Raw genomic sequence first — 57204 nt, forward strand, 5'->3', positions numbered from 1 at the left:
GGTTGTTTTGGGATTTCCACATCCTTTCCCACTTAGCCACGAATTAGGGGCCTTAGCTGTAGGTCCGGGTTGTTTCCCTCTCCACAACGGACGTTAGCACCCGCTGTGTGACTCCCGGATAGTACTCTCAGGTATTCGGAGTTTGGTTGGGTTTGGTAAGACGGTAAGTCCCCCTAGCCCATCCAGTGCTCTACCCCCTGAGGTATTCATCCGAGGCGATACCTAAATATCTTTCGCGGAGAACCAGCTATTTCCCAGTTTGATTGGCCTTTCACCCCTAACCACAAGTCATCGGAGTCTTTTTCAACAGACACCCGTTCGGTCCTCCAGTGAGTGTTACCTCACCTTCAACCTGCTCATGGCTAGATCACTAGGTTTCGGGTCTAATACAACGAACTTGGCGCCCTATTCAGACTCGCTTTCGCTACGCCTTCGCCTATCGGCTTAAGCTTGCTCGTTAAATTAAGTCGCTGGCCCATAATACAAAAGGTACGATGTCACCCAGAACGTATCTTGGGCTCCATCTGTTTGTAGGTGTCCGGTTTCAGGTCTATTTCACTCCCCTCGTCGGGGTGCTTTTCACCTTTCCCTCACGGTACTGGTTCACTATCGGTCGCTGAGGAGTACTTAGGCTTGGAGGGTGGTCCCCCCGCGTTCAGACAGGATTTCACGTGTCCCGCCTTACTCGTGGATACATCATCGCATTACTCGTACGGGGCTATCACCCTCTAAGGCCCAGCTTTCCTGACTGGTTCCGATTGTCTTTGATGTATCACTGGCCTGGTCCGCGTTCGCTCGCCACTACTAACGGAGTCTCTGTTGATGTCCTTTCCTCCAGGTACTTAGATGTTTCAGTTCCCTGGGTTTGCTTGAAACCTCCTATGTATTCAGAAGTCTCATACCTTCTCTTGATAACCGGAAATCCAAAACCTCTTCGATCGAAATCTAAAGGCTTAGGCATCTCACATTTCTGTTCGAACCCCACACCACAGTCTTTCGACTGAGGTCTTGGAGTTCCGGCTATCGAAGGTGGGTTTCCCCATTCGGAAATCCGCGGATCAAAGCTTCTTCGCAGCTCCCCACGGCTTATCGCAGCGTAGCACGTCCTTCATCGCCTCTCAGCGCCAAGGCATCCACCGAACACCCTTAAGGCACTTGATTGCTCTCATTATCAATGTCCACACACTCGGCAGAATGTTGTCTGTACGATTGCCTCGCGGCGCGCGCCCTCGATGAACGCTACGTACAGCCGGACAATGATTAGAAAGACCAGCTTGCTTCGTAAGATCGTTCCGATAGCGAGGCGGTCAAGCTTCGCTAAAAGGATCATTTACAACTCGCTAGTCTCTCAAACGCAGCCTTGTGAGCTGCCCTGAAAGACGCACGAGCGCCGAAATGACCCGGAGATAATGAAGTATCGCATAGCAATTGCTTGCTGCACGATCCAACTCGGATCGATCTCCTCTTTACGATGTCAGAAATCACGCACGTCACTGTCCATCCGGACTAGTGGGTGCGAAGTGATGTTTCGCGGACGACGGTACAAGATCTCGGTGAGCAAACCATCTGGTGGAGCCAGACGGGATCGAACCGACGACCTCATGCTTGCAAAGCACGCGCTCTCCCAGCTGAGCTATGGCCCCGTAACCAGAAGACGAATGCTCACTCGATGAGTGTGGTGGGCCTGGGAAGACTTGAACTTCCGACCTCACGCTTATCAAGCGCGCGCTCTAACCAACTGAGCTACAAGCCCCTAACGCATATCCAGTCAAGGACCAGGGATCTGCAAGCCTGCAGCCCCAGCGCGTGTTCGTCCGCGAAGAAAGAGAAACGTAGACGGCGAAATCCCGCCAATGCAGCTCAACGATCCTGACGACCGTTGGCCACTGATGTTTCTAAAACGGTTCGATAGAAGCAAGCTTCTGAAGAACCATCCTTAGAAAGGAGGTGATCCAGCCGCAGGTTCCCCTACGGCTACCTTGTTACGACTTCACCCCAGTCGCTGACCCTACCGTGGCCGGCTGCCTCCCTTGCGGGTTAGCGCACCGTCTTCAGGTAAAACCAACTCCCATGGTGTGACGGGCGGTGTGTACAAGGCCCGGGAACGTATTCACCGTGGCGTGCTGATCCACGATTACTAGCGATTCCAACTTCATGGGCTCGAGTTGCAGAGCCCAATCCGAACTGAGACGGCTTTTTGAGATTTGCGAAGGGTCGCCCCTTAGCATCCCATTGTCACCGCCATTGTAGCACGTGTGTAGCCCAGCCCGTAAGGGCCATGAGGACTTGACGTCATCCCCACCTTCCTCGCGGCTTATCACCGGCAGTCTCCTTAGAGTGCTCAACTAAATGGTAGCAACTAAGGACGGGGGTTGCGCTCGTTGCGGGACTTAACCCAACATCTCACGACACGAGCTGACGACAGCCATGCAGCACCTGTGCTCCAGGCTCCGAAGAGAAGGTCACATCTCTGCGACCGGTCCTGGACATGTCAAGGGCTGGTAAGGTTCTGCGCGTTGCGTCGAATTAAACCACATGCTCCACCGCTTGTGCGGGCCCCCGTCAATTCCTTTGAGTTTTAATCTTGCGACCGTACTCCCCAGGCGGAATGCTTAAAGCGTTAGCTGCGCCACTAGTGAGTAAACCCACTAACGGCTGGCATTCATCGTTTACGGCGTGGACTACCAGGGTATCTAATCCTGTTTGCTCCCCACGCTTTCGTGCCTCAGCGTCAGTATCGGGCCAGTGAGCCGCCTTCGCCACTGGTGTTCTTGCGAATATCTACGAATTTCACCTCTACACTCGCAGTTCCACTCACCTCTCCCGAACTCAAGATCTTCAGTATCAAAGGCAGTTCTGGAGTTGAGCTCCAGGATTTCACCCCTGACTTAAAGACCCGCCTACGCACCCTTTACGCCCAGTGATTCCGAGCAACGCTAGCCCCCTTCGTATTACCGCGGCTGCTGGCACGAAGTTAGCCGGGGCTTATTCTTGCGGTACCGTCATTATCTTCCCGCACAAAAGAGCTTTACAACCCTAGGGCCTTCATCACTCACGCGGCATGGCTGGATCAGGCTTGCGCCCATTGTCCAATATTCCCCACTGCTGCCTCCCGTAGGAGTTTGGGCCGTGTCTCAGTCCCAATGTGGCTGATCATCCTCTCAGACCAGCTACTGATCGTCGCCTTGGTGAGCCATTACCTCACCAACTAGCTAATCAGACGCGGGCCGATCTTTCGGCGATAAATCTTTCCCCGTAAGGGCTTATCCGGTATTAGCACAAGTTTCCCTGTGTTGTTCCGAACCAAAAGGTACGTTCCCACGCGTTACTCACCCGTCTGCCGCTGACGTATTGCTACGCCCGCTCGACTTGCATGTGTTAAGCCTGCCGCCAGCGTTCGCTCTGAGCCAGGATCAAACTCTCAAGTTGGACTTGAACTTTGAACCGGCTGATCACAACGTTTGACGAGGTCCCACCATTTTTCATCGACCGAAATCGACGAGCTGCCCGCGATTCACATCGCTGGCAACGATGGTGTAACCTATGAAACGTGTACCGCCGAAGTCTTTCGTCCGGTCTCGATCAGAAAAGCCGAAGCTTTTCAGAAGCGAGACCCGCAAGGACTCCGCCGTCCACGTTTCTCTTTCTTCATCTTCACTTGTCAAACAGCCCGGGACCAGAAGGCCCCAACCTTCCCTAGGAGGAAGGGTTCCGACACCCTTACCGACGATGAATGAACTCCAATCGACTTACGTCGACTGTTGTGTCACTCAACAAGGTGAGGAGCATCAGTGGCGCGTTCGCTCGCCTTGGTCAGTGACCCGGCGGCGCCGCGCTCAGTGGTCGGGTTATAGGCCCCACCCATCGGCGTTGTCAACGGCCATCGTCAACAAATCGTCGCACAGTGGATCGTCGGAAAAAATCCAGCGTTTCCAACTGATTAGGAGGCCATGGACGAGGCCGGCGGAGCCCGCGCCGGAAAAAATCTCAAAAAAAGTTCGCGCTCCTGGGGGGCTCCGGGGGCGGTTCCCGGCGCCCCTCCCGGACGGGCCCTGCCGCCCGCCCCTTGAGGAAACTTTTTCCATAAGAGGCGCCGTACTAGAGCCACAATCCCGCGGCGTTCTGATAAGAGACAAGCTTGAATCGCGGGGATGCCAGTGGGGGCTGCCTGCGGTTTTCATGGGGTCAGAGGAAGGCGACTTGCAGATGACGCGGCCTTCCTTCGACATTCGAGAGACATCGAGAGACCTTTTTTCCGCTTAGCTGTTCGTAATTTCGGCCGGCCCGTCATCAGGGCCTTCTGACCGCGGACGCCTATGCGGCTTGCCCTTTTCCTGCGATGCGCCTCGAAGAGGGCGACGAGGGAGAGGTTCGAGACCGGGCTTTTGGGTCGTTGATTGGGGGACTTGGCTTGAACCACAGGACGTCACGCGGCGCTTACGGGCGTGAGACCGGGATCATCGATCTCGGCCACGAGCCGCCGCTGTCCGTCGACGGTTCTGAAGCCGCCGTCATCGATCGCCGTCGCGTCTCGGTGCAATGGTTCAGCGGCACGATTCTGACCGGACTCTGCGGCGCGGCCCTGATCGGCGGCGCCGTTTTCGCATCTCTCGACGGCGAGATGACCTTCGCCAAGGTGCCGGAGCGGGTCGAAGGCGCGCTGCGAGGCGCGTTCGGCGCCGGCGATCGCGCCGCCACGTTGCACAAGAGCGACCGGCTGCCGCCGCCGAACGAATCCACCGCATCGCGCAACATCGTGCGCGTCTCCACGGTCGCCCGCGTCGGCAACCGCGACGTGATGCGGGTGCGCCCGTTCGTCCGGATTGCCGGCAATCTGTCGATGACGACGAGCGATCTGTCGGCGAAGATCCCGCCGTTCAACGCCCAGCGCATGCTGACCGACGTCGGCTCCGATCCGAAGACCGCGTCCGAAGATCCCAATAATCCCGAAGCCGTCGAGCCCGACGCGGAGGTCTCCTTCGTCACCAAGGACCTGTCGCAGGTGCTGCCGAAGGCCAAGATTTCCGCGGTGGTGGCGCTCGACGACATCCTGATGCGGGTGCGTGATGCCGCCAATTGGCGCGGCAATGGCGGGGTCCGCTACGCCTCGCTCGCCAACGCCGCCGCCGACGTTTCCGGCGCGACCGGCCCGTCCGACCTCAGAAGCGCCTATGCTGCCGAAGCTTCACCATCCGATCCCTATGCCGGGTTCGAGACGCGCGTGGTGCCGGAAAATGTCACGCTGCTGCCGAAGACCAAGGAGCAGATCACCGGCGGCAATCCGAACAGCGAACGCATCCATCTGGTCAAGAAGGGCGACAGCGTCGCCGCCGTGCTGCGCGATCTCGGCGCGACGGCCGACGAGATCAAGGCGATCACCGCGACGCTCGGCCCGCGCGGCCGCGACGGCGGCCTGAAGGAAGGCGAGAAGCTTCGCATCCTGATGGCGCCCGCAAGCCCCGGGGCAAGGCTCCAGCCCTACCGCGTCGTCGTCGCCAACGAGACCATGGTCGAGGCGATCGCGGCGCTGTCCGATCTCGGCAAATACGTCGCGGTCGACGTCTCCAGCATGAACACCGTCGCTGATGCGGCGGCGAGCGCCAACAGCGACGACGACGATGACGATGACGGCACCGGCGTGCGGCTCTACCAGAGCATCTACGAGACCGCGATGCGCAACAAGGTGCCGATGCCCGTCATCGACGACATGATCAAGATCTACTCCTACGACGTCGATTTCCAGCGCAAGGTGCAGCCCGGCGATTCCTTCGACGTGTTCTACGCCGGCGAGGACGAGGGCGTGACGTCGAGCGAAAAGAACGACGTGCTGTTCGCCTCGCTCACGGTCGGCGGCGAGACCAAGAAATACTACCGCTACCAGAGCCCCGACGACGGCGTCGTCGACTACTACGACGAGACCGGCAAGAGCGCGAAGAAATTCCTGGTCAGGAAACCCGTCAACAACGCGATCATGCGCTCCGGCTTCGGCGGCCGCCGCCACCCGATCCTCGGCTTCGTGAAGATGCACACCGGCGTCGACTGGGCCACCGCCTACGGCACGCCGATCTTCGCCTCCGGCAACGGCTTGATCGAGAAGGCCGGCCCGGAAGGCGGCTACGGCAAGTACATCCGCATCAAGCACAACAACGGCTACGAGACCGCCTACGGCCACATGTCGGCTTTCGCCAAGGGCATGGAGCCGGGCAAGAAGGTGCGACAGGGCCAGGTGATCGGTTTTGTCGGCTCCAGCGGCATGTCGACCGGCCCCCACGTTCACTACGAAATCCTGGTCAACGGCCGCTTCGTCGACCCGATGCGCGTGAAGCTGCCGCGCGGCCGTTCGCTGGAAGGCCCGATGCTGGCCGGCTTCGAGAAGGAGCGCGACCGGCTCGATGGCATGATGAGCGGCCGCAATGGCGCCATCGCCCGCATGTCGGACGCAACCGGCGGGCCGCTCCAGGTCACGAACCGATAACGTCACCAACCGATAGTCGGCTGCCCCGATCTTGCGGCGTGCCGCAGCCCCTGCTGCTTCATTCAACTTCGCCGGAACAGCATGGAACCCGCCGGGCTGCGGCCCATGGGAACCGTTCGGCCGCCAAGCGGATTAGTTGGTCCGGCGCAGATTTTGTGCCCGCTGCAACAGGAGGACGATCATGCGACGTCTTTCACGCGACGACGTCACCAAGGCCGTCAGCGGGGCCGATGACGTTACCATCGCCCAGATCATCGGAACCGGCGCGACTGTCGAGCAGCTCGCCGAAGCCCAGGCCTGGCTCGCCAATGACGAGCCGATGATCAATGATCTGCGCCCGCTGGCGCAGGGACGGGTGCGCGAGCTCGTGGACATCCTGTCGGAGCTCGAAGAGGACAGCGAGGAGGAAGATCCGGCCGATCCCGGCTCGGCATCTGCAATCAGCTAGCAAGCCAGCCGATCTCGCCAAAGCAATTCGCCCCGGAGAAGTAAGCCTCTCCGGGGCGATTTATCGTTTCAGCCGGTCGTGACGCTCAGTTCAGCTTGCGCTTCGACAGCGGCGCCTCGAACTGGGCGATCTCCGCGGTCTGCGGCGCCTTGCCGTTGAACGTCAGCACGTTGCCTTCGGACGAGATCGCAACGTTGTCCCCGTCCCTGACATCGCCGGCCAGGATCATCTCGGCGAGCGGATCCTGGAGGTAGCGCTGGATCACGCGCTTCAGCGGCCTTGCGCCATAGGCAGGATCCCAGCCCTTGGCGGCGAGCCAGTCGCGGGCAGCAGTGTCGAGCGTCAGCACGATCTTGCGATCGGTCAGAAGCTTCTGGAGCCGGGTGAACTGGATCTCGACGATCCGGCCCATCTCGCTCCGCTGCAGGCGGTGGAACAGGATGATCTCGTCGACGCGGTTCAGGAATTCGGGGCGGAAATGCCCCCGCACCATTCCCATCACCTGCTCACGCACGGCCGAGGTGTCTTCGCCCTCCGGTTGATTCACCAGGAATTCCGAACCGAGGTTCGAGGTCATGATGATCAGCGTGTTGCGGAAATCGACGGTACGACCCTGACCATCGGTCAGGCGGCCGTCGTCGAGCACCTGCAACAGGACGTTGAACACGTCCGGATGCGCTTTCTCGATCTCGTCGAACAGCACGACCTGGTAGGGCCGGCGCCGCACCGCCTCGGTGAGTGCGCCGCCCTCGTCATAACCGACATAGCCCGGCGGCGCGCCGATCAGCCGCGAGACCGAGTGCTTCTCCATGTACTCGGACATGTCGAGGCGGACCATCGCGGTCTCGTCGTTGAAGAGGTACTCGGCGAGCGCCTTGGTCAGCTCGGTCTTGCCGACGCCGGTGGGTCCCAAGAACATGAACGAGCCGGTCGGCCGGTTCGGGTCCTGCAGGCCCGCACGCGAACGGCGCACGGCGGTTGCGACGGCACGCACGGCCTCGGCCTGGCCGACGACGCGCTTGCCGAGCTGCTCCTCCATCTTCAGGAGCTTCTCCTTCTCGCCTTCCAGCATCTTGTCGACCGGCACGCCGGTCCAGCGCGACACCACCTGCGCGATGTGGTTGGCGGTGACCGCCTCCTCCATCATCTCGCCGGAGCCGTCGCGCGCCTCGATATCGGCGAGCTGCTTCTCGAGCTGCGGGATCCGGCCATAGGCCAGCTCGCCCGCCTTCTGGAATTCGCCGCGCCGCTGCGCGTCGGCCAAATCGACGCGCAGCGCATCGAGCTCGGACTTGAGCTTCTGGGCATCCGAGAGCTTGTTCTTCTCCGCACTCCAGCGCGCGGTCAGCGCCGCGGATTTCTCTTCGAGCTCGGCCAGCTCCTTCTGAAGCGTTTCGAGACGGGACTTGGAGCCGAGATCGCTCTCCTTCTTGAGAGCTTCCTGCTCGATCTTGAGCCGGATGATCTCACGGTCGAGCGAATCCAGCTCTTCCGGCTTGGAATCGACCTGCATCTTCAGCCGCGCAGCCGCCTCGTCCATGAGGTCGATCGCCTTGTCGGGCAGGAAGCGGTCGGTGATGTAGCGGTTGGACAGCGTCGTGGCCGCCACCAGCGCGGAATCGGTGATCCGCACGCCATGGTGCTGCTCGTACTTGTCCTTCAGCCCGCGCAGGATCGAGATGGTGTCCTCGACCGAAGGCTCGCTGACGAAGATCGGCTGGAAGCGCCGCGCCAGCGCGGCGTCCTTCTCGACGTGCTTCTGGTACTCGTCGAGCGTGGTCGCGCCGATGCAGTGCAGCTCGCCGCGGGCGAGCGCCGGCTTGAGCAGGTTGGAAGCGTCCATCGCGCCGTCGCCCTTGCCGGCGCCGATCAGCGTGTGCATCTCGTCGATGAACAGGACGAAGGTGCCATCGCTGCCCGTCACTTCCTGGAGCACGGCCTTGAGCCGCTCCTCGAACTCGCCGCGGTATTTTGCACCCGCAATCAACGCGCCGAGGTCGAGCGACAGCAGCTTCTTGTCCTTCAGGCTCTCCGGCACGTCGCCGTTGACGATGCGCAGCGCCAACCCTTCCGCGATGGCGGTCTTGCCGACGCCGGGCTCGCCGATCAGGACGGGATTGTTCTTGGTCCGGCGCGACAGCACCTGGATGGTGCGACGAATCTCCTCGTCGCGGCCGATGACCGGGTCGAGCTTGCCGTCGCGCGCGGCCTGGGTTAGGTCGCGGGCATATTTCTTCAGCGCGTCATAGGCGTTCTCGGCGGTCGCGCTATCGGCCGTGCGACCCTTGCGCAGCGCCTCGATGGCGGCATTGAGGTTTTGCGGGGTGACGCCGCCCTTGGCGAGGAGGCTGCCTGCCTCGCTGGTCTTCTCCAGCGCGAGGCCGAGCAGCAGCCGCTCGACGGTGACAAAGCTGTCGCCGGCCTTCTCGCCGGCCTTCTCAGCCGCATCGAAGGTCCGGGCGAGCTCGGGCGCGAGGTAAATCTGGCCGGCACCGCCGCCAGAGACCTTCGGCACCTTGCCCAAGGCGTCCTCGGTCGCCTTCAGAATTGCGCGGGAATTGCCGCCGGCGCGGTCGATCAGACCGGTAGCCAGCCCCTCATTATCGTCCAGCAGGACTTTCAGCACGTGCAGGGTGGAAAACTGCTGGTGCCCCTCGCGCATCGCAAGCGACTGCGCGGACTGGATGAAGCCCCTGGAGCGTTCAGTGTATTTGTCGATATTCATGGTCTTTTCTGTCCCTCGGCCTGCCCCTGGAGCCCTCTAAGGCACTCCAGACAGCATCTTCATTGGGTTTCCGCCGGTCGCGTTGATAATTCTCAACCCGCAAGCGGTCGTTATCAGCCGACGCTGGCGCCGGCCTGACCCCGATGTGGGAAGCGTGCCCTTCGATCGGAAGAGGCGCGTTCACAATTTCGTGCGCTGATCCGCCTGCTTGGCGGGCCTCCATCGAATCCCCTAAGTAGCGGCATGACACTCAGCGCAATGACAGCCAGCCAAACCGCCGAAATCATCGGCCTCTATCGCTACCCGATTAAGGGCCTGACGCCGGAGGCCCTGACGCGGGTCCCCTTAAGGACCGGCCAGACCCTGCCCGCCGATCGCCGCTACGCCATCGAGAACGGCCCCAGCGGGTTCGATCCCGAAGCGCCGGCCTGGAAGCCGAAAATCCAGTTCCTGATGCTGGCTCGCAATGAGCGGCTGGCTTCCCTCGACAGCCGGTTCGAGGACGCGACCAATCGCCTGACCATTCGCAAGGACGGCCAGGTCGTCGCCAGCGGCGATCTCGAGACTGCCGCCGGGCGCGCCGCCATCGAGGCCTACTTCAGCGCGAACTTCCAGCCGGAGCTGAAGGGCCCGCCAAAAGTTCTGTCCGGCCGCGACCACAGCTTTTCGGACGTCGCCCGCAAGGTCGTGTCCATCATCAATCTCGGCAGCGTCCATGCCATCGAGGCCATGCTCGGCGGCGCCGCCGTGCATCCCCTCCGCTTCCGCGCCAACCTCTACGTGAAGGGCTGGCCGGCCTGGTCCGAGCTCGACCTCGTCGGCCAGACGCTCGCGATCGGTCAGGCCCGGTTGAAAGTCGTCAAGCGCATCGTCCGATGCCCGGCGACCAACGTCGACCCCCAGACCGGCGCACGCGATCTGGAGATACCGCCGACGCTCTCGCGCCATCTCGGCCACATGGACTGCGGCATCTATGCCGAGGTCATCGCGGATGGCGAGATCGGCGTCGGTGACGCGATCGCGGTGGAAGAGCCGAGATTGGTGTGAACGAGCGCCGCTGCCGTAGGGTGAGCAAAGCGAAAGCGTGCCCACCATTCCGGTTTTCGAACGTCGACATACCGCTGGCGGGCACGGCGCTTGCGCGCCTTTACCCACCCTACGGCACGGTCAATTCGGCATCACATACGCATAGATCCGGCCGCGCGAGACCGGCGCCTCGCGGACGCGGTTGCCGTTGTTGCCGGAGATCATGATCGGATTGCCCTGCGCGTCGATGCCGGTGATGATGCCGACATGGCCGCCCCGGCCGCCGCGCGACATCACTGCGATGGCGCCGACCTGAGGACCGGAGACACGCGTGCCGTAATGCGCGAACGAGTTCGCCATGTCCGAGCCGGTGCCGCGGTGGCCGGTTTTCTCTAGCACCATGTTCATGAAACGCGCACACCAGAGGCTGCCGCGCCCGGTCGGATTGCCACCGACATAGCGGCGCGCCTCAGAGACGAGGCCGGAGCCGCCGCCGAAGCCGCTCGCACCCATGTTGCCGGCGTTGCCGATGTCACCAGCGTTACTCTTGTTGACAGCATAGCTCATCTTGCCGGCACGGCTCATCTTGCCAACGCGGCTCATGTTTCCGCCGAAGCCTACGTCACTGCCGCCCGCGTAACGCATGTCACCCATGCTGCCGGCATTGGCGTTCGGATCGTAGCTGGCCTGCGTGTTCATGAATCCGCTCGCCTGCAACTGCGCCGCGCCGCGCTCGAAGCGCGAGCTGCGTGCATGATGCCGGTAATGATGATGTCTGGCGTGGTGCACATAGGCGTGCCGCTCTGCGCTATGACGATGATGCGGCCGCGCTGAGGCCGGAGAGGAAACCACGGCGATCGCCGCGAAGAAAAGCGCCAGTGCGACAACACAACGCGACAGGCGAGACGCAAACAACTCGAACATTCTTCATCCTTCGTTGACACCCCCACTTCCAATCGGCCCGTGCGGTGGCCGACATCCGTCTGGCCGTTAAGCCGCCCGATGTGGCGAGAAAAAGACGCCGCGCCGGCGAATGGCTGCGATGATTTTGCGCCGGGCTCGCCCGATGCCGCCGCATTGCGGACAACACCATTAACTGCGATCCTGCAATTGCGGCATGAAGAGAGGGAAACAGTTAATGCCCCACGCCACGACCAAGGACGACGTCCGCATCTATTTCGAAGAAGCGGGTCAGGGAACGCCAATCATTTTTCTGCACGAGTTCGCGGCCGACTACACCAATTGGGAGCCGCAGATGCGCTACTTCTCGCGCGGCCATCGTTGCATCACGTATTCCGCGCGTGGTTACACGCCGTCTGATGTGCCTGCCGGCGAGGTCTACACCTACAAGCACTTCTACACCGACGCACTCGCAGTGCTCGACCATCTCGGGATCGAGCGCGCGCATCTGGTCGGTCTCTCGATGGGCGCCTATTCGTCGCTCCAGATCGGATTGAACGCGCCCAACCGCGCGCTGTCGATGACGCTGGCCGGCGTCGGCTCGGGCTCGGAGATCGAAAATCTCGACAATTGGCGCAAGCAGTGCCGCGCCAACGCCGAGCAGTTCGAGACGCTCGGCTCCGCCGAAGTCGCAAAGGTCACGCGCGAGGCGCCGAGCCGCATTCCCTTCCTGGTGAAGGACCCGCGCGGCCACGCCGATTTCTACGCCGCGCTGGCCCGGCACGATGCCAGGGGTTCGGCCAACACCATGCGCGGCTTCCAGGGTGGCAGGCCTTCGATCTACACGATGACAGATACAATCAAGAACGTGGCCACGCCCGCACTGATCATCTGCGGCGACGAGGACGATCCGTGCGTGGGAGCCAGCCTGTTTCTGAAGCAGCATCTGCCCGCGGCGGGCCTCGCGATGTTCCCGAAGTCGGGCCACGTGCTCAACCTCGAAGAGCCCGCGCTGTTCAACGAGACCGTGGAGCGATTCGTCACGCTGGTGGATGCGGGGCGATGGCCGGTGCGCGATTCGCGGTCGCTGGCGCCGCATTAGCCGATGTCATTCCGGGATGGTCCGAAGGACCAGAGCTGGAATCTCGAGATTCCGGGCTCGATGCTCCGCATCGCCCGGAATGGCGCCTTCGGCGTCACTTCCTGCCGCCTCGCGTGAGAAGAAACACGCCCTGCTCGCCGAACAGATTCCACACCCACCACGGCATCCGCAGCCGCAGCGGGCGGCCGTAGAGATCGAGCGCCTCGGCACGTTCCATCTTGACGCCGATCGCGTCGCAGAGCTCGACGAAGTCCTTGATGGTGCAGAAATGGATGTTGGCGGTGTCGTACCAGCTTGCCGGCAAATTCTCCGTGCGCGGCATGTGGCCGCCGACCAGGAGCTGGAGCCGCATCTTCCAGAAGCCGAAGTTCGGGAACGACACGATGGCACGGCGGCCGATGCGCAGGAGATTCTCCAGTACCACCTTCGGCTGTCGCGTCGCCTGCAGCGTCTGCGACAGGATCACGTAATCGAAGGCGTCGTCCGGATAGTTGACGAGGTCGGTGTCGGCGTCACCCTGCACGACCGCAAGGCCCTTGGCGACGCAGCGGTTGACGCCCTCGCGCGACAATTCGATGCCGCGCCCGTCGATACCGCGGGTCTCGAGCAGCTGGAGCAGATCGCCCTCGCCGCAGCCGACGTCGAGCACTTTCGAGCCGGGCTTGACCATCCCGGCGACCAGCAGATGATCGGCGCGAAACTGGCCGGACTGCTCCGCAGTGAGGCCGCCCAGCGGCAGCACTTCCTGTACAGACATCGCTAGGCGTCCTTGTCAGTCGTTCTCGTCAGTCGTTCTTGCCGGTCAGCCCGCGGGCCTTGCCCGCCGATTGCAGGAAGGCGCGGGAGATGTCGAAGAATTCGGGCACGTCGAGCAGGAAGGCGTCATGGCCGCGATCGGTCTCGATCTCGGCGAACGACACCCGCGCGCTCGACGCGTTCAGCGCGTGCACCAGCGCGCGCGATTCCGAGGTCGGGAACAGCCAGTCGCTGGTGAAGGAGACCACGCAGAAGCGGGTTTGGATGCCCGCGAACGCCTTCGCCAGCACGCCGCCATGGTCGCCGGCGATGTCGAAATAGTCCATCGCGCGCGTCAGGTAGAGATAGGAGTTGGCATCGAAGCGCTCGACGAAGGACGAGCCCTGGTAGCGCAGATAGCTCTCGACCTGGAAGTCGGCGTCGAACGAGAAGGTCGGCAGCTCGCGGTCCTGCATGCGGCGGCCAAACTTGCGATGCAGCGCCGCGTCCGACAGATAAGTGATGTGCGCGGCCATGCGCGCGACCGCGAGGCCGCGATGCGGATGGATGCCGTGATCGGCATAGCCGCCATTGTGCCAGTCGGGATCGGCCATCACGGCCTGCCGGCCGAGTTCGTGAAAGGCGATGTTCTGCGCCGAATGCCGCGTCGAACAGGCGATCGCCAGCGCGGAGTAGACGCGCTTGGGATAGGCGGCGGTCCATTGCAGCACCTGCATTCCGCCCATCGAGCCGCCGACCACGGCGAACAGCGTGTCGATGCCGAGCCGGTCGATCAGCATCGCCTGCGCGCGCACCATGTCCGGAATCGTGATGACGGGAAAATCGAGGCCCCAGACCTTGCCGGTCGCGGGGTTGATAGAGGCCGGGCCGGTCGAGCCCATGCAGCCGCCGATCACGTTGGAGCAAATGATGAAGTAATGCTGGGGATCAAGGGGCCGGCCGGGCCCGACCAAGGTCTCCCACCAGCCGGGTTTGCCGGTGACGGGATGCACATTGGCGACGTGCTGGTCGCCGGTCAGCGCATGGCAGATCAGAACGGCGTTGGAGCGATCGGCGTTGAGTTCGCCATAGGTCTGGTAGGCGATCTGGAACGGGGAGAGATCGACGCCGCAATCGAGCCGCAGCGGCTGCTCGGCGCCGAAACGCGCGACCTGCGAGCTCGGATGATCGACCTCATGCGACCGCTCGTCGGCACTGATCGCAGGACTCGGTACAGACTTGACGCCACCCATCTCTGACATCGACCTCGTTTGCGATCAGACTTGGGACCGCAGTGACATCAGGCCATGAAAAACCCGGCCTGAACGATAGGTTCGGCCGGGATCAGAAGCGTCCCCGGCCTGTTTAGCGAGTTTTTTAACGTGGCTGCAAGCCGGCCGGCTCAAATGACCACGGAACGGGCAAAAGCTACCGTCTTGGGCGGTTTTCGTCAAGTCGCGGCCTGGATCGACCAAATTCGCCTGCCCGACCGGCGTTGGAAAGGGCCCAATTTCGCTCTGCATTTCTCTTTGCTTTCGCCGCCCTGACTGCCTAATCAGGACATCGATCGCAGCGGCCTCGCCTTTTGGCCGGTCCGCCCTGGAACGCCTCTCAACAGCACCTCGCAGATATGTCCCAACGTCCGCCCGCGCCACCATCGCTCCAGGAATTGCGCAAGGAGATCGACGCGATCGACGAGGGCATGCATCGCCTCCTCATGCAGCGCGGCGACATCATCGACCGCCTGATCCAAGTGAAGCAGACCCAGGAGGTCGGCTCGGCATTCCGCCCGGCGCGCGAGGCCGCCATGATGCGTGATCTCGTGCAGCGCCATCGCGGCATCCTGCCGCTCGACACGGTCGAGAGCATCTGGCGCGTGATCATCTCGACCTTCACCTATGTCCAGGCGCCGTTCTCCGTGCATGCCGACATCTCGGTGAGCGAGCCGGCGATGCGCGACTCTGCGCGCTTCCATTTCGGCTTCACTGTTCCTTACGTCGCCCATTTCAGCGCGCAGGCGGCGGTCGAGGCGGTGGCGAAGTCCAAGGGCGATCTGGCGCTGGTCTCGGCCACCTCCAGCCGCACGCCATGGTGGCTCTCGCTCGAGGAAGCCGGCGCGCCAAAAATCATCGCGCGGCTGCCCTTCGTCGAGCGTGCCGATCATCCGGCGGCGCTGCCCGTGTTCGCGGTCTCCCGTGTCGCCGACAGCGCCCTGGTGACGGAAGTCGAGACCTTCAGCGTGCGCGTGTCGGGATGGAACGCCGAGGTCGCGTGCGCCCTGTCGCCGCTTGCCGAGATCGTGGCGGTGCCCGATACCGCCTTCGACGGCGCCGCGCTGCTGGTCTCGGTCACCAGCGCGACCAGCATCGACAAGATCAAGGCTGCCCTGATCGAGACGGGGGCCTCGGTGCGCTCCACGGCCCTCGTCGGCAGCCACGCAACGCGCTATACGGTGCCCCCGACCGGGTCGAAACCGTAAGTCACGAGCCGCCTGCCATTTCCGGAGTTGAAGATGTCCCGCCCCGTGCCGAATCCCGGCATTCTCGATATTGCGCCCTACACGCCCGGCAAGACCCCGGTGGCTGAGCCGGGACGCAAGGTGTTCAAGCTCTCGGCCAACGAGACGCCGTTCGGGCCCTCGCCCAAGGCGATCGAGGCCTTCAAGCACGTGGCGACGCATCTCGAAGACTATCCCGAAGGGACCTCGCGCGTGCTGCGCGAGGCGATCGGGCGCTCTTTCGGGCTCGACCCCAATCGCATCATCTGCGGCGCCGGCTCGGACGAGATCCTCAATTTGCTCGCTCACACCTATCTCAGCCAGGGCGACGAGGCGATCTCGACCACGCACGGCTTCCTGGTCTACCCGATCGCGACGATGGCGGTCGGGGCCAAGAACGTGGTCGCGCAGGAGAAAAATCTCACCTGCGATGTCGAAGCGATTCTCGAGGCGGTGACGCCGCGCACAAAACTGGTCTGGCTCGCCAACCCCAACAATCCGACCGGCACCTATGTGCCGTTCGATGAGGTCAAGCGCCTGCGCGCCGGCCTGCCGTCGCACGTGCTGCTGGTGCTCGACGCCGCCTATTCCGATTACGTCTCGCGCAACGATTACGAGATGGGAATCGAGCTCGTCGCCACCACCGAGAACACGGTGGTGACGCACACCTTCTCCAAGATCCACGGCCTTGCCGCGCTGCGTGTGGGCTGGATGTTCGGGCCCGAGCACGTCATCGACGCGGTCAACCGCATCCGAGGTCCCTTCAACGTGTCGACACCGGCGATGTATGCCGCGATCGCCGCGATCGAGGACACCGCGCATCAGGCGATGTCGAAGCAGTTCACCGAGACCTGGCGCAACTGGCTCGCCGAGGAGATCGGCAAGCTCGGTCTGAAGGTGACGCCCGGCGTCGCCAATTTCGTGCTGATCCACTTCCCGGAAAAGGGCAAGACCTCGGACGAGGCCGACGCCTTCCTCACCAAGCGCGGCCTCGTGCTTCGCGGACTGAAGAACTACGGGCTGCCGCATTCGCTGCGCATGACCATCGGCACCGAGGAAGCCAACCGCCTCGTCGTCGAGGCCTTGCGCGAGTTCATGGCGGGCAAATGAGCGCTGATCCGCACTTCCAGCGCGTCGCGCTGATCGGCTTCGGCCTGATCGGCGGCTCGATCGCGCGCGCGGCGAAGCTCCAGGGCCTGGCGGCCGAGATCGTCACCACCGCACGCTCGGAGAAGACGCGCGCGCGGGTGATCGAACTCGGCATCGTCGACCAGGTCGTGGCGACCAATGCGGAAGCCGTGAAGGATGCCGATCTCGTCATCCTCTGCATTCCCGTCGGCGCCTGCGGGTCGGTGGCACAGGAGATCGCCGCGCACCTCAAGCCTGGTGCGATCGTCTCCGATGTCGGCTCGGTCAAGGGCGCGATCGTCCGGGACATGGCCCCGCATCTGCCGAAGACCATCCATTTCGTGCCAGCGCATCCCGTGGCAGGCACCGAGCATTCGGGACCTGACTCAGGCTTCGCCGAACTCTTCATCAATCGCTGGTGCATCCTCACCCCGCCGGAAGGCGTCGATGCGGCCGCGACCGATCGCCTGCGTGCGTTCTGGGCCGCGATGGGCGCCAAGGTCGAGGTCATGACGCCGGATCATCATGATCTCGTGCTCGCAATCACCAGCCATCTGCCGCATCTGATCGCCTACACCATCGTCGGCACCGCCGACGAATTGCAGCAGGTGACGGAATCCGAGGTCATCAAGTTCTCCGCCGGCGGATTTCGCGATTTCACCCGCATCGCGGCATCCGACCCGACGATGTGGCGCGACGTCTTTCTCGCCAACAAGGAAGCCGTGCTCGAGATGCTCGGCACCTTCACCGAGGACCTCGCCAAGCTCACCCGCGCGATCCGCCGCGGCGACGGCGAAGCGCTGTTCGACCATTTCACCCGCACCCGCGCGATCCGTCGCGGCATCGTCGAGATCGGCCAGGATTCGGCCGCGCCCGATTTCGGCCGGCCGCATGCGGCGTTGAAGAAGCCTTAGCTAGTACAGCGGCGGGATCTGGCCGACCTTGACCGGGCCGAGCAGCACGGCACCGTCGACGAACTTCAGCGGGAAGCTGCGGGCCTTCTTGCCTTCCAGCGTGCTCTCGGTGCCGATCGAATTGATGCCGGCGGCAACGCCGGCATTGGCGTTCTGCTTGATGACCTTGCCGAGGCCGGGGACGGCGCGGTCGAGCGCGCCGAACAGACTGTTGAGGTCCTGCGACTTGACGCCGGGCGCGACGCGGTCGAGCGTTGCCTGCGGCACGCCCTCTTCCAGCATCTTCTCGATGCCGAGCGCCGGGATCACGCGTTCGAGCCCCGTCACCGTCATCTGCAATTCGCCGTCGAGCCGGCCACTGGCCGAGAGGGCGAGCGTACCGGCTGCGACCGCAATCATCTCGCCCTGCTGGATGCGCGACTGCACGATCTCGATGTGCCCTCCGGCGGCCTGGATCTCGCGGAAGCGCTGCGGCCAGGGTTTTGGCGTGAGGTCCGTGAGCCCCGTAACCTTCGCGCGCGTGTCGGCTTCGAACGGCTCGGCAAGCAAGGGATGAACGCCCTGGATGCTGCCCTGCGCAACGTGCAGCACGGTCTCGATGACAGGGTGATCGGACGGCGATCCCTCGGCGAGACGGCCATGCAGCTCGATTTGCCTGGCGCGCGCGAGCGGCACCTGCACGTTGCCATCCAGCCGGTTGATGGTGGGATCGTCGAACACGATGGAGGCGCGGTCCGGCACGGCCGGCAGGCCGACCACGCTGCTGCGGCCCTTGCTCCAGTTCACCACGAAGGTGTTTTGCGTGACGCCATCGGTCAGCGTTGCTGGCGCCGAGAATTCGGCGATGACGCGCTTGGGGTCGTAGACCTGGGCGATGACCAGGATGTTGTCGAGCCTGGCCGTGAACGGAGTCTTGCTGGCGTTCTGCGACACCAGCGCGACGCTGGCGCCGGAGCACTGGACCTCGAAGCGGAACGGGAAGCCGGCGATCGAGCGCTTGGCGCAATCATAGATGCGGCCGGACTTGGCCTCCTGCGCGCGCCAGGCGTCGGCGGCGACTTCGGCCTGCGATGCCGCATAGAACCAGAAGCCGCTCCAGGCCACGGCGAGGATCAGGAGAAGAACGGGCGCGATGAAAAGGCCCCAACGGGGGCGGCGGCCTGCGGCTGCGGTCGTATCGGACATGCGGCGACCCTTTGACCCCAGATGATGGCAAATATAAGCGAGGCTGGCTTGCTCCGAAAGGCGGAGAATTCGCTTCGCTCGGGGGCGCGGTTCTGGTAGCCGTGCCCGAAATGTCGGAAATCACCCTCCCCTCCGTCACGACAGCCAAGGGCGACCTCTGGGTGTTCGGTTACGGCTCCCTGATGTGGCGGCCGGGCTTCGAATTCGAGGAGCGTGTTCCGGCGCGGCTGGTCGGTGAGCACCGCGCGCTCTGCGTCTATTCCTTCGTGCACCGCGGCACGCCGGAGAAGCCGGGCCTGGTGCTGGGGCTCGACCGCGGCGGCGCCTGCCGCGGCATTGCTTTCCGCGTCGCCGAGAAGGACCGCGCCGACGTGGTCGCCTATTTGCGGGCGCGCGAGCAGGTGACGTCAGTCTATCGCGAGGTGATGCGCTCGGTGTGGCTCGAGAACGACGCCCGGCAGCGCGTCTCCGCGCTCGCCTATGTCGTCGACCGCGGCCACGTGCAATACGCCGGGCGGCTGCCGCTCGCCGAGCAGCACCGCCACGTGCTCCAGGGTCACGGCCAGTCCGGCGCCAACCGCGACTACGTGACGGCGACGGTGAAAGCGATCGAGGCCGAAGGCTTTCGCGATGCGCAACTGCATCAGCTCGCGACGAGGCTGCACGCAGATGCGCATTCCCTGCCGGCTCCGCTCGAAGATCGAGAGAACCGCTAGCTCCCGGCGCCCCTGTAGCTCGGCGCGGAGCCGATGAGCTGCTCCTGCTCCTTCCGGCCGGCCTCGACGAGGCGGCCGGTCGCGCCTTCGATCGCCGCTTGCACCCGGGAGAGAAACTCGTCCTTCGGCAGGCCCGGCGGCAGCGGGTCGAGGAACTCCACCACCAGCGTGCCGGGATAGCGCATGAAGGTGCGGCGCGGCCAGAACAGGCCGGAATTGAGCGCGACCGGCAGGCACTGCACGCCGCAGGACGAGTAGATCTGCGCAAAGCCGGTCTTGTAGTCGGCCGGCGCGCCCGGCGCGCGGCGCGTGCCTTCCGGGAAGATCACCAGTTGGCGGCCGCCGCGCACCGCCTCGCGCGCCCGCCGTGTCATGTCCAGCAGCGCCTTGACGCCGGCCTTGCGGTCGATCGCGATCATTCCGATCTTGACCAGGAACTGGCCGAACACCGGAATCTGCATCAGCTGACGCTTGAGGATGAAGATCGGGTGGTCGAAGAACCCCGGCAGCACGAACGTCTCCCAGAACGACTGATGCTTGGCGACGACCACCAGCGGTCCTCGCGGGATCTTCTCGGTGCCGCGGAATTCCACCTTGATGTTGCAGACCACGCGCATCAGCAACAGCGTCGCCTTCGCCCACCATTCCGCGATCGTCAGCATGGCGCGCGGCGGCATCGCGAAGGTCGGCAGCGCCGCGATCGCGAGGCACACCAGCACGGCGTAGAACAGCACGTTGAAGACGAGCGAGCGCAGGAAAATCAGAAACATCGACGATCCGATCAATTGCCGATCAATTGGCCTGGGCGGTGGCGGGCCGCTTCGGCGCCACGCCCGGAGGCTGCTCCGACATCTCGGGCGAAAGGTCAATCCCGAAATCCTCGAGCCGCACCCTGAGCTCGGCCGCGATGTACTTGATGTATTCGGACAGGAGCAGCCGCAGCGTCGGGGCCGAGGTCCACCACGGCTCCTCGCGCCATCTGTCGCCGACCACCACGAACGGGATCAGATTCGTCTCCGGCATCGCATGCGAGAATTCCACCAGCGCGCGCGGCATGTGATAGTTCGAGGTGACCACGATCAGCGATCTGAAGCCGCGCCCCTCGGCCCAGCGCCGCGCCTCCGCCGCGTTGCCGCGGGTCGATACCGCGGTACGATCGAGATCGACGCAGCAATGCATGAAGGACTGGTTCTCCGGCAAGGTCCGCGATATGTCGCTCGCCGTCGAGGTCGGGTGCACGCCCGAGATCAGCAGCCGCTTGCCGTAACCGGCCGCCAGCAGCTCCATCGCGTCCGACACCCGGGAGGAGCCGCCGGTCAGGACCACGATGCCATCCGCCTTGCGGTTCGGCGCGATCTCCGCGCCGCGCAATTGCGACAGGAACGCGACGAAGCCCGCCGCCGCAGCGACGAAGGCCAACGCGATCGCCGACACCAACGCCGCGCGCAGCCAGCCGCGCGGCAGTTTCGGCGATCGATCGTCGGTCAGCGAGGTCATATGATATCGGTAATCCCTTCCCCGGATGATTTTAGGACGTTTTGAGGCGAAGTGGAGTCCGGTTTATCGGGCTCAATCGACATCATTCAGCGTCGCGAACAGCGTCTGACGAGAAGCAACCGCGGTGATGGCACCGATCAGCACCGCCTGCACCGCGAGCACGACGTACCCGGACGGCCGCAGCGAGAAGGTGCCCAGCAGCGCCGCAAACTGGTCACCGACCGGAGTGCCGGAGAACCAGCCGGCGATCGACTCGGAGAAGCCGAACACCAGCATGGCGGCCCCGCCGCCGATCACGCCGCCCTCCAGGCCCAACCGGAGGAAATGGCGCAGGAAACGGTTGGCGATGTAGCGGTCGCCGGCGCCGACGAAATGCAGCACCTCGACGATCGGACGGTTCGCCGCCATGGCGCCGCGGGTCGCGAACGACACCGAGATGATGGTCGCGACGATCACCAGCGCGAGGATGCCGATGCCGGCGAGCACGGTAGCATTGGTCATCGAGCGCATCCGCTCGATCCAGGCGCGGTGATCGTCGACGCTGGCACTCGGCGCGGCCTGCGTCACACGCGCGCGCAACGCGCCGAGGTCGAGCGGCGTGCCCGGCTGCACGCGCGCGATGATCATGCGCGGCACCGGCAAATCGTCCATCGACAATCCGGTGCCGAGCCAGGGCTCGAGCAGCTTGCCGCTTTCATCCCTGCTGAACGGCTTGACCTCGACGATGCCGGGCTGCGCGCGCATCGCCTCGGTTACCGCGGCGGTGTCGCGGTCGAGATCGCGGCTGGTCTGCGGGCGGACCTGGATGGTGATTTCGCTGGCGACATCCGACTGCCATTCGGCGGCGGATGCGCTGACCAGGAGCACCGTGCCCGTCGTCATCGACGCCAGGAAGGTCATGATGGCGACGACCGCGACCAGGGCGCGGCCGTGGATCGAGGCGCGCGGCACGATCGGCGACATGTTGCGCGCATTGGCCGGAAGCTGCGGGCGCTCCTGCCCGAGATCGACCAGCACGCCGCGCTCGTCGGTCCTATTCATAGACGTGCAGCCGTCCCTGATGCAGCACCAGCCGCCGCGCCTCGTACTGGTCCATCAGGCCGATGTCGTGGGTCGCGATGATGACGGCGGTGCCGGATTTGTTGAGCTCGATGAAGAGCCGCAGCAGGCGGCGCCCGAGCGTCGGATCGACGCTGCCGGTCGGCTCGTCCGCGAGCAGGAGCTGCGGCCGCGAGATCACCGCACGCGCGATCGCGGCGCGCTGCTTCTCGCCGCCGGACAGGATCGGCGGCAGCGCGTCCATGCGCTCGCCAAGCCCGACCCAGCGCAACAGGTCGATCACCTCCTTGCGATAGCTCGATTCGCTGCGGCCCATGACGCGGAACGGCAGCGCCACGTTCTCGTAGGTGGTCATGTGGTCGAGAAGGCGGAAATCCTGGAGCACGATGCCGATGCGCTTGCGCAGGTCGGCGATCTCGTCCTTGCCGAGCAGCGAGATGTCATGGCCGAACAGATTGACCAGGCCGCGTGTCGGCCGGTGCGACAGGAACAACAGGCGCAGCAGCGAGGTCTTGCCGGCGCCGGATGGGCCGGTGAGAAACTGGAACGAATGCGCCGGGATCTGGAAGCTGAGGTCGCGCAGGATCTCCGGCCCCAGACCGTAACGCAATCCGACATTTTCGAACCGAACCAAGCTCAGCTCCGTTCGAGAGGGGACGCGGCCCGCATTGCTGCGCTCCGCCATACGCAATCAACGGGTTTTGCGGCCGTTATGGTTTCCGGTTCGTTAACGGTCGCCCTGTAGCATCCAGGATGCCCCGCTCTCCTCGACCGGAGCATCGTCAAGACCAATCCAAGACCTCGTTGATGCATCAAGGCTCGTGTCCATGCATATCGTCTGCCCCCATTGTACGACATCCTACGCCATCAAGCTCGCGAGCCTGGGGACGAACGGCCGGACGGTCCGCTGCTCCCGCTGCAAGGAGACCTGGGTTGCCTATGCCGAGGATGCCATCGAGGAGGCGTCCGTCCCGGCCATGGCCACCGCCAGCCAGGCCGACGACCAGTCCGACCTCGCCGCGGAATGGAACTCCTACGCCAGGGACGACGGCGCCGCCGACACTCCGGTGGTCGACAGCCCCTCGATCGTTAGCGACTGGCCGGGCGAGGACGCCAAGGAGATCGAGGACGAATGGTCCGCGGCAGCCCGGGCTGCTGAAGAGGACGTCGCCGGCGCGCAGCACCAGTCCTGGTTCCGCGGCCTGTTCGGCCGCCGCGGTGCGCGGGTGAGCCGCCCGGTTGCCACCACGGCGCCGCGAAAATCCCATTTGGGCCTGCCGACCGCCTGCGCCGCCATGGGCGCGCTGGTGATCGCTCTGATGATCTGGCGCGGCGACATGGTCCGGCTGCTGCCGCAGACCGCGGCCTTCTACAGGATGGTCGGGTTCGACGTGAACCTGCGCGGGCTCGCCTTCAAGGACGTCAAGCTTTCCAGCGAGACCGTGGACGGTAAGCAGGTGCTGGTGATCGAGGGCGTGATCGTCGGCCAAAGCAAGAAGCCGCTCGATATCCCGCGGCTGCGATTTGCGGTGCGCGACGCGCAAGGCGCGGAAATCTACGCCTGGAATACCGTGCTGGAGCAGACCGTGCTGCAGCCGGGTGAGCGCGCCTTCTTCCGCTCCCGCTTGGCCTCGCCGCCGCCGGAGGGCCGCAATATCGACGTTCGCTTCTTCAACCGGCGCGACATCGCCGGCGGCAGCGTATAATCGATTTCGCAGGGCCCGCACGGCAGGTTGGTCCCAAGGTTGGTCTCGAGGTTGATCTCATGCCCAAAATCCTGATCGCCGACGACGAGGAGTCGATGCGCACGCTGGTGGCGCGCGCCATCGCCATGGACGGCCACGAGACCGTCACCGCGCAGGACGGCGCCGAGGCGCTGGAGATCCTGACCGGCGCAGACGGCGCGTTCGACCTCCTGCTCACCGACATCCAGATGCCCGTCATGGACGGCATCGCGCTGGCGCTCTCCGCCGCGCGCGATTTCCCCGACCTGACCATCCTGCTGATGACCGGCTTCGCCGATCAGCGCGAGCGCGCCTCGAACTTGAATGCGCTGGTTCATGACGTCGTGACCAAGCCGTTCTCGGTCGCCGACATCCGCACGGCGGTGGCCGACGCGCTGGCGGCGAAGAAGACGTAACGACTTCCGAATCGTAGCCCGCATGGAGCGAAGCGGAATGCGGGGAGTTCCGGGCGACAGCAGTCCCGGATTACGCTTGCGCTCCATCCGGGCTACCAGCGACCCTTAGAAATCCTTCAATAGCCGCTCGAGATAATCGAGCTCGAGCTGCGGGCGCGCGGGATCGCTCAGGCGGCGGCGGAGCTCTTCGAGGATGCGGCGCGCGCGCTGGGCGTCGATCTCACCGGGAATCTTGACCGTGTAGTCGTCGCTGTATTCCTTGCCGCGCAACGGCCGGCCCAGCGGATCGGTCCGTTCGCCTCCGCTCTGCTGGCGGCCCACAGCTTGACCGGGGCCGTCACCATCGCCCGGATCCTGGCCTTCGCCGTTCTGCTGCCCGCCAAGCGCGTCGGCGAGATCCTGCATGCCCTTGCGCAGGGCGTCGATGGCCTTGCCCTGCGACGTCGTCGCGCCGTCGGCATCGCCTTCGCCGATCTGATTGCCGGCGTCTCCCATGGCGTTCTCGGCAGCGTCGAAGCCGTCGTCGCCATCCTGATCACCGTCCTGACCCTGGCCTTGGCCCTGCTGACCTTGCTGGCCCTGCTGTCCCGGCTGCTTCTGCCCGCGCTGGCCCTTCTGACCATCCTGCTGGAGGCCCATCTCGGCGAGCTTCTTCTTGAGCGCTTCCAGCCGCTTCTTCAATTGCTCCTGCCGGCCCTGCGTGTCCTGCGACCCTTCGCGCGAGGCCGAGGGATCGTTCGGATCGGGATAGAGATATTTCTCCATGTCCCGGATGGCCTTGGACTGCTGGCCGACGCTCTCGTCCGAGTTCTTCTCCTTCAGGCTGTCGGCGGATTGCTTCATCGACCGCTCGGCGCTGTCGAGCAGCGCATCCAGACTTTTCTGGTCGGCGCGCGACGACTGGGCAAGGCCAATCGAAGTCGTGGAACAGGATAGTGCAAGGACGAGACAAGCCGTTGCGAGCTTTCCGCGCGCGGCCTTCCCGTTTTGCCGGATCGAGGTGTGTTTCATGAACTATCTCGCTCCCTGGGATTCACGCCAGGTCCTGAGCTCCTCGCGCAGGGATTCCTGCTGCCGTGCCAGGTCGTCCAGCTGATCGCTGGTCGCGCCGCGGGTCTTTTGCCGCAGCTCTCTCGATTTGCGCAGAATCTCGGCGACCTTGGGCGGCAAGGGCTTGGTGCGCGGACCGCGCTTGGAATCCTTGCTCTGCCGATCGGTCTCGTCCCGAAGCGTGTTCTGCTCGCGGAGCAGGTCGTTCAGCTCGCGCGCGATCTCGTCCATCTCTTTCTGCTCGGCGCTGAGCGGCCCCGGCGGATTCTCCAGGGCACGCGCCAGGCGATCCAGCTCGCGCGCGGCAGCTTCGCGGTTGCCGCGCTGGATCAGCCGCTCGATGCGTTTCATCTGGTCGTCGACGCCAATCGCCGGTCGCGCCAGCGGATTACTGCGCATCTGCTGGGCGTACTGGCGCATGTAATTGTCCAGCGCGGTCCGCAGATTGTCCATCAGCTTCTTGAGCTCTTCGTCGCTGGCGCCGCGCTGGAGCGCCTGCTTGAGCGCGTCCTGTGCCGCGCGCAACGCCTTGGCGACGTCGCTGGTATTGCCGTCCTCGATCGTCACCGCGAGCGCCCACAGGCTCGCCACGACCTCGCGCAAGGAATCGTCGGTGCGCGCCGCCTCGAGCTGGCGCGCGACGCTGTGGAGGCCGAGATACTGACCGGCTTCCGGCGTGAACATGTCGGGCGCGATCATCAGCGCGTCCAGCGCTGCATAGACGTCCGAATTCCTGTTGGCATCGAGCGCGAGGATGCGGCGCTGCTCGATCAGCGCACGGGCGAGCGGCTTGGTGAACAGCCGCCCCGGCAGGCGCATGTTGAAGGGCTCGCTTCTCGCCTCGTTGCCGGCCTCGTCCTTGGCGGTGAGCGTCAGCGTGACATCCGCGCCGGAATAGGGATCCTCGCTGAGATCTTTCACCGTCTGCCCGACGCCGTTGCGGGTCCGCGCATTGGGCAGGGTGAGCGCGAATTGCGGCGGCTGGAACAGGGGCCGCGCGGCCTTGCCGTCCACGTCTTTGGTTCCGTCCTTGTCGTCGGCTGCGCGCGGAATGAATTGCGCCGCAGCGCCAGTGACGCCGTAATCGTCCTCGATCTTGTAGGAGAGCTGCAACGCGCCGTAGGCCTGGCGCTCGGGATCCTTGGCGAGCGCGATCGTCGGCGCGCGATCCGGCGTCGCCGTGAAGGTCCATTGCGGCTGGCCCGAGGGCGCGCGGACATGCGCGCTGCCGTCGCCTGCGATGGTGAAATGCTTCTCGTTGGTGCCGTTCGGCGCGGCCTCCGTCGGCGCGACCTCCTTGAGGCCGCCGGACGTGGCGACATCCAGATTGCCGCCGGAGGAGCGCACAATCAGGGTCGAGCCGGCGGGAACCGCGAGCGGACCGCTGGCAGGCAGCGCCGCCGCCTCCTTGCTGGCGGCCGACAGGATGATCGGCGGCTTGCCGGTATAGAGCGGCGGGGTGACCCAGGCATCGACGCGAACGTTGGTCGGCGCCAGCACGCCCTTCCAGTCGAACGCGGCACCGAGCCGCATCGCGCGCTCGTCGCCGGCGGCGAAGAAGGTCGCAACCAGCATCACCATGACCAGCGCGCGCAACGCCCGGGGATCGTGCAGCGCGAGGCGTGGATGCGGCAGACCGGCACGGATGCGCTTGAGCGAAGCCAGCGTGCGCTCGCGCTGCGCCTGCCACAGCGCCAGCGCGACCGGATCCTTCGAGCTCAGCGTGTCCGTGAGCGTCGTGGCCGGGCGGTGACGGATGCCGGAGCCACGGTCGAGCCGACTCAGTGCCTCATCGCGGCCCGGCCAGCGGAAACGAATCAACGGAACCAGCGCGGCGATGGCGATGGCGGCAAAGGCGACGAGACCGATGGCACGAAGGATCGACGGCAGCACCAGCCAGAGACCGGCCCACGACACCACCAGGAACAGGCCGACAACAGTCAGCACCCGGGCCAGATGCGGCCAGGCACGTTCCCACGCGATGGCATAAATGGCCCGATCGAGGGCCTGCGCCAGCTTCAGCCGCGACAGAGCGTCGCCATCACGGATCGGGTCTGACGGGTCGGGGGTGACGCCGTTCAATCAACTCTCCAGGTTGCCCTGCAGCAAAGCCTACCACAACGGCAGCACTGAGGCATCCATTCCTGTGCGGGAGAACCCCCTTTTCCCGCATAACACGAGGACGTGACTGGCCTGCCGCAACCCCGTAATTTCCGCGCCGCCATCCCCGAAGAAGAGATGATGAAAACGCCATGGACCAGAAGATGCACGACAAGGGCCTGGAAGTCCGCAAAGCGGTGCTGGGCGAGGCCTATGTCAACAACACCCTGAAGACCATCGACGACTTCAACCGCCCGTTCCAGGAGATGCTCAACGAATATTGCTGGGGCACCGTATGGGGCCGCGAAGAGCTGCCGCGCAAGACCCGCAGCATGCTCAACATCGCGATGATCGCGATCCTCAACCGCCAGCACGAGTTTCGCGCGCATCTGAAGGGGGCGCTGACCAACGGCGTCAGCCGCGACGAGATCCGCGAGATCCTGATGCAGGTCGCGATCTATGGCGGCATGCCGGCCGCGGTCGACAGTTTTCGGATCGCGCGCGAGGTGTTCGCGGAGATCGACGGCAAGGCGTGAGGGGTACGCCAACCTCCGCTGTCGTCCCGGACAAGCGGAGCGACGGGCAGCGCGTAGCGCTGTCCCATGGCGGAGCGCAGATCCGGGACCCAGCCATAGGCAGGTATGGTTGCGGGGACTCGGATCTACCCTCGCGCGCCAGGACTTTTCCCTGGGGTTATGGGTCCCGGATCTGCGCGCGCTTGGGGCGCGCTTGTCCGGGACGACACTGAGGGTGGGGCGCACGTCCTCACCCGCGATGACAATGAAGCAACAAATACAAGGAAACACCATGGACATCGGATTCATCGGCCTCGGAAACATGGGTTTCCCAATGGCGCGGCGGCTGATCGAGGCCGGACACAAGCTCGTCGTGTTCGACACGCGCCAAGAGGTCGTCGACAAGCTCATGGCGCGCGGCGCCAGCGCTGCGACATCGCCAAAGGACGTCGCAGGCCGGGTCGAAACCGTCATGGCGAGCCTGCCGTCGCTGCAGGCTTCGCTTGAAGTTGCCACGGGAGCGAACGGCGTGATCGAGGGGAGCCGCGTAAAGCGCTTCATCGATCTCTCCACCGTCGGCTCGGCAATGGCCTCGAAGATTCATGGCCTATTGGCAAAACGCGGCATCGTGCAGATCGACTGCCCCGTCTCCGGTGGCGTCGGCGGCGCCGAGAAGGGCACGCTGGCGGTGATGGTGTCGGGGCCGAAGGCGGAGTTCGAGCTGCTCAAGCCGGCGCTCGATGTGATCGGAAAGGTTTTCTTCATCGGCGAGAAGCCCGGCGCGGCGCAGACCATGAAGCTCGCCAACAATTTCCTGTCGGCGACTGCGATCGTGGCGACGTCGGAAGCGGTGGTGATGGGCGTGAAGGCCGGGCTCGATCCCGCCGTGATGATCGACGTCATCAATGCCGGCTCGGGCATGAACACCGCGAGCCGGGACAAGTTTCCGCGCGCGGTGCTGCCGCGCACCTTCGACTTCGGCTTCGCCACGGGACTGATGGTGAAGGACGTACGGCTGGCGCTGGAGGAGATGAAACAGCTCGGCCTGTCCATGGAGGTTGCGGACGCAGTCGGGCGCCTGTGGGAGACCGTGATCAGCGCGGAGGGCGCCGAGTCTGATTTCACCGCGGCGATCAAGCCGATCGAGAAGAAGGCGGGGGTCGTGGTTGGCGGCGCGAAGGGCGGATCGGCGGGGAAGTAGCGCCACTTTCTCCGCTGTCGTCCCGGACAAGCGAAGCGCAGATCCGGATCCATAGCCACAGGATGCTCTTTGGCGAAGACCCGGAGTTACCAACTTCGCGCTACAACCACTCCCTGGGGTTATGGGTCCCCGCATCCGCGGGGACGACAGCGAATATGAGGCGGGTATGTACCGCCCTCACCCCCTCACAGCCAGGGCGCCGGCGTGTCCATCGCAATCAGCTGCTCGACCTCGATGCGCGGGCGCACCACGGCGTATTGATCGCCCTTCACCAGCACTTCGGGCACCAGCGGCCGCGTGTTGTAGGTGCCGGCCTGCACCGCGCCATAGGCGCCCGCGGTCATGATGGCGATGAGATCGCCCGGCTTCGGTGCCGGCAGCGTGCGATCCAATGCGAGATAGTCGCCGGTCTCGCAGACCGGGCCGACAACGTCGGCCGTCATGGTGGCCGCGCCCTTGGCCGGCTGCGTCACCGGCAGGATGTCGTGATGGGCCTCATACAGCGTCGGGCGGATCAGGTCGTTCATGGCGGCATCGATGATGACGAAATTCTTGCCGTCGCCCTGCTTCACATAGATCACCTTGGCGACGAGAATGCCGGCATTGCCGACGATCATGCGGCCCGGCTCGAACATCAGCGTGCAGCCGAGATTGTGGCTGACGCGCCTGACCATGGCGGCATAGGCATCGGGCGCCGGCGGCGCCTCGCGGTCCATGTAATAGGGAATGCCGAGGCCGCCGCCGAAATCGACGTGCGAGATGTTGTGGCCATCGGCACGCAGCGTCTGCACGAACTCGGAGAGGATGCGGAACGCGGTCTCCATCTTGGAGAGATCGGTGATCTGGCTGCCGATATGCACGTCGGTGCCGGTCACCTCGATTCCCGGCAGTTTCGCCGCGCGCGCATAGACCTCGCGGGCATAGGCGATCGGAATGCCGAACTTGTTCTCGGATTTGCCGGTCGAGATTTTTGCGTGCGTGCCGGCGTCGACATCGGGATTGACGCGCACGGAGATGCGCGCCGTCTTGCCCATCTCGGTTGCAACGCGCGACAGCAGCTCGAGCTCGGGCTCGGATTCGACGTTGAGGCAGAGAATGTCGGCGGCAAGCGCGGCACGCAGCTCGTCTTCCGTCTTGCCGACGCCGGAGAACAGGATCTTGCTTGCCGGGATACCGGCGGCCAACGCGCGCTTCAACTCGCCACCGGAGACCACGTCGGCGCCGGCGCCGAGCCTCGCCAGCGTGCGCAGCACCGACTGGTTGGAGTTCGCCTTCATGGCGTAGCAGACCAGCACCTTCTCGCCGGCGAAGGCCTCAGTGAAGACGCGGTAGTGACGCTCGAGCGTCGCGGTCGAATAGCAATAGAACGGCGTGCCGACGGTTGCAGCCAGCTCGGACAGGTTCACCGCCTCGGCGTGCAGCACGCCGTTGCGATAGTCGAAATGGTTCATGGCGTTGGCTCAGTTGCCCCAGCCTATCGGCTGGGTCTTTCGTCCAGGAGCGGGTCGAGGATAAACGATTTCTTCTTGCCCTTGGTCGCGGCAGGCTCCGCATCCGCACCATAGGTGGGATTGAACACGCTCGGCGTCCTCTGGGCTTCGGTCTCGGTGTCGGTCGGCCCGGCGGCGTTGGCCGTCGGCGCGCCGGAGGCGGTCGGCGGCAGATCGAGCGGACCTTTGCGGCCGCAGCCGGCAAGCGCGAGCGCGGTCAGGCTCAAGACAATGATGGCCCACCCCGAGCCGGCCGGGCGAAACTTTGACGTCACGACGAAATCCCCACTACGCGGGGCGCACCATACAGAGGTTGGCGCGCTCTGGCGAGAGCCGGATGACCATGAAACATAAGCGAAATTTTGCCCTCAGCCCAATTTTCGCTCTTTTTCCAGCCGCTTCACCCAGGCCTTGGCCTGCGATGCCACGTTCTTCGGCGCGGTGCCGCCGAAACTGGTCCGGCTCTTCACCGACGATTCGACCGAGAGCACGCCGAGCACGTCCTTGGTAATCTTCGGCTCGATCGCCTGCATCTCCCTCAGCGGCAACTCGTGCAGCGCCACGCCGCTCTCGGCGGCCTTGGCGACGATGCGGCCGGTGACGTGGTGGGCATCGCGGAACGGCATCTTCAAGGTCCGCACCAGCCAGTCGGCGAGATCGGTCGCAGTGGCGTAGCCCTCGCCCGCGGCGGCCTTCATCCTGGCTTCGTCGGGGACGAGATCGCGGACCATGCCGGTCATGGCGCGGATCGCCAGCGACAGCGCAGCGAAGCCCTCCATGGCGCCCTGCTTGTCCTCCTGCATGTCCTTTTGATAGGCCAGCGGCAGGCCCTTCATCACGATCAGGAGGCCATTGAGCGCGCCGATGACGCGGCCGGTCTTGGCCCGCACCAGCTCGGCGGCATCCGGATTGCGCTTCTGCGGCATGATCGAGGATCCGGTGGTGAACTTGTCGCTGAGGCGGATCAGGCCCACCAGCGGCGAGGTCCAGATCACGATCTCCTCGGCAAAGCGCGACATGTGCACGGCGCAGATCGAGGCCGCCGACAGCGTCTCCAGCACGAAGTCGCGGTCGGAGACCGCGTCGAGCGAGTTCGCCATCGGGCGGTCGAAACCAAGCGCCTTCGCGGTGGCGTGACGGTCGATCGGAAACGAGGTGCCGGCGAGCGCGGCGGCACCGAGCGGCGACTCGTTGAGCCGCTTGCGCGCGTCCTGGAAACGGCCGCGGTCGCGCGCGGCCATCTCGACATAGGCGAGCAGGTGGTGGCCGAAGGTCACCGGCTGCGCGGTCTGCAGATGCGTGAAGCCGGGCATCACGGTCGCCGCATGTTCGAGCGCGCGATTGACCAGTGCGGCCTGGAACGTGGCGAGCGCGGCGTCGGTTTCATCGAGGATATCGCGGACGTAGAGACGGAAATCGGTCGCGACCTGGTCGTTGCGCGAGCGCGCGGTGTGCAGCCGGCCGGCGGCGGGGCCGATCAGCTCGGACAGGCGGCTTTCGACGTTCATATGGATATCTTCGAGCGCGCGCTTGAACGTGAAGCCGCCCTTGCCGATCTCTGACAAAATCGTGTCTAGACCCTTGCCGATATTTTTCGCATCAGAGGCCGTGATGATGCCCTGGCTGGCGAGCATCGCGGCGTGGGCCTTGGACGCGGCAATGTCCTGGGCAAAGAGATGACGATCGACGTCGATGGAGACGTTGATCTCTTCCATGATCTCATCGGGACGTTCCGAGAACCGGCCGCCCCACATCTTGTTGCTCATGATCCCCTGCTCACGCCTTGCCTTGCCGCTAGCCATGTTTGCTGGCCGGAGCCAGCCGTATTAAGAGGCTCCTGATAGCCATATCTGCGACCGGATGACAAACGATATGCTCGACCAGAAGCCCTCGGCCACGCGCCGGATCCCCCTCGTCATCGCCACCGTGGCGATCGGCGGGCTGGCCGGCTTCGCCGCGCTGTACGGGTTGGGCCTGAGCCGGGCTCCTTCCGGCGATCCGACCTGCAAGGCGGCGGTGGCCACCGCGCAGAAAATCGCCCCGCTCGCCCATGGCGAGGTGGCCGCCCTGACGATGGCGAGCGCGCCCCTGAAGCTGCCCGACCTCGTTTTCGAGGACGCCGACGGCAAGCCGAAGAAACTGTCCGATTTCCGCGGCAAGACGCTGCTGGTGAACCTCTGGGCCACCTGGTGCGTGCCCTGCCGGAAGGAGATGCCGGCGCTGGACGAGCTCCAGGGCAAGCTGTCGGGCCCGAATTTCGAGGTGGTGGCGATCAATATCGACACGCGCGACCCCGAAAAGCCCAAGACGTTCCTGAAAGAGGCCAATCTGACCCGGCTCGGCTATTTCAACGACCAGAAAGCCAAGGTTTTCCAGGATCTTAAAGCGATAGGCCGGGCCCTGGGCATGCCGACCTCGGTGCTGGTCGACCCGCAGGGCTGCGAGATCGCGACGATCGCGGGGCCGGCGGAGTGGGCGAGCGAGGACGCGCTCAAGCTGATCCGGGCTGCGACGGGCAAGGCCGCCGCGTCGCTCTAGGCGGTGATGTTTGTTTTAGGCTGTGACGTTGAGGTTGCCGCCGACCCCGGCGCCGACATTGGCGAGCGAGGGCTGTCCAGCGCCGAGCAGCGTCAGGACGGTGGATTTCTCCATATCCGCGTTCTGCTTCATCAGCGTCGCCGAGATATTCGACTGCAGCGCGCCTTGCTGAGCGGCCAGCATGGTGCTGACCATCGCCATCATGTCCATTACGCGAACCCAATTTACGGGCGGCAGACTACGGGCGATCGGTTAACGCGACATGAATTGCCACGAGGCGGATGGGATTAGCGCGTCGGAACCGGCTTGGCGCCGCGGTAGTCGTAGAAGCCGCGCTGGGTCTTGCGGCCGAGCCAGCCGGCCTCGACGTATTTCACCAGCAGCGGGCACGGACGGTACTTGGAGTCGGCGAGGCCTTCGTGCAGCACCTGCATGATCGACAGGCAGGTATCGAGACCGATGAAATCGGCAAGCTCGAGCGGGCCCATCGGATGGTGTGCGCCGAGCTTCATGGCGGCATCGATCGCCTCGACGTTGCCGACGCCTTCGTACAGCGTGTAGATCGCCTCGTTGATCATCGGCAGCAGGATGCGGTTGACGATGAAGGCCGGGAAATCCTCGGAGACCGCGACCTGCTTGCCGAGCTTGGCGACGAATTCCTTCGACGCCTCGAATGTCGAATCGTCGGTGGCAATGCCACGGATCAGCTCCACCAGCTCCATCAGCGGCACCGGATTCATGAAGTGAATGCCGATGAAGCGCTCGGGCCGGTCGGTGGCGGCGGCAAGGCGGGTGATTGAGATCGACGACGTGTCGGAGGCCACGATCGCCTCCGGCTTCAACACCGCGCAGAGCTCGTGAAAGATCTTGCGCTTGACCTCTTCCTTCTCGACCGCGGTCTCGATCACGAGGTCGCAGTCAGCGAGGTCGTCGAGCTTCTCGGCGAGCTTGATGCGCGCCATCGCCTTGGCCTTGTCGTCCTCGCTGACGGCCCTCTTGGAGACCTGGCGCGCCAGATTGCCGTTGATCGTGGCCATGCCCGACTTGAGGCGGTCGGCCGAGATGTCGTTGAGCACCACGTCGAAGCCGGCGAGAGCCGCGACATGCGCGATGCCATTGCCCATCTGCCCCGCGCCGATCACGCCGACCTTCTTGATCACTGCCGCCATCATGTCATCCACCGGAACGGCGCGCTTAACGCGCCCTGCCTATCCCCAAAGCCGGGAGTCCTGATTTAATCAGAACCTTGGCTCGAAACCTAGATTGGATCGCTTCCCCGGCGTGCCCCACGCCAAAGAAAACGCCGCAAAAAAGCAACACCGGCCGGAGTGTATCACTCCGGCCGGTGTTTTTACCGCGTTTTTACTTACCGAGCTTGCCGAGAGCCTCGGTCAGCTCAGGAACCGCCTGGTAGAGGTCGGCGACCAGGCCGTAATCGGCGACCTGGAAGATCGGCGCGTCCTCGTCCTTGTTGATCGCAACGATCACCTTGGAGTCCTTCATGCCGGCCAGATGCTGGATCGCACCGGAAATGCCGACCGCGACATAGAGCTCGGGGGCGACGACCTTGCCGGTCTGTCCGACCTGCCAGTCGTTCGGCGCATAGCCGGCGTCCACCGCCGCGCGCGAGGCGCCGACGCCGGCGCCGAGCTTGTCGGCGAGCGGCTCGATGTATTTGGCGAAGTTCTCGCGGCTCTGCATGGCGCGGCCGCCGGAGACGATGATCTTGGCCGATGTCAGCTCGGGACGGTCGCTCTTGGCGACTTCCTCGCCGACGAAAGTCGACAGGCCCGGATCGGCCGCAGCCGAGACGGTCTCGACCGGCGCGCTGCCGCCTTCGCCCGCTGCGGCGAAGGTCGAGGTGCGGACCGTGATGACCTTCTTGGCGTCCTTCGACTTCACCGTCTGGATGGCGTTGCCGGCATAGATCGGACGCTCATAGGTGTCGGGGGCGATCACCTTGGTGATCTCCGAGACCTGCATGACGTCGAGCAGGGCGGCGATGCGCGGCATCACGTTCTTGAAGCGCGAGGTCGCAGGCGCGACGATCGCATCATAGGACGGGGCCAGCGAGACGATTAGCGCGGCCAGCGGCTCGGCGAGATCGTGCGCATAAAGCGCGCCGTCGGCGAGCAGCACCTTCTTCACGCCTGCGAGCTTGGCGGCGGCATCCGCCGCGGCCTTGGCGTTCTCGCCGGCGACCAGCACCTCGACATCCGCGCCGAGCGCGGCGGCCGCGGTCAGAGCCTTGTTGGTCGCATCCTTCAGCGACGCGTTGTCGTGTTCGGCAATCAGAAGCGTCGTCATCAGAGCACCCCGGCTTCGTTCTTGAGTTTCGACACCAGCTCGGCGACGTCCTTGACCTTGACACCGGCCGTGCGGCCCGCCGGCTCCGTGGTCTTGAGAACTTCGAGGCGCGCGGTGAGATCGACGTCGTAATCGGCGGCGGTCTTGTCCGCGATCGGCTTCTTCTTGGCCTTCATGATGTTGGGCAGCGATGCATAGCGCGGCTCGTTGAGACGGAGATCGGTGGTGACGATCGCCGGTCCCTTCAGCTTCACGGTCTGCAAGCCGCCGTCGACTTCGCGGGTGACCTTGAAGTCGCTTCCTTCGACCTCGAGCTTCGAGGCGAACGTCGCCTGCGACCAGCCGAGCAGCGCGGACAGCATCTGGCCGGTCTGATTGCTGTCGTCGTCGATCGCCTGCTTGCCGAGGATGATCAGGCCCGGCTGCTCTTCGTCCGCGACCTTCTTCAGGATCTTGGCGACAGCGAGCGGCTCGACGTTGCCCTCGGCCTTCACCAGGATGCCGCGATCGGCGCCCATGGCAAGACCGGTGCGGATCGTCTCCGATGCCTGCGCAGGTCCAATGGAGACCACCACGACCTCGGTGGCCTTGCCGGCTTCCTTCAGGCGCAGCGCTTCCTCGACAGCGATTTCGTCGAACGGGTTCATCGACATTTTGACGTTGGCGAGTTCAACGCCCGATCCATCGCCCTTGACGCGAACCTTGACGTTGTAATCGACCACCCGCTTTACCGGCACCAAGACCTTCATCGATCCTCTTTCACTCAATCTGGGAGGGGCGTTAATCAACTGGCGCGGAACCTAAAGGCCTGATCCGGCCCGGTCAACGCGCGAAGGGGCCAAATTTTAGACCTTGGAAATGCACGGCTCAATTGGCCGCGATCTTGGGTCAGCGATTCTGGCCCGGAACCCAGAGCACGTCGCCGGCGCCATCATGATTGGCGGCGCGGCTGGCCACGAACAGGAAGTCCGACAGGCGGTTCATATATTGGATGCCAGCGCTACCAACGGTCTCGCCAGGCCGGGCTGCCAGGTCCACCATCATTCGTTCCGCCCGGCGGCAAATCGTGCGGGCGACGTGGAGGTAGGCGGCGGCCGGCGTGCCACCGGGCAGCACGAAGGAGGTCAACGGCGCCAGCCGGTCGTTAAGCGCGTCGATGTCGCGCTCGAGCCGCTCGACCTGGCTCGCCACCACCCGCAGCCGCTCCGCCTGTTTGATTTCCTTGCCTTCTCGCTCGGGCACCGCGAGGTCAGCGCCGAGATCGAACAGATCGTTCTGGATGCGGCCGAGCATCGCGTCGAATTCGGGCATGTCATGGGTGTGGAGCCGCACCACCCCGATCGCGGCATTGGTCTCGTCGATGGTACCATAGGCCCCGATGCGCAGATCGTATTTCGGACGGCGTTCGCCAGTTCCGAGGGCTGTCGTGCCGTCGTCACCGGTTTTCGTGTAGATGCGGTTGAGCACCACCATGTTTAACGCCCCATCGCCCAGACAGCGAGCATGGCAATCACGATCGCCACGAACTGAAGCACGACGCGCCAGCGCATCAACTTCTGCGAGGTGTTGGGCGAACCGCCACGCATCATGTTGACGAGACCGAGCAGCAACACCAGCGCCACGGCGCCGACCGCGACCGGCAGAATGAAAGTACTCAGGATAGAACCCATCGGGGGTAGATAACATCGTGGGCGGCACTCCGCCATGGTGCCGCGGCAACCACCGCCGCCATTCCGGGGCGTGCGTAGCGCGAGCCCGGAATCCATTGGGCAGCATTATGCGTGGCGAGATGGATTCCGGGCTCGCGCTTCGCATCGCCCCGGAATGACGGCAGGGGCGCTTCGCGATCTGGCTTTTCCGCCAATAATATCAGATGGTAGCGAGATGATGTCCGGTCCGTGCCGATTATCCGGCTTCTTCGCCTCTCCCCGCGAACGGGGCGAGCGCGCGGCAGCTGTCGTGTAGGTGGCTCGTGAAGGCGATCCGCACCATTTACGTTGTCGTGGAGGACGCCTTCTACACGTTCCTCGCCGACGACGGCTGGGCGATCGCGAGCCACATCGCGCTGTCGACGCTGATGGCGTTGTTCCCCTTCCTGATCGTGCTGACCTCGCTCGCCGGCTTTTTCGGTTCCAAGGAGCTCGCCGACCAGGCCGCCAGCCTCATGCTCCAGGTCTGGCCCAAGCAGGTCGCCGATTCGATCTCGGGCGAGGTGCACGACGTGCTGACCACGACCCGCACCGGCCTATTCACCATCGGCGCGGTGCTGTCGGTCTACTTCGCCTCCAACGGCGTCGAGGCGCTGCGGGTCGCGCTCAACCGCGCCTATGCGGTGGTGGAGATGCGGCCCTGGTATTGGCTGAGGTTGGAGTCGATCGCCTACACGCTGATTGCGGCCTTCACCGCGCTCGCCATGGCATTCCTGATCGTGCTCGGTCCGCTCTTCATCGAGGCGGCGCGCCGCCACATTCCGCTGTTCGTCGAGTCCAACGAAAGCATCCTCACCTGGCTGCGCTACGGCATCACCGTCGGCGCACTGGTGGTGGCATTGATCATCCTGCATACTTGGCTGCCGGCGGGACGGCGCGGCTTCCTCCAGATCCTGCCCGGCATCGTCTTCACGATCGTGGCGTCGCTGATCTCGGGTGTCGTGTTCGGCCAGTATCTGGCGCGCTTCGCCAACAACTACGTGACGATGTATGCGGGCCTCGCCTCGGTTATCATCGCGCTGGTGTTTCTGTATTTCATCGCCGCGATCTTCGTTTACGGCGGCGAGCTCAATGCCGCGATCATCAAGTCGCGGCTTCCTCACGGCGTTTCGCTTCAAGCAGCGCAGTCGCTAAGGCCCGCGGAGACACAGGTTTGACCAGGAAGGCGTCGGCGCCGGCCTCGCGCGAGGCTGCCTCGTCTTCGCCGCGGCCGGAAACTCCGATGATCGGAATTTGAGCCAGTGGCGCCGGCATGGTGCGGATCCGCCGAATCGCCTCGACGCCGTCGATGCCGGGCAAGACCATGTCCATCAGCACCGCATCGAAGGTGCCCTGCGCAAGCCGGTTCACGGCATCCTCGCCGCGCCCGATGAACTCGGCATGATGGCCGAGCTCGGTCAAAATCGTGTTGAGAACGACGCGGCCGAACGGATTGTCCTCGACGCTGAGCACGCGTAGCCCCGCCACCGCCTCCGCCTCCTCGTCAGCCGACTTGCGGGACCTGGCCGCTCCCGCCGCATCGAGCGACACCGTCAGCGTGAAGGTGGCGCCGCCGCCGCGCCGCGGCGCGACACTGATGTCGCCGCCCATGGCGCGCGCGAGTTGCTTCACCGAGGATAACCCCAAGCCCGCACCACCGAAGCGTGAAGCAATGGTCACGTTGGCTTGGGTGAACGGACGGAACAGCCGCTTGATCTCAGCCATGGTCAGGCCGATCCCGCTGTCCGACACCGCGAAGGCGATGCCGACCTTGCGCTTGTCCTTATTCTTGTCCTTGGCCTTACCCCCACTCGTAGCCAGACGGCAGGGTGTGACGGCGAGCGCCACACCGCCCTGATCGGTGAATTTGACGGCATTGTCGATCAGGTTCTCGAGCGCCGCGCGCAGGCGGACGGGATCGCCGACCACCAGCCCGGGCAGCTTTTCGGAGATCTCGACCTGGGCCTGGAGGCCCTTGGCCGCGGCGCGCCCGGCGAGCGAATCGCCGGCGCTGCGGGCGAGTGTCCGCAGGTCGAACAGGTCTTGCCGCAGCGTGCTGCCGCCGTTCTCGGACCGGGCGGCGTCCACGAACAACGTGGCAAGGCTCGCCAGATGCTCGGCACCGGCCTTGATGGTGTCGGCCCAGCGCCGCTCCCGCTCGCCGAGGTCCGAGGTTGCCAGCAGGTCACTGATCGCGAGTATGCCGGTCAGGGGGGTACGGACCTCATGGGCAAAGGCGGCGAGCGCGGCCTGGACCACGTCCGGCTCGACCACCCTGGTGCTGCGCTTGCGCACCTTGACGGCCGCCCCGGATCGCTTCCGAGGCGATCGCATGGTCGTCCGCGTGGTGCGCGCTCCGCGCGTTTTCGCCGCCATAATTCCCCTTCGAAGGATCCACTTCGAACCCCGGGCCCATCGGCAAGCATGGCACGGCAGGATGCCCCGAGTCACGGCGACCTTTCGCTAACCCCCAGAGAAACTTAATCTAATCCCACCAGAGGGCGAATGCTGGCGGGCGTAGCGCCGGCGGCGCGCAGCTCCCGCAGGCCGGTCGAGCGGCTCGATTTCGAGAGCTTCCGGCCCTCGCCGTCCCGAATCAGGGCGTGGTGGCGGTAGGCAGGTGCAGGCTGGCCGAGCAGCTCCTGGAGCAGCCCGTGCACCGAGGTGGCGTGAAACAGGTCTTGGCCCCGCACGATCTCGCTGACGCCCTGAAGCGCATCGTCGACCACCACCGAGAGATGGTAGCTGGTCGGCGCCTCCTTGCGGGCCAGGATGACATCGCCCCAGGCCTCCGGTCGCGCCGTGACAATGCCGCGCTCCCCGTCGGGGCCCTCTCCCTGCTCGTTCCAGCTCAGGCTGGCGGCGCGGAGGCAGGCGGCCGCCATGTCGAGCCGGAGTGCGTATGGCGCGCCGGACTCGATCAGCCGCGTCCGCTCGCTGGTGGATAGCGATTTGGCGTCGCCGGGATAAAGCGGCGCGCCGTCGGGATCGCGCGGCCACGGGCCGGCGGCCTCACGCACAGCCACCAGCTTTGCGATCTCGGCGCGGCTCTCGAAGGCGGGATAGACGAGGCCGAGCGCGGAGAGTTTTTCGAGCGCGGCGCGATAATCGGAAAGATGCTCCGACTGCCGCCGTACCGGCGTCTCCCAGGCAATCCCGAGCCAGGCGAGGTCTTCATAGATCGCGCTCTCATACTCCGGCCGGCAGCGCGTCGCATCGATATCCTCGATCCGCAGCAACAGCCGCCCACCGGTCTCGCGCGCGCGGTCGAAGTTCAACAGCGCAGAATAAGCGTGGCCGAGGTGCAGGTGGCCGTTGGGACTGGGGGCAAATCGGAAAACGGGTGGCGACATGCTTCGGAACTCGTCATGGCCGGGCATAGCCGTCCGAAGGGACGGCGTCGCTTCCGCTCGCCTATGTCCCGGCCGTCCACGTTCTTCGGTGCCTCGCACCGATCGTGTCAAGGTCGCCCAGAATGCGATCACCGCCAGCCATGCTAATAATGACGCACGGCTAGAAAGACGTGGATGGCCGGGTCAAGCCCGGCCATGACACCGGAAAGAGTTGACCGAATTGCAATGACCATCCACCTCGAAACCCAGGCCGACCTCGAAGATGCCGTCCACGCGCTGGTCAAGCGCGATCCGCGCCTCAAGCCGGTGCTGGAGATCGCGGGCATGCCGGCGTTGCGGCGGCGCGAGCCAGGATTTACCGGACTGGCCCACATCGTCTGCGGGCAGCAGCTCTCGACCGCGAGCGCCGCGGCGATCTGGGGACGGCTGTCCGCCGCTTTCGATCCGTTCGACCATGACGCTGTGCGCCGCGCCCGCACCGACCGGCTCGGGCGGCTCGGCCTCTCCGCCGCGAAGATCAAGACGCTGAAGCACCTCGCGCGCGAGATCGTCGCGGAGCGGCTGAACCTCGATGTGCTTGCGGAGGAAGATGCCGACGCTGCGCATCACACGCTGATCTCGCTGCCCGGCATCGGCCCGTGGACTGCGGACGTCTACCTGCTGTTTTGCCTTGGCCATGGCGATGCCTGGCCGGCCGGCGATCTCGCCGTGCAGGAGGCCATCAAGATCGGCCTCGGCCTTCCGGCGCGGCCGACGGAAAAGCAGATGGCCCCGCTCGCCGAGCCCTGGCGTCCGCTGCGCGGCGCGGCGGCGCATCTGTGGTGGAGCTATTACCGCGCGGTGAAGAAGCGCGAGGGTGTGCTCGCGGGATCCGCCTAGCCCCGCAGGCGTTCGCGATCGGCGCGGGCGCTTTCGGCCACGAAGTCGATCACCGCCCGCACCGCGGACAGTTCGACCAGGTCGGGATGGGCGAGCAGCCAGAGGTCGGAAACGCTGACGAGTTTCTGCGGCGCGACGCGCACCAGGTCCGGATAGCTTTCCGCAACGAAGCAGGACAACGCTGAGATTCCTATTCCCGCGCGAGCCGCCGCCAGCATATCGCCTTGCGACGAGCAACGCATCACCACGGTGCCCTGACGCGTGATCGTATCGCTCCAGCGCGCCAGCTGGGCGTTCGAATCCTGATCGGCAAAGCCGATGACGCTGTGCCCCTTCCAGTCGCCGCTCCGTTCCGGCAAGGAATGGCCGGCGGCATAGCCGCGCGAGGCATAGAAGCCGGTGCCGAGACGACCGATCTTGCGGCCGACCAGGTTTTCCTCGCCGCTGTCGACCGGGCGCAGCACGACGTCGGCCTCCCGGCGCCGCACGCTGGCCGGAAACGGATGGGTGATGATCTCGAGCCGGATGTGGTCATGCGCGTCCAGGAAGGATGGCAGCCGCGGCATCAGCCAGTGCGAGGCCAGCGTCGCGCCGATCGACAGCTTGACCGTGCCGCGGGCCTGGCGCCCGCCGGCGCCAACCGCGGCCTCGGCACGGAGCGCGGCGGCCGCCATCGCCTCGGCGTGCTCGCGCAGCGTACGTCCATCGGCGGTGAGCACGAATCCCTCCGCGGCGCGCGCCAGCAGTTTTGTGCCGAGCTGCGCCTCCAGCGCCGCGATCTTGCGGCTGACGGTCGGATGGCTGGCGTGCAGCCGCCGCGCGGCGGCAGTGAAGCTGCCGGTGTCGGCGACCGCGACGAAGGTCTTGCAGAGGTCCCAATCCACCGCCGGCTCCGTTCAAAGCTGAATACCCGCATGTTCAATATTGAACGATCCACCGCCCGCCGTCCAACCCTATAGTGGGGTCAAACTGCAGGCGGCGGACACCCCGCCGGCGCGACAATCGACATGGAAGCGCTCATCCCCCGGCCGGCAGGCCGGCGATGCGCGTCGTCAGGAGGATCGGATGGCACTGCCCGCCCTGCTCAAGAACAATCTGGAGCTGCCCGCCGTCGGCTCGCCGCTCTTCATTGTCTCCGGACCGGAACTGGTGATCGCCCAGTGCAAGGCGGGTGTCGTCGGCTCGTTTCCCGCGCTCAATGCCCGTCCGGTCGAGAAGCTCGACGAGTGGCTGAGCCGCATCGAGGACGAGCTTGGCGAATACAAGTCGCGCAATCCCGGCAAGAAGGTCGCGCCCTACGCCGTCAACCAGATCTGCCATGCCTCCAACGACCGGCTGATGAAGGACATGGAGACCTGTGTGAAGCACAAGGCGCCCATCATCATCACCTCGCTGCGGCCGCCGGCGGAGATCGTCGAGGCCGCGCATTCCTATGGCGGGCTGGTGTTCCACGACGTCATCAACGTCAAACATGCCCGGAAAGCCGCCGAGCAGGGCGTCGACGGCCTGATCCTGGTCTGCGCCGGTGCGGGCGGACATGCCGGCATGCTGTCGCCGTTCGCGCTGGTGCGCGAGGTCAAGCAATGGTTCGACGGCGCGATCCTGCTGTCGGGCGCGATCAGCGACGGTTTCGGCATCGCCTCCGCGCTGACGCTGGGCGCCGACCTCGCCTATATGGGCACTCGCTTCATCGCGACCCAGGAAGCCAACGCCGACCAAGCCTACAAGTCGGCGCTGACGCAGCACGCCGCGCACGACATCGTCTACACGAACCTGTTCACCGGCGTGCACGGCAACTATCTGGGGCCCTCGATCGCCGCCGCGGGGCTCGATCCGGACAACCTCCCGGTCGCCGACAAGACTAAGATGAATTTCGGTTCCGGCGGCAACATGAAATCCAAGGCGTGGCGCGATATCTGGGGCTCGGGCCAGGGCATCGGCCAGATCCTGGATGCGCCGCCGGTCGCCGAGCTGGTCGACCGGATGAAGGGCGAATTCGATCAGGCCCGGCAGGATTTCCTGATGCGCGCCAGCGCCTGACGGCTTGGTCCGGCAAAAAAATGGACTGACAAGACAAACGGGAGGACATCATGAAGCTGGCAGCCGCACTGATCGGGCTATCGCTGCTGACGCTCACTGCGGGCAGCGGTCATGCCGAAGGCATCGACGAGATCCGCATCGGGCAGACCCTGCCCTATAGCGGTCCGGCCTCGGGCTTTGGCGCGATCGGACGGACCCAGGAGGCGTTCTTCGAGAAGATCAATGCCGAAGGCGGCATCAACGGCCGCAAGGTCAGGTTCATCACGCTGGACGACGCCTACTCGCCGCCGAAGACGGTCGAGCAGACCCGCAAGCTGGTGGAGCAGGACGAGGTGCTGATGATGTTCGGCTCGCTCGGCACCGCCACCAATAGCGCCGTGCAACGCTATCTCAACGGCAAGAAGGTGCCGCAGCTGTTCGTGCTCTCCGGCGCGACGAAATGGGCCGATCCGCAGAAATATCCGTGGACCATGCCTGGCATGGCCGCCTACGAGTCCGAAGGCGTGGTCTATGCCAAGCACGTCCTGCGGACCAAGCCGAACGCCAGGATCGCGATCCTGTCCCAGAACGACGATTTCGGCCGCGACTATGTCGCGGGCTTCAAGCGCACGCTCGGTGAGAAGGCCGCGAGCATGATCGTCGCGGAGGCGACCTACGAGACCAGCGCGCCGACGATCAGCTCGCAGCTCTCGACCCTGAAGGCGTCCGGCGCCGATGTTCTGTTCGGCGTCGTGCTCGGCAAGTTCACCTCGCAGATGGTCAAGGGCGTGGCCGAGATCGGCTGGAAGCCGGAGCTGTTCTTCGTACCGACCTCCGCCTCGTCGATCTCGTTCCTGGAGCCTGCAGGGCTCGACAACGCGGTCGGACTGATCTCGTCGAGCAACCAGAAGGACACGATGGATCCGCAATGGGCCGGCGATCCCAGCGTGAAGGAGTATTTCGCGTTCATGAAGCAGTACATGCCGAATGCGGATCTCTCCAACTCGAACTACGCAACCGGCTATCACTATGCGACGCTGCTGATGACGGTGCTCAAAGCGTGCAAGGACGATTTCAGCCGCGACAACATCATGCGCCAGGCGGCCTCGCTGAAAGAGGTGAAGCTGCCGCTGCTGCTGCCGGGCATGGCTGTCACGACCGGCCCCGACGACTATCTGCCGTTCCAGCAGCTTCAACTCCGGCGCTTCAACGGCAAGAGCTGGGTCGGTTTCGGCGACGTGCTGGACGATCGCTAGGCTCGCACAGGTTAGGGACACACCATGATCATCAGCGGCGAACGCCGGATCGGCTATGACGAGATCCGGGCCCGCATCAGGCGGGCCGCGAGCGGACTTCGCGCCCTGGGCCCCCCGGAGGGCGCTCCGGTGGCCATGATGCTGCGCAACGATTTTACGCTGTTCGAGGTGGTTGCCGCTTCTGCCGCGCTCGGCAGTCCGGTGGTGCCGATCAACTGGCATCTCAAGGCCGAGGAAGTCAGCTACATCCTCACCGACAGCGGCGCCAAGGTCCTGGTCTGCCATGCCGATCTGCTGCCGCAGATCCGCTCCGGCCTGCCGGCGGACGTCCGCCTTCTCGTCGTCGCAACACCGCCCGAACTCGCGAGGACCTTCGCGATTGTCTCTGACCTGACCGAGGTTCCGGCGGGACTGACCGATTGGGACAACTGGCGCGACGGCCATCCGGAAATGCCGGAACCGCCGCGCCGTGCCGCCGCGATGATCTATACCTCGGGGACCACGGGCATGCCGAAGGGCGTGCGGCGGATGCCGATGCAGCCCGAACAGGCGGCCGCCTCCGAGCGCGTCGGTGCGATCGCCTATGGCATCAAGCCGCGCGAAGACCAGGTCGTGCTGATCAACGGCCCGATGTATCACTCCGCGCCGCATTCCTACGGCATGCTGGCGTTCCGCAGCGGTTGCACCATCGTCCTCCAGGCGCGGTTCGACGCGGAGGAGCTGCTTGCGCTGATCGAGCGCCACCGTGTCACGCACATCCACATGGTGCCGACCATGTTCGTCCGGCTGCTGCGGCTGCCCGATACGGTCAGGCAACGTTACGATCTCTCGTCGCTGCGATTCGTCGTGCACGGCGCCGCGCCCTGCCCGCCCGAGGTCAAGCGCGCCATGATCGACTGGTGGGGGCCGGTCATCAACGAATATTTCGGCTCGACCGAGACCGGCATTCCGGTGTGGCACTCGGCCGGGGAGGCGCTGAAGAAGCCGGGCACGGTCGGCCGCGCCATCGAAGGTGGCATCGTCAAGATCTTCCGCGACGATGGCAGCCTCTGCGCTGCCAACGAGGTCGGCGAAATCTACATGCGCCAGACGGCGGTGCCTGATTTCGACTATCACGGCAAGGCAGAAGCGAGAGCCGAGGCGGGGCGCGACGGCCTCGTCAGCGTCGGCGACGTCGGCTATCTCGACGCGGACGGCTATCTGTTCCTGTGCGACCGCAAGCGCGACATGGTGATATCGGGCGGCGTCAACATCTATCCCGCCGAGATCGAGAACGCGCTGATCACGATGCCCGACGTGCGCGATTGCGCCGTGTTCGGTATTCCAGACGCGGAATTCGGCGAGCGGCTGTGCGCCTTCGTCGAGCCTGAACCGGATTCCGGGATTTCGGCCGCTGCCGTTCAATCGTTCCTGCGCGAGCGACTGGCCAATTTCAAGGTGCCGAAGGACATCGAATTCCGCGATGCGCTGCCGCGCGAAGCCACCGGAAAGATCTTCAAGCGCAAGCTGCGCGAGCCCTATTGGGCGAGCCAGACTGGCGGGGCGCGAACGAACAGCGTTTAAAACTATGTTGCGGTTGCAAACGCCGTGCCCATGACCGATTGAGATGCCGGCGCGGACAAAGGCCGGGATCGACATCATGGCAGCCATCGACTTCATCGTTGCGCGAGACGATTTTGAAGATTGCAAGACGATTGCGACGGAGATTCCGGCCGCGGATGCGTTGCCACAGGATGCGCTGCTGGTGAAGGTCGATCGCTTTGCGTTGACCGCCAACAACATCACCTATGCCGTGCTCGGCGACGAGCTGAAATACTGGCAGTTGTTTCCGGCACCGACCGGTTTCGGCAACATTCCGGTGTGGGGATTTGGCGAGGTGATCGCCTCGAAGCATCCCAATGTCGCCGTCGGCGAGCGGCTGTTCGGCTATTTTCCGATGGCGACGCATCTCGTCATCGAAGCCACCGACGTCGGCAAGCGCGGCCTGCGCGATGGCGCCGCGCACCGGCAGGGTGTCGCACCGGTCTACAACGCCTATGCGCGCGTCAGTGGTGATCCCGCCTATGCCGGACGGCAGGGCGACTACCAGGCGCTGCTGCGGCCGCTGTTCATGTTGTCGTTCCTGGTCGACGACTTCCTCGTCGAGCACGACGATTTCGGCGCACGCGCCGTGCTGCTGTCGAGTGCCTCGAGCAAGACCGCGTTCGGGCTCGCCCACCTCCTGCATACGCGCGGCCGCAAGGTGATCGGGCTGACCTCTGCGGACAATACCGGCTTTGTCTCGTCGCTTGGCTGCTATGACGAGGTCGTCACCTATGACCGCATCGAGTCGTTGCCGTCTGACACGCCGGTCGCTTTCGTCGACATGGCCGGCAACAGCGCGCTCCGCGCCGGACTGCACCAACACTTCGGCGACCAGATGAAATGCTCGGTGCGGGTCGGTTTGACGCATCGCGCCACCGTGGCCGACGAAGGCGCCCTGCCGGGCGCAAAGCGGCGCTGGTTCTTCGCGCCCGACCAGATCCGCAAGCGGGCCAAGGAATGGGGGCCGGGCGGCATCGAGCAGCGTTTTGGTGCGGCATGGTCCGGCCTCGCACCGCTGCTGGAGAAATGCCTGACTGTGGTCGAGAGCCGCGGCCCCGAAGCCGTCCGGCAGATCTATCTCGACACGCTTAAGGGCCGCATTCCGCCGGAGCAGGGCCAGATGCTCTCGCTGCTCGGGTAAAGCGCTTTTGGCACAGCCTGATCCAGTATAGCCTTCGATCTCGGGGAACGCCGCGAAGACGGCCACGAGGTCGCACATGCTGGATCGGACGAAGGATGTTACCGTCTCCGCGCAAGTCTGGCTCGACGAGTTCGAGCGAACGATTGGCAAGCCTGATCCAGCTGCGCTGGGCCGCCTGTTCCCCACCGACAGCTTTTGGCGCGATGCGCTGGCGCTGAGCTGGAACCTGCAAACGCTTGCCGGGCGAGATACGATCGCGGAACAGCTCACGACGCGCGCGCCCAAAGCAGCGCCGACGAACTTCAAAATCGCGCCGAACCGCGCGGAACCGCGCCGACGGCGACCGGCTGAAGGCGTGGACGCTGTTCACCGCACTGGACGAGCTCAAAGGCTTCGAGGAACAGCTCGGCGCGTCGCGGCCGCGCGGCCAGGCCTACTCGCGCGATTTTCGCGGACCGAATTGGCTCGACCTGCGCAACGCCTCGCGCGACTATTCCGGCCGCGATCCGGCCGTGCTGGTGGTCGGCGGCGGCCAGGCCGGGCTCGCGATCGCGGCGCGGCTGAGGCAGTTGAACACCGATACGCTGATCGTCGATCGCGGGATGCGGATCGGCGACAATTGGCGCAAGCGGTATCATGCGCTCACCCTGCACAACCAGGTGCAGGTCAATCATATGCCCTACATGCCGTTCCCGCCGAGCTGGCCGACCTATATCCCCAAGGACAAGCTCGCCAACTGGTTCGAGGCGTATGTCGACGCCATGGAGCTGAACTTCTGGACCGGCACCGAGTTCGAGGGCGGCACCCGCGACGAGGCGAACGGACACTGGACCGTCACACTGCGGCGCGCCGACGGCAGCAGGCGGACCATGTATCCGCGCCACGTGATCATGGCGACCGGCGTCAGCGGCATCGCGAATATCCCCGACATTCCGACCCTCGACAATTTCGGAGGCACGTTGCTGCATTCCAGCCGCTACGAGGACGGCGAGAACTGGAAAGGCAAGCGCGCCATCGTCATCGGCACCGGCAACAGCGGCCACGACATCGCCCAGGACCTCCACTCCAGCGGCGCCGAGGTGACGCTGGTGCAGCGCTCGCCCACGCTGGTCACCAATATCGAGCCGTCGGCGCAGCTTGCCTATGCGATCTACAACGAGGGCACGCTCGAGGACAACGACCTGATCGCGGCCTCGATGCCGACGCCGCTCGCAAAGAAGACGCATGTGATGCTGACGGAACAGTCGAAGGAGCTCGACAGGGAGCTGCTCGACGGCCTCCGCAAAGTCGGCTTCAAGCTCGACTTCGGCGAGGCCGGCACCGGCTGGCAGTTCAAGTACCTCACCCGCGGCGGCGGCTATTATTTCAACGTCGGCTGCTCCAACCTGATCGTCGAGGGCGCGATCACGCTCAGGCAGTTCTCGGACATCGAAGGCTTCACGGCCGAAGGCGCGCGGATGAAGGACGGCGCGACCATGCGCGCCGATCTCATCGTGCTCGCGACCGGCTACAAGCCGCAAGGCTATCTGGTACGAAAACTGTTCGGCGACAGCGTCGCCGACCGCGTCGGCCCGATCTGGGGCTTTGGCGAAGGCTTTGAGCTGCGCAACATGTATGCGCGCACCAGGCAGCCCGGCCTTTGGTTCATCGCCGGCAGCCTTGCACAGTGCCGCATCAACTCGAAATATCTCGCGCTCCAGATCAAGGCGATCGAGGAAGGGATTTTGGGGCGCGCCCCGGAATGACAGGAGAGATACCAATGCCAGCCATTCTCGGCACCGGCGAGCACCGCTACCGCGTCGTCGAAAACTTCGCGAAACTGCCGGACGGCTGGCAGCTGACCGACGTTGCCTCGGTCGCGGTCGACAGCAAGGACCGCGTCTATGTCTTCAACCGCGGCGAACATCCGATGGTGGTGCTGGACAGCGAGGGCAATTTCGTCCGGAGCTGGGGCGAAGGCCTGTTCTCGCGTGCGCACGGACTGCACATCGACGCCGACGACAATCTCTACTGCACCGATGACGGCGACCACACCGTGCGCAAATGCACGACCGACGGCAAGGTGCTGCTCACGATCGGCATCCCCGCAAAGCCGGCGCCGTTCATGAGTGGCGAGCCCTTCCACCGCTGTACCCACACCGCGCTGTCGCCGAAGGGCGAGATCTACGTCTCCGACGGCTATGGCAATGCGCGCGTGCACAAATACACGCCCGACGGCAAGCTGATGAAGAGCTGGGGCGAGCCGGGCACCGATCCCGGCCAGTTCAACATCGTGCACAACATCGCCACCGACGCCGACGGCTGGGTCTATGTCGCCGACCGCGAGAACCACCGCGTGCAGGTGTTCAACGGCGAGGGCAAATATGAGACGCAGTGGAACAACCTGCACCGCCCCTGCGCGCTGTGCTGCTGTGGCGGGGCCAAGAGTCCGACCTTCGTCATCGGCGAGCTCGGTCCCGGTCTCGACATCAACCGCAACGTGCCCAATCTCGGCCCCCGGCTGTCGATCGTCGATGCGCAAGGCAAACGCATCGCGCGGCTCGGCGGCGAGGCAGGGCCGGGCGTTGCCAGCGGAAAGTTTCTGGCGCCGCACGGCCTCGCGCTGGACTCGAAGGGCGACATCTATGTCGGCGAGGTCGGGGTCACCAACTGGACCACGAGCTTCCCGGACGAGGAGATGCCGGCCGTCGTCCGCGCGACGCGGTGCTTGCAGAAGCTGGAACGGGTGCGGGCGTAGTTGGGCGTGCGGGGCCGCGATGCGCTGTCGGGGCGATCCCGCCGCCCCCCCGGGCGTCGTCCTCGCGCCCAGGATCGCGGCGTTTTTGGGCGCTCTTGCCACCCCGCCGCCGTATTGCTTGCGCCTGAATAAGTCGCTCGACGGGCTTCACAATCCCGTCACGCTGCATGTAGTATGTCGGTACATGCTGCTTCGCAGCGTACATTTGGAGGCCAGGAGCGTTACTTGAACGCACATGTCTCGCAAGGCAGTTGGCCGGTGCTGGTCCTGAACGCGGACTTCCGGCCGCTGAGTTACTACCCACTGTCTCTGTGGTCGTGGCAGGACGCGATCAAGGCGGTGTTCCTCGACCGTGTCAACATCGTCGCGCATTACGATCAGGCGGTTCACAGCCCCACGCTGCAGATGCAGCTGCCGAGCGTGGTCTCGCTCAAATCCTTCGTCAAGCCGACGACCCATCCCGCGTTCACGCGATTCAACGTGTTCCTGCGCGACCGCTTCAACTGCCAATATTGCGGCTCGCCCGAAGACCTCACCTTCGATCACATCATCCCCCGCAGCAAGGGCGGCCAGACCACCTGGGAGAACGTGGTCGCGGCATGCTCGCCCTGCAATTTGCGCAAAGGCAATCTCACGCCGGCGCAAGCAAGAATGTTTCCGCGCCAGCACGCCTTCGCCCCAACCGTGCACCAGCTCCACCGCAACGGCCGCCTGTTCCCGCCGAACTACCTGCACGACAGCTGGCTGGATTATCTCTATTGGGATACGGAACTGGATCCGTAGGGTTGGCGTCAAGCGTCAGACCCCGATCGCATTGCCCGCCGGCCGCGAGACACCGGCTGGCATCCCTATCGCTGCGCCTGCTTCATATCGATCTGATAGGCGGAAATCCGGTCGATCTCTAATGCGACGCTCGGAGGCGATTCCGCATCGACTGGGCCGACACCGAGAAAAAATTTCGATCCGATCGCGAGATTGACGATCATATACATGGGATCGTCGAAGCCGATCGGCACCTTGATGTCGGAGACCGGTTTGCGGTCGATGAAATAGACCAGCCGGTCTTCCTCCCACAGCACACCGTAATTGTGGAACGCGCTCGAGGCATCGCCGATCGCGAAGTCGAAGCCGCAGGACTAGATCTTCTGGGTCGACGGAATCCGCCAATGCGTCGTCATGACGAGATCGCCCGGCCGCTCGCCGCGGCCTTCCAGCACGTCGAACTCCGGCGGCCAGCCGCCGTCATCCGCCAGCATCCAGAACGCCGGCCACACCGCATGGCCGACCGGCACCTTGGCGCGGATTTCGAAATAGCCGTGCTTCTGCGCGAACGTGCCCTGCGTGGTCAGGATTCCCGAGATGTACTCGTTGTTGAACAGCACCGACTTCAATTCCGGCGGCGTGCGGCTGGCGACGATCGACAGCACGCCATCCTTGACCTTGAAGGGATCGAGCCCGAGCGGCGTCCCCGCGCGCCCCGCGTAGCGCGGATCGACATAGATCTGCTGCTCGCCATTGGCGCTGGTCTTGCGCTTGAAGTCGGAACCGTCGCCGCCCCAATAGCGCGCCTCCGGCCACGCCGCGCCGCCGGCGTAATGCGGCACCCAGCGCCCGCTCGACAGCGGATGCTGGTCGAAATCCTCGTTGAAAGTCCGGCGCAGCGGCAGGAACTCGAGCGAAGCGGGATTGATCGCCTCCAGCTTGCGGCACGCGATCATGGAGGGATCGCTGGTGACTTGCAGCGACATCGTGCCGGGCGCGCCATCGAGATCGTCCTGCGCGGTGCCCGGCGCAGGCATCGCAGACAGACCGATCGCAACCAGAGCGCTTATCGTCCAACGGTCGATCATCGTCGCACATCGAAGATGCCAGGACACAAAGGTTAACGCCTCCGCGTTTCGGCATGCAAGTATGGCCAGGCAGCGCCGGCGGCGACTAAGATGCCGCTCGCGAACGCAGCGGAACCGCAACGGATTTTGCCCGCGAATCCTGCGACAGTCGTTACTGTCCCTTAAACCTATGGTGGCAATCTGGCCGCGATCCGCGGACCTGCCTGCCAGGCCGCGGATCTGACAGATCTGGGGTCCTCGCTGATGTTTGCAGAGACACTTGAAGCGGTTCAATCCTCGCCGTCGAAGCGAACGATCTACGTCCGCTTCGTGGTCGCGGCGCTGGCGGTGATGATACTGTTCAAGACGTTCAGGTTCGGCCGCTGGAGTGCCTGGCAAGGCCAGGAGCTGTCCGATTTCGACGCCTTCTACATCGTCGCGCGGCAGATCTGGCACGGTCAGCTTGATCTGGCTTATCGGTTCGAAACCCTGATCAAGCTTCAGCAAGCATTTACCGGTTCGACCAGCTTCATGCCTTGGACCTATCCGCCACAGTTCGATCTGCTGGTGGCGCCATTCGCACTACTGCCCGCCGGCATCGCCTATCTGCTGTTCGTCACGGCAACACTGACTGCCTATCTCCTGACGCTTCGCGTTATCGCCGGCAAGGATTTCGCGCATGTCCTGGTCGTCATGTTTCCCGCGCTTGCGATCACGGTCGGCTGCGGGCAGAACGGCTTTCTCACCGGCACCCTGATCAGCATCGTCTGCCTCAATGTCGAGCGGCGTCAGCTCATCGCCGGCCTCGCGCTGGGCGCGATGGTGATCAAGCCGCATCTGGCCATTGCCGCCGGCGTCTACATGCTGGCGACACGACGCTGGATGGCACTCGCAACCGCCACCAGCGTGGTGCTGGCGAGTTCGCTCGTCTGCACATTGGTGTTCGGCTGGCAGATTTGGGCCGCATGGCTTGGCTCCATCCGGGAGTCGGCCATCTTCCTGGAGCACGGCTTTTATCCCATGTTCCGCATGATCTCGGCCTACGCGGCCCTCGGCCGGGCCGGCGTTCCCCCGAACTTCGCGTTCTGGGCACAAGCAGCCTTCGCGAGCTTCGCCCTGTTCGGGATCGTGCTGGCGGTCTGGCTCGGCAAAGCGCGCAAGATGTCGCCCGCCTTCGCGCTTGGCGTCACCGCCATGGTTTCGGTGATGATCAGCCCGTATGCCTATGACTATGACCTGCCGATGGTCGGAATCGGCCTTGCTCTGCTGCTGCCCGATCTGGCGCACGTGGCGAATTCACGCGAGCGCAGCGCCCTTTATGGGCTGATCCTGCTTGCCGGCGCGTATGGCATGCTCCAGTCGGGGCGTCTGGCGGCGCAGTTCGGCTCCGAAGCCGATTTGTCCGATAAGTTTGCCCCGGCCGTCGGAGGCTTCGCGATGATGGTCTTGCTGGCCCTGCTTCTGAGGCTGCTGTGGCGCGCAACACAGCCGGCACCCCTGCTGCCGCACGCCGCGCAGGCCGCAGAATAGTCGCGACATCTCGCTGCCCACGCTCCAGGTCCGCACGCGGGCCACGGCCGACGATGGAACCTTGAACGGCTGGTACCCGTTCTGATGGGAGCACGGCCCGCAGCCGTGCCGCAGCGCAAACGAGCGGAGACACACCATGTCCGCAGCCGAGACGGACCACGTCTACAAGATTCTGGAGCTGGTCGGATCGTCCGAGACCTCGATCGAAGATGCGATCAACAATGCGATCAGCCGCGCCGCCAAGACCATTCGCGAGATGAAATGGTTCGAGGTGGTGCAGACGCGCGGCCACATCGAGAGCGGCACCGTGCGGCATTATCAGGTGACGTTGCGCGTCGGCTTCACGCTGGATGGATGACGCAGCGGACACCGGTCACTGCGGCGGCGTGGTTAATAACTGCGAACGGGAGTCGATCAAGATATCGACAACTCCCTCCGATTGAATACGGACGCGCAAAATCATCGCAGAAGTTGCAACAGGCCGTTAAGGCGAAGGTGACAAGTTTGCACCGATTTGGAGCAAGCCTGATGGTCACCAGCCGCGAACTCGGCAAGACGCGCCTTCCGCTCTGGGCGGCGGGATTCGTCGTGCTGATTTGCGTGGCGATCCTCGGCTTGAGCGCCTGGCGCGAATGGGAAATGCGCAATGTCGATCTCAGGAATGCCGAGATCGACGTGGCCAATCTGGCGCATTCGCTGGTCCAGCATGCCGATGACACGTTCGAGCTCGTCGACACGATCCTGGTCGGGCTGGTCCATCGGCTCGAAATCGACGGGACGGGTCCGGACACGATTGCGAAGCTGCAGGCCTATCTGCCGACACGGAAATCATCGGACCGCATCCGCGGCATCTTCGTCTACGACGCGACCGGCCGGTGGCTTGCCACGACCGAGCGCCTCGATTTTTCCAAGCTCAACAACAGCGACCGCGAATATTTCCAGCGCCATCGCGATTCGCGGGACACGGGCACGCTGATCGGGCCGCCGGTCAAGAGCAAGGCCGGAGGCCAATGGATCATCACCGCGTCCCGCCGGATCAACGATCCCGATGGCGGCTTCGCCGGCGTTGCCCTGCTCACGATCGACGTCAGCTATTTCGTCAAGTTCTACGAGCGGTTCGACATCGGTCCGAACGGCTCGGCATCGCTGCTCAACAACGGCGGCATCATGCTGGCGCGCAGCCACGACGAGAGCAGCGCCTTCGTCGGCCGTGACCTGTCCAATGCGCCGCTGTTCAGGGAATGGAAGAAGCGGCCGACGGCGGCGGTCTACTATTTCAAGTCGCCGCTCGATGGCGTGCAGCGGCTGAGCTACTACCAGCGCAGCAGCCGCTATCCCGTGATGGTGCTGGCGAGCAAGTCGCAAGACGACGTGCTCGCGCCCTGGCGGCGCGCGGCGACGATACGATCGACCTTTGTGCTCGGCCTCGTCGTGCTGATTGCGCTGATCGGCTCCTACCTGGTCCGCCAGCTCTGGCAGCGGCAGCGTATGGCGCAGGCCCTCGCCGCAAATGAAGCCCATTTCCGTCTGCTCGCCGAGCAATCCAGCGATATGGTGTGCCGGATCGGGCTGGACAACCGGCTGCTCTACGTTTCACCGTCATGCGTGCGCATCATTGGCTGGTCTCCCGTCGAACTTCTGGGCACCTCGGCGGTGGCCGGCATCCATGCGGAGGACATGGAGCGCGTCACGCAGACCATTGCCGCGCTGAAGGATGGCGACGCCGAGGAAGCGAGGCTTGTCTATCGCCAGCGCCATCGCGAGAAGAGCGAGATCTGGGTCGAGGCGGCCTTGCACGTAACTCGCGCCTCCGACAGCGGCGAGATCGACGGCGTCGTCGCGGTCGTGCGCGACATGACAGCGCAGAAGGACCTCCAGGACAAGCTTGCCTCGCTCGCAACCACCGACGGTCTGACCGGGCTCGCCAACCGGCGGGCGTTCGACGAGCGTCTCATGGAGGAATGGGCACGCGCCCGGCGCGACGGCACGCAGCTCTCGCTCCTGCTGATCGACGTCGATCATTTCAAAAAATTCAACGACCATTACGGGCATCAGGCGGGCGACGGATGCCTGCGCGCGCTCGGCCGGATCCTGTCCACTCAGGCCAGGCGCCCGGCTGACCTGGCGGCACGCTACGGTGGCGAGGAATTCGCCGTGCTGTTGCCGAACACCGGCCCCGACGGCTGCGCGGAAGTCGGCGAAGGGATTCGCCAGGCACTGCACGACCTCGCCATGCTCCATACGCAGAATCCGCCCTCCCGGCTGATCACGGCAAGCATCGGCGCTGCGACGAGCCTGCCATCTCAGATCGCGACGGATTCCAGCACGCTGGTGGCGGCCGCCGACCGCGCACTCTACGCCGCCAAGGAGAGCGGCCGCGACCGGCTGGTGATGTCGGGACAGGTCGTATCATGGCCCGCGAAGAGCGCGTGACGAGATCAGTGACGGCCTTCAAGCGAGATGGCACGCCACAAGATGCCCACCGGCTCCCTCCTTCAGCTCCGGCGCGCTTTCTGCGCAACGGGGCTGCGCGATCGGGCAGCGGGTGTGAAAGTGGCAGCCTGACGGCGGCTTCATCGGGCTCGGCACGTCGCCCTTGAGGCGGATGCGCTCGCGCTTCAGCTTAGGATCGGGTACCGGCACCGCAGACAACAGCGCCCTCGTGTAGGGATGCTGCGGGTGACGGTAGAGATCGCTCGCCTTTGCCAGCTCGACGACGCGACCGAGATACATCACCGCGACGCGGTCGGAGATGTGCTCGACCACCGAGAGGTCGTGCGCGACGAAGAGATAGGTGAGGTTCAGCTCGGCCTGGAGATCCTCCAGCAGATTGATCACCTGCGCTTGGATCGAGACGTCGAGGGCGGAGACCGGCTCGTCGCAGACGATCAGCTTCGGCTCGACCGCGAGCGCGCGGGCAATCACGATACGCTGGCGCTGACCGCCGGAGAATTCGTGGGGATAGCGGCGCATGTGCTCGGCCTTGAGCCCGACCTTGACCAGCAGGCTCGCGACGCGCTCCTCACGCTCCTTGGCCGACGAGCCGAGCTTATGAATGACGAGCGCCTCGCCGAGGATGGCGCCGACCGTCATGCGCGGATTGAGCGAAGCGAACGGATCCTGGAACACGAGCTGCATGTTCCTCCGCATCGCGCGCAAATCATTGCCGCCGAGCTGGCGCACGTCCTGGCCGTCGAAGGTGACCTCGCCGTCGGTCGGCTCGATCAGGCGCAGCACGCAACGGCCGGTGGTGGACTTGCCGCAGCCGGACTCTCCGACGAGGCCGAGCGTCTCGCCGCGGTTGACCGAGAACGAGACCCCGTCGACCGCGTAGACGCTGCCGACCTGGCGCGACAACAGACCACCGAGCACGGGGAAATATTTCTTCAGGCCGCTGACGCGGAGCAAGGGCTCGGTCATGCTGCGCCTCCCAACTGCGT

At 64.6% G+C, this 57204-nt stretch carries 49 protein-coding genes, 2 tRNA genes, 2 rRNA genes, 2 pseudogenes and 1 riboswitch (2 of these 56 running past the window's edge); of the genes and pseudogenes, 25 read left to right on the forward strand and 30 right to left on the reverse strand.

Annotation, left to right across the window (positions count from 1 at the left end; translation table 11 throughout):
- The 4 genes from QSV46_RS16465 to QSV46_RS16480 all read right to left on the reverse strand — a co-directional run.
- Positions 1-1161: ribosomal RNA gene (locus tag QSV46_RS16465) — 23S ribosomal RNA — on the reverse strand (it extends 1712 nt beyond the left edge of the window).
- 406 nt (positions 1162-1567) lie between these two features.
- A tRNA-Ala gene (locus tag QSV46_RS16470) sits at positions 1568-1643 on the reverse strand.
- Positions 1644-1676: 33 nt separating this feature from the next.
- A tRNA-Ile gene (locus QSV46_RS16475) sits at positions 1677-1753 on the reverse strand.
- Positions 1754-1940: 187 nt separating this feature from the next.
- A 16S ribosomal RNA gene (locus QSV46_RS16480) occupies positions 1941-3429 on the reverse strand.
- The 16S and 23S rRNA genes sit together here with 2 tRNA genes alongside, the layout of an rRNA operon.
- 982 nt (positions 3430-4411) lie before the next feature.
- Between QSV46_RS16480 and QSV46_RS16485 the strand changes: the two genes are divergently transcribed.
- Positions 4412-6475 carry a M23 family metallopeptidase gene (locus tag QSV46_RS16485; RefSeq protein WP_314952962.1) on the forward strand — a complete coding sequence of 688 codons (2064 nt, stop codon included), beginning with the start codon at positions 4412-4414 and terminating at the stop codon, positions 6473-6475.
- Positions 6476-6656: 181 nt separating this feature from the next.
- The gene (locus QSV46_RS16490) at positions 6657-6923 is read left to right on the forward strand and encodes a hypothetical protein (protein WP_314952963.1); all 267 of its coding nucleotides are present in this window, start codon (positions 6657-6659) and stop codon (positions 6921-6923) included.
- An 85-nt stretch (positions 6924-7008) separates the two neighbouring features.
- Here QSV46_RS16490 and clpB read toward each other — a convergent pair whose 3' ends face one another.
- The gene (gene clpB, locus QSV46_RS16495) at positions 7009-9648 is read right to left on the reverse strand and encodes an ATP-dependent chaperone ClpB (RefSeq protein ID WP_314952964.1); all 2640 of its coding nucleotides are present in this window, start codon (positions 9646-9648) and stop codon (positions 7009-7011) included.
- Between the two features lie 258 nt (positions 9649-9906).
- Between clpB and QSV46_RS16500 the strand changes: the two genes are divergently transcribed.
- Positions 9907-10695: an MOSC domain-containing protein gene (locus QSV46_RS16500; RefSeq protein WP_314952965.1), complete on the forward strand. Its 789-nt coding sequence runs from the start codon at positions 9907-9909 to the stop codon at positions 10693-10695.
- A gap of 120 nt (positions 10696-10815) precedes the next feature.
- On the opposite strand, the gene QSV46_RS16505 is transcribed toward QSV46_RS16500, so the two are convergent.
- A complete protein-coding gene (locus QSV46_RS16505; protein ID WP_314952966.1) occupies positions 10816-11598 on the reverse strand; it encodes a TIGR02594 family protein in 783 nt (260 codons plus the stop codon).
- 214 nt (positions 11599-11812) lie between these two features.
- Between QSV46_RS16505 and QSV46_RS16510 the strand changes: the two genes are divergently transcribed.
- Complete coding sequence (locus QSV46_RS16510) at positions 11813-12676, forward strand: alpha/beta hydrolase (protein ID WP_314952967.1); 864 nt, start codon at positions 11813-11815, stop codon at positions 12674-12676.
- A 94-nt stretch (positions 12677-12770) separates the two neighbouring features.
- On the opposite strand, the gene metW is transcribed toward QSV46_RS16510, so the two are convergent.
- Positions 12771-13433, reverse strand: coding sequence for a methionine biosynthesis protein MetW (gene metW / locus QSV46_RS16515; protein WP_314952968.1), 663 nt, complete (start codon positions 13431-13433; stop codon positions 12771-12773).
- A gap of 28 nt (positions 13434-13461) precedes the next feature.
- On the reverse strand, positions 13462-14664 hold the full coding sequence (locus QSV46_RS16520) for a homoserine O-acetyltransferase (protein ID WP_314953359.1): 1203 nt from the start codon (positions 14662-14664) through the stop codon (positions 13462-13464).
- A gap of 91 nt (positions 14665-14755) precedes the next feature.
- Positions 14756-14835: riboswitch (SAM riboswitch) on the reverse strand.
- 206 nt (positions 14836-15041) lie between these two features.
- Here QSV46_RS16520 and QSV46_RS16525 point away from each other — a divergent pair.
- The 3 genes from QSV46_RS16525 to QSV46_RS16535 are packed head-to-tail and all read left to right on the forward strand — an operon-like array spanning position 15042 to position 17950.
- Complete coding sequence (locus QSV46_RS16525) at positions 15042-15890, forward strand: chorismate mutase (RefSeq protein WP_314952969.1); 849 nt, start codon at positions 15042-15044, stop codon at positions 15888-15890.
- A gap of 33 nt (positions 15891-15923) precedes the next feature.
- Positions 15924-17018: a histidinol-phosphate transaminase gene (hisC, locus tag QSV46_RS16530; RefSeq protein WP_314952970.1), complete on the forward strand. Its 1095-nt coding sequence runs from the start codon at positions 15924-15926 to the stop codon at positions 17016-17018.
- Positions 17015-17950 (forward strand): prephenate/arogenate dehydrogenase family protein, encoded by a 936-nt coding sequence (locus QSV46_RS16535; RefSeq protein WP_314952971.1) that lies wholly within the window; start codon positions 17015-17017, stop codon positions 17948-17950. Before hisC ends, QSV46_RS16535 begins: the two co-directional genes overlap by 4 nt.
- On the opposite strand, the gene QSV46_RS16540 is transcribed toward QSV46_RS16535, so the two are convergent.
- On the reverse strand, positions 17951-19135 hold the full coding sequence (locus QSV46_RS16540) for a DUF2125 domain-containing protein (RefSeq protein ID WP_314952972.1): 1185 nt from the start codon (positions 19133-19135) through the stop codon (positions 17951-17953).
- 110 nt (positions 19136-19245) lie between these two features.
- Here QSV46_RS16540 and QSV46_RS16545 point away from each other — a divergent pair, with 110 nt between their 5' ends.
- Positions 19246-19851, forward strand: coding sequence for a gamma-glutamylcyclotransferase (locus tag QSV46_RS16545; RefSeq protein ID WP_314952973.1), 606 nt, complete (start codon positions 19246-19248; stop codon positions 19849-19851).
- Here the strand turns inward: QSV46_RS16545 and QSV46_RS16550 are convergent.
- The 4 genes from QSV46_RS16550 to ftsE form a co-directional block, all read right to left on the reverse strand.
- Positions 19848-20621: a lysophospholipid acyltransferase family protein gene (locus QSV46_RS16550; RefSeq protein ID WP_314952974.1), complete on the reverse strand. Its 774-nt coding sequence runs from the start codon at positions 20619-20621 to the stop codon at positions 19848-19850. The two genes, QSV46_RS16545 and QSV46_RS16550, sit on opposite strands and share 4 nt — an antisense overlap.
- Before the next feature lie 22 nt (positions 20622-20643).
- On the reverse strand, positions 20644-21348 hold the full coding sequence (locus tag QSV46_RS16555) for a YdcF family protein (RefSeq protein WP_314952975.1): 705 nt from the start codon (positions 21346-21348) through the stop codon (positions 20644-20646).
- Positions 21349-21420: 72 nt separating this feature from the next.
- On the reverse strand, positions 21421-22389 hold the full coding sequence (locus tag QSV46_RS16560; protein ID WP_314952976.1) for an ABC transporter permease: 969 nt from the start codon (positions 22387-22389) through the stop codon (positions 21421-21423).
- Positions 22382-23041, reverse strand: coding sequence for a cell division ATP-binding protein FtsE (gene ftsE / locus QSV46_RS16565; RefSeq protein WP_254098964.1), 660 nt, complete (start codon positions 23039-23041; stop codon positions 22382-22384). The genes QSV46_RS16560 and ftsE overlap by 8 nt, the downstream gene beginning before the upstream one ends.
- Before the next feature lie 193 nt (positions 23042-23234).
- On the opposite strand from ftsE, the gene QSV46_RS16570 reads away from it, so the two are divergent.
- Both QSV46_RS16570 and QSV46_RS16575 read left to right on the forward strand, forming a co-directional pair.
- Complete coding sequence (locus tag QSV46_RS16570) at positions 23235-24113, forward strand: MJ0042-type zinc finger domain-containing protein (RefSeq protein ID WP_314952977.1); 879 nt, start codon at positions 23235-23237, stop codon at positions 24111-24113.
- A 59-nt stretch (positions 24114-24172) separates the two neighbouring features.
- Complete coding sequence (locus QSV46_RS16575) at positions 24173-24547, forward strand: response regulator (protein WP_314952978.1); 375 nt, start codon at positions 24173-24175, stop codon at positions 24545-24547.
- 105 nt (positions 24548-24652) lie between these two features.
- On the opposite strand, the gene QSV46_RS16580 is transcribed toward QSV46_RS16575, so the two are convergent.
- Together QSV46_RS16580 and QSV46_RS16585 are read right to left on the reverse strand one after the other, a co-directional pair.
- Positions 24653-25558, reverse strand: coding sequence for a DUF4175 family protein (locus tag QSV46_RS16580; RefSeq protein ID WP_314952979.1), 906 nt, complete (start codon positions 25556-25558; stop codon positions 24653-24655).
- A gap of 3 nt (positions 25559-25561) precedes the next feature.
- The gene (locus tag QSV46_RS16585) at positions 25562-27679 is read right to left on the reverse strand and encodes a TIGR02302 family protein (RefSeq protein ID WP_314952980.1); all 2118 of its coding nucleotides are present in this window, start codon (positions 27677-27679) and stop codon (positions 25562-25564) included.
- 170 nt (positions 27680-27849) lie between these two features.
- Between QSV46_RS16585 and QSV46_RS16590 the strand changes: the two genes are divergently transcribed.
- Both QSV46_RS16590 and QSV46_RS16595 read left to right on the forward strand, forming a co-directional pair.
- Positions 27850-28233, forward strand: coding sequence for a carboxymuconolactone decarboxylase family protein (locus QSV46_RS16590; RefSeq protein ID WP_314952981.1), 384 nt, complete (start codon positions 27850-27852; stop codon positions 28231-28233).
- Between the two features lie 271 nt (positions 28234-28504).
- Positions 28505-29413 carry an NAD(P)-dependent oxidoreductase gene (locus QSV46_RS16595; RefSeq protein WP_314952982.1) on the forward strand — a complete coding sequence of 303 codons (909 nt, stop codon included), beginning with the start codon at positions 28505-28507 and terminating at the stop codon, positions 29411-29413.
- Between the two features lie 185 nt (positions 29414-29598).
- Here the strand turns inward: QSV46_RS16595 and lysA are convergent, their stop codons facing one another.
- From lysA to argH, 3 genes are all read right to left on the reverse strand, one after another.
- On the reverse strand, positions 29599-30864 hold the full coding sequence (gene lysA / locus QSV46_RS16600) for a diaminopimelate decarboxylase (protein WP_314952983.1): 1266 nt from the start codon (positions 30862-30864) through the stop codon (positions 29599-29601).
- A 23-nt stretch (positions 30865-30887) separates the two neighbouring features.
- On the reverse strand, positions 30888-31178 hold the full coding sequence (lptM, locus tag QSV46_RS16605; protein ID WP_314952984.1) for an LPS translocon maturation chaperone LptM: 291 nt from the start codon (positions 31176-31178) through the stop codon (positions 30888-30890).
- A gap of 93 nt (positions 31179-31271) precedes the next feature.
- Positions 31272-32669, reverse strand: a complete 1398-nt coding sequence (gene argH / locus QSV46_RS16610; RefSeq protein WP_314952985.1) for an argininosuccinate lyase — start codon at positions 32667-32669, stop codon at positions 31272-31274.
- A gap of 106 nt (positions 32670-32775) precedes the next feature.
- On the opposite strand from argH, the gene tlpA reads away from it, so the two are divergent.
- Positions 32776-33441 carry a thiol:disulfide interchange protein TlpA gene (gene tlpA / locus QSV46_RS16615; protein ID WP_314952986.1) on the forward strand — a complete coding sequence of 222 codons (666 nt, stop codon included), beginning with the start codon at positions 32776-32778 and terminating at the stop codon, positions 33439-33441.
- Between the two features lie 15 nt (positions 33442-33456).
- Here tlpA and QSV46_RS16620 read toward each other — a convergent pair whose 3' ends face one another.
- From QSV46_RS16620 to QSV46_RS16645, 6 genes are all read right to left on the reverse strand, one after another.
- Positions 33457-33651: a hypothetical protein gene (locus QSV46_RS16620; protein WP_015688853.1), complete on the reverse strand. Its 195-nt coding sequence runs from the start codon at positions 33649-33651 to the stop codon at positions 33457-33459.
- Between the two features lie 77 nt (positions 33652-33728).
- Entirely contained in the window at positions 33729-34610 is an 882-nt protein-coding gene (locus QSV46_RS16625) for a 3-hydroxybutyryl-CoA dehydrogenase (protein ID WP_314953362.1), read from the reverse strand.
- Between the two features lie 193 nt (positions 34611-34803).
- Positions 34804-35748: an electron transfer flavoprotein subunit alpha/FixB family protein gene (locus QSV46_RS16630; protein WP_314952987.1), complete on the reverse strand. Its 945-nt coding sequence runs from the start codon at positions 35746-35748 to the stop codon at positions 34804-34806.
- Positions 35748-36497 (reverse strand): electron transfer flavoprotein subunit beta/FixA family protein, encoded by a 750-nt coding sequence (locus QSV46_RS16635; protein WP_314952988.1) that lies wholly within the window; start codon positions 36495-36497, stop codon positions 35748-35750. The genes QSV46_RS16630 and QSV46_RS16635 overlap by 1 nt, the downstream gene beginning before the upstream one ends.
- Positions 36498-36636: 139 nt before the next feature.
- Positions 36637-37221, reverse strand: coding sequence for a cob(I)yrinic acid a,c-diamide adenosyltransferase (locus tag QSV46_RS16640; RefSeq protein ID WP_314952989.1), 585 nt, complete (start codon positions 37219-37221; stop codon positions 36637-36639).
- A gap of 2 nt (positions 37222-37223) precedes the next feature.
- Positions 37224-37418 carry a twin transmembrane helix small protein gene (locus QSV46_RS16645; RefSeq protein ID WP_314952990.1) on the reverse strand — a complete coding sequence of 65 codons (195 nt, stop codon included), beginning with the start codon at positions 37416-37418 and terminating at the stop codon, positions 37224-37226.
- Positions 37419-37720: 302 nt separating this feature from the next.
- Here QSV46_RS16645 and QSV46_RS16650 point away from each other — a divergent pair, with 302 nt between their 5' ends.
- Positions 37721-38614 carry a YihY/virulence factor BrkB family protein gene (locus tag QSV46_RS16650; protein ID WP_314952991.1) on the forward strand — a complete coding sequence of 298 codons (894 nt, stop codon included), beginning with the start codon at positions 37721-37723 and terminating at the stop codon, positions 38612-38614.
- Here the strand turns inward: QSV46_RS16650 and QSV46_RS16655 are convergent.
- Together QSV46_RS16655 and gluQRS are read right to left on the reverse strand one after the other, a co-directional pair.
- Positions 38541-39812 carry an ATP-binding protein gene (locus QSV46_RS16655; protein WP_314952992.1) on the reverse strand — a complete coding sequence of 424 codons (1272 nt, stop codon included), beginning with the start codon at positions 39810-39812 and terminating at the stop codon, positions 38541-38543. The two genes, QSV46_RS16650 and QSV46_RS16655, sit on opposite strands and share 74 nt — an antisense overlap.
- A gap of 104 nt (positions 39813-39916) precedes the next feature.
- Positions 39917-40789, reverse strand: coding sequence for a tRNA glutamyl-Q(34) synthetase GluQRS (gene gluQRS / locus QSV46_RS16660; protein WP_314952993.1), 873 nt, complete (start codon positions 40787-40789; stop codon positions 39917-39919).
- A 225-nt stretch (positions 40790-41014) separates the two neighbouring features.
- Between gluQRS and QSV46_RS16665 the strand changes: the two genes are divergently transcribed.
- The gene (locus tag QSV46_RS16665; protein ID WP_314952994.1) at positions 41015-41668 is read left to right on the forward strand and encodes a DNA-3-methyladenine glycosylase 2 family protein; all 654 of its coding nucleotides are present in this window, start codon (positions 41015-41017) and stop codon (positions 41666-41668) included.
- Here QSV46_RS16665 and QSV46_RS16670 read toward each other — a convergent pair.
- Positions 41665-42552 (reverse strand): LysR family transcriptional regulator, encoded by an 888-nt coding sequence (locus QSV46_RS16670; RefSeq protein WP_314952995.1) that lies wholly within the window; start codon positions 42550-42552, stop codon positions 41665-41667. The two genes, QSV46_RS16665 and QSV46_RS16670, sit on opposite strands and share 4 nt — an antisense overlap.
- A 181-nt stretch (positions 42553-42733) precedes the next feature.
- On the opposite strand from QSV46_RS16670, the gene QSV46_RS16675 reads away from it, so the two are divergent.
- The 7 genes and pseudogenes from QSV46_RS16675 (at position 42734) to QSV46_RS16705 (ending at position 51188) form a co-directional block, all read left to right on the forward strand.
- Entirely contained in the window at positions 42734-43708 is a 975-nt protein-coding gene (locus QSV46_RS16675) for a nitronate monooxygenase family protein (protein ID WP_314952996.1), read from the forward strand.
- Positions 43709-43758: 50 nt separating this feature from the next.
- Positions 43759-44943, forward strand: a complete 1185-nt coding sequence (locus QSV46_RS16680; RefSeq protein ID WP_314952997.1) for an ABC transporter substrate-binding protein — start codon at positions 43759-43761, stop codon at positions 44941-44943.
- A 24-nt stretch (positions 44944-44967) separates the two neighbouring features.
- Positions 44968-46506, forward strand: coding sequence for an acyl-CoA synthetase (locus QSV46_RS16685; protein ID WP_314952998.1), 1539 nt, complete (start codon positions 44968-44970; stop codon positions 46504-46506).
- A gap of 76 nt (positions 46507-46582) precedes the next feature.
- On the forward strand, positions 46583-47668 hold the full coding sequence (locus QSV46_RS16690) for a DUF2855 family protein (RefSeq protein ID WP_314952999.1): 1086 nt from the start codon (positions 46583-46585) through the stop codon (positions 47666-47668).
- 76 nt (positions 47669-47744) lie between these two features.
- Positions 47745-49413, forward strand: a pseudogene (locus QSV46_RS16695) (flavin-containing monooxygenase).
- Positions 49414-49427: 14 nt separating this feature from the next.
- Positions 49428-50405, forward strand: coding sequence for a peptidyl-alpha-hydroxyglycine alpha-amidating lyase family protein (locus tag QSV46_RS16700; RefSeq protein ID WP_314953000.1), 978 nt, complete (start codon positions 49428-49430; stop codon positions 50403-50405).
- 225 nt (positions 50406-50630) lie between these two features.
- Complete coding sequence (locus QSV46_RS16705) at positions 50631-51188, forward strand: HNH endonuclease (RefSeq protein WP_314953001.1); 558 nt, start codon at positions 50631-50633, stop codon at positions 51186-51188.
- A gap of 65 nt (positions 51189-51253) precedes the next feature.
- Here QSV46_RS16705 and QSV46_RS16710 read toward each other — a convergent pair.
- A pseudogene (locus QSV46_RS16710) lies at positions 51254-52255 on the reverse strand (family 16 glycosylhydrolase).
- Between the two features lie 243 nt (positions 52256-52498).
- Here QSV46_RS16710 and QSV46_RS16715 point away from each other — a divergent pair.
- From QSV46_RS16715 to QSV46_RS16725, 3 genes are all read left to right on the forward strand, one after another.
- On the forward strand, positions 52499-53764 hold the full coding sequence (locus QSV46_RS16715) for a glycosyltransferase family 87 protein (RefSeq protein ID WP_314953002.1): 1266 nt from the start codon (positions 52499-52501) through the stop codon (positions 53762-53764).
- Between the two features lie 136 nt (positions 53765-53900).
- Positions 53901-54122, forward strand: a complete 222-nt coding sequence (locus tag QSV46_RS16720) for a dodecin (protein ID WP_314953003.1) — start codon at positions 53901-53903, stop codon at positions 54120-54122.
- Positions 54123-54292: 170 nt separating this feature from the next.
- A complete protein-coding gene (locus QSV46_RS16725; protein WP_314953004.1) occupies positions 54293-56197 on the forward strand; it encodes a diguanylate cyclase domain-containing protein in 1905 nt (634 codons plus the stop codon).
- Between the two features lie 18 nt (positions 56198-56215).
- On the opposite strand, the gene QSV46_RS16730 is transcribed toward QSV46_RS16725, so the two are convergent.
- Both QSV46_RS16730 and QSV46_RS16735 read right to left on the reverse strand, forming a co-directional pair.
- On the reverse strand, positions 56216-57184 hold the full coding sequence (locus QSV46_RS16730; protein ID WP_314953005.1) for a dipeptide ABC transporter ATP-binding protein: 969 nt from the start codon (positions 57182-57184) through the stop codon (positions 56216-56218).
- Positions 57181-57204, reverse strand: the 3' portion of a protein-coding gene (locus tag QSV46_RS16735; protein WP_314953006.1) for an ABC transporter ATP-binding protein. Its footprint extends 972 nt past the window's final position; the window shows 24 of its 996 coding nt (coding positions 973-996); its start codon lies off the right edge, out of view; the stop codon is at positions 57181-57183. The genes QSV46_RS16730 and QSV46_RS16735 overlap by 4 nt, the downstream gene beginning before the upstream one ends.

This window comes from Bradyrhizobium cosmicum (assembly GCF_032290525.1).
In the GTDB taxonomy this organism is placed as follows: Bacteria; Pseudomonadota; Alphaproteobacteria; order Rhizobiales; family Xanthobacteraceae; genus Bradyrhizobium; species Bradyrhizobium cosmicum_A.

Excerpts from the sequence above, each read along its gene's own strand:
- QSV46_RS16500 (WP_314952965.1), top strand. The coding sequence starts at position 9,907 with ATGACAGCCAGCCAAACCGCCGAAATCATCGGCCTCTATCGCTACCCG.
- lysA (WP_314952983.1), bottom strand. The coding sequence starts at position 30,864 with ATGAACCATTTCGACTATCGCAACGGCGTGCTGCACGCCGAGGCGGTG.
- QSV46_RS16715 (WP_314953002.1), top strand. The coding sequence starts at position 52,499 with ATGTTTGCAGAGACACTTGAAGCGGTTCAATCCTCGCCGTCGAAGCGA.
- QSV46_RS16540 (WP_314952972.1), bottom strand. The coding sequence starts at position 19,135 with ATGTCCGATACGACCGCAGCCGCAGGCCGCCGCCCCCGTTGGGGCCTT.
- QSV46_RS16490 (WP_314952963.1), top strand. The coding sequence starts at position 6,657 with ATGCGACGTCTTTCACGCGACGACGTCACCAAGGCCGTCAGCGGGGCC.
- QSV46_RS16590 (WP_314952981.1), top strand. The coding sequence starts at position 27,850 with ATGGACCAGAAGATGCACGACAAGGGCCTGGAAGTCCGCAAAGCGGTG.
- QSV46_RS16675 (WP_314952996.1), top strand. The coding sequence starts at position 42,734 with ATGGCACTGCCCGCCCTGCTCAAGAACAATCTGGAGCTGCCCGCCGTC.
- QSV46_RS16685 (WP_314952998.1), top strand. The coding sequence starts at position 44,968 with ATGATCATCAGCGGCGAACGCCGGATCGGCTATGACGAGATCCGGGCC.
- QSV46_RS16725 (WP_314953004.1), top strand. The coding sequence starts at position 54,293 with ATGGTCACCAGCCGCGAACTCGGCAAGACGCGCCTTCCGCTCTGGGCG.
- QSV46_RS16690 (WP_314952999.1), top strand. The coding sequence starts at position 46,583 with ATGGCAGCCATCGACTTCATCGTTGCGCGAGACGATTTTGAAGATTGC.
- QSV46_RS16560 (WP_314952976.1), bottom strand. The coding sequence starts at position 22,389 with ATGAATAGGACCGACGAGCGCGGCGTGCTGGTCGATCTCGGGCAGGAG.
- hisC (WP_314952970.1), top strand. The coding sequence starts at position 15,924 with ATGTCCCGCCCCGTGCCGAATCCCGGCATTCTCGATATTGCGCCCTAC.
- tlpA (WP_314952986.1), top strand. The coding sequence starts at position 32,776 with ATGCTCGACCAGAAGCCCTCGGCCACGCGCCGGATCCCCCTCGTCATC.
- QSV46_RS16620 (WP_015688853.1), bottom strand. The coding sequence starts at position 33,651 with ATGGACATGATGGCGATGGTCAGCACCATGCTGGCCGCTCAGCAAGGC.
- QSV46_RS16730 (WP_314953005.1), bottom strand. The coding sequence starts at position 57,184 with ATGACCGAGCCCTTGCTCCGCGTCAGCGGCCTGAAGAAATATTTCCCC.
- QSV46_RS16680 (WP_314952997.1), top strand. The coding sequence starts at position 43,759 with ATGAAGCTGGCAGCCGCACTGATCGGGCTATCGCTGCTGACGCTCACT.
- QSV46_RS16645 (WP_314952990.1), bottom strand. The coding sequence starts at position 37,418 with ATGGGTTCTATCCTGAGTACTTTCATTCTGCCGGTCGCGGTCGGCGCC.
- argH (WP_314952985.1), bottom strand. The coding sequence starts at position 32,669 with ATGAGCAACAAGATGTGGGGCGGCCGGTTCTCGGAACGTCCCGATGAG.
- QSV46_RS16655 (WP_314952992.1), bottom strand. The coding sequence starts at position 39,812 with ATGGCGGCGAAAACGCGCGGAGCGCGCACCACGCGGACGACCATGCGA.
- gluQRS (WP_314952993.1), bottom strand. The coding sequence starts at position 40,789 with ATGTCGCCACCCGTTTTCCGATTTGCCCCCAGTCCCAACGGCCACCTG.
- QSV46_RS16520 (WP_314953359.1), bottom strand. The coding sequence starts at position 14,664 with ATGGGTGGCGTCAAGTCTGTACCGAGTCCTGCGATCAGTGCCGACGAG.
- QSV46_RS16575 (WP_314952978.1), top strand. The coding sequence starts at position 24,173 with ATGCCCAAAATCCTGATCGCCGACGACGAGGAGTCGATGCGCACGCTG.
- QSV46_RS16555 (WP_314952975.1), bottom strand. The coding sequence starts at position 21,348 with ATGACCTCGCTGACCGACGATCGATCGCCGAAACTGCCGCGCGGCTGG.
- QSV46_RS16580 (WP_314952979.1), bottom strand. The coding sequence starts at position 25,558 with ATGAAACACACCTCGATCCGGCAAAACGGGAAGGCCGCGCGCGGAAAG.
- QSV46_RS16570 (WP_314952977.1), top strand. The coding sequence starts at position 23,235 with ATGCATATCGTCTGCCCCCATTGTACGACATCCTACGCCATCAAGCTC.
- QSV46_RS16665 (WP_314952994.1), top strand. The coding sequence starts at position 41,015 with ATGACCATCCACCTCGAAACCCAGGCCGACCTCGAAGATGCCGTCCAC.
- QSV46_RS16550 (WP_314952974.1), bottom strand. The coding sequence starts at position 20,621 with ATGTTTCTGATTTTCCTGCGCTCGCTCGTCTTCAACGTGCTGTTCTAC.
- clpB (WP_314952964.1), bottom strand. The coding sequence starts at position 9,648 with ATGAATATCGACAAATACACTGAACGCTCCAGGGGCTTCATCCAGTCC.
- QSV46_RS16635 (WP_314952988.1), bottom strand. The coding sequence starts at position 36,497 with ATGAAGGTCTTGGTGCCGGTAAAGCGGGTGGTCGATTACAACGTCAAG.
- QSV46_RS16525 (WP_314952969.1), top strand. The coding sequence starts at position 15,042 with ATGTCCCAACGTCCGCCCGCGCCACCATCGCTCCAGGAATTGCGCAAG.
- QSV46_RS16510 (WP_314952967.1), top strand. The coding sequence starts at position 11,813 with ATGCCCCACGCCACGACCAAGGACGACGTCCGCATCTATTTCGAAGAA.
- metW (WP_314952968.1), bottom strand. The coding sequence starts at position 13,433 with ATGTCTGTACAGGAAGTGCTGCCGCTGGGCGGCCTCACTGCGGAGCAG.
- QSV46_RS16630 (WP_314952987.1), bottom strand. The coding sequence starts at position 35,748 with ATGACGACGCTTCTGATTGCCGAACACGACAACGCGTCGCTGAAGGAT.
- QSV46_RS16535 (WP_314952971.1), top strand. The coding sequence starts at position 17,015 with ATGAGCGCTGATCCGCACTTCCAGCGCGTCGCGCTGATCGGCTTCGGC.
- QSV46_RS16595 (WP_314952982.1), top strand. The coding sequence starts at position 28,505 with ATGGACATCGGATTCATCGGCCTCGGAAACATGGGTTTCCCAATGGCG.
- QSV46_RS16505 (WP_314952966.1), bottom strand. The coding sequence starts at position 11,598 with ATGTTCGAGTTGTTTGCGTCTCGCCTGTCGCGTTGTGTTGTCGCACTG.
- QSV46_RS16625 (WP_314953362.1), bottom strand. The coding sequence starts at position 34,610 with ATGGCGGCAGTGATCAAGAAGGTCGGCGTGATCGGCGCGGGGCAGATG.
- QSV46_RS16720 (WP_314953003.1), top strand. The coding sequence starts at position 53,901 with ATGTCCGCAGCCGAGACGGACCACGTCTACAAGATTCTGGAGCTGGTC.
- QSV46_RS16700 (WP_314953000.1), top strand. The coding sequence starts at position 49,428 with ATGCCAGCCATTCTCGGCACCGGCGAGCACCGCTACCGCGTCGTCGAA.
- QSV46_RS16640 (WP_314952989.1), bottom strand. The coding sequence starts at position 37,221 with ATGGTGGTGCTCAACCGCATCTACACGAAAACCGGTGACGACGGCACG.
- QSV46_RS16545 (WP_314952973.1), top strand. The coding sequence starts at position 19,246 with ATGTCGGAAATCACCCTCCCCTCCGTCACGACAGCCAAGGGCGACCTC.